The sequence below is a fragment of the Rhodococcus ruitaii genome (genome assembly GCF_055230935.1).
This window is the reverse complement of sequence record NZ_JBUYWC010000026.1, coordinates 1-42,036: the sequence shown is the minus strand read 5'-3', so window position 1 is coordinate 42,036 and position 42,036 is coordinate 1. Positions and strand designations below refer to the sequence as shown.

The 42,036-nt window shown below is 64.8% G+C and carries 37 protein-coding genes and 3 pseudogenes; 16 read left to right on the top strand and 24 right to left on the bottom strand.

Going from position 1 to position 42,036, the window contains the following annotated elements; genetic code table 11:
• The 6 genes and pseudogenes from ACZI8W_RS25310 to ACZI8W_RS25285 all read right to left on the bottom strand — a co-directional run.
• Window positions 1-1,226 (bottom strand): annotated as a pseudogene (locus ACZI8W_RS25310) (ATP-binding protein); the annotation flags it as partial.
• Window positions 1,227-1,366: 140 nt separating this feature from the next.
• Window positions 1,367-4,681 carry a bifunctional lysylphosphatidylglycerol synthetase/lysine--tRNA ligase LysX gene (gene lysX / locus ACZI8W_RS25305; RefSeq protein ID WP_463371288.1) on the bottom strand — a complete coding sequence of 1,105 codons (3,315 nt, stop codon included), beginning with the start codon at window positions 4,679-4,681 and terminating at the stop codon, window positions 1,367-1,369.
• Between the two features lie 45 nt (window positions 4,682-4,726).
• On the bottom strand, window positions 4,727-6,823 hold the full coding sequence (locus ACZI8W_RS25300; protein ID WP_463371287.1) for an MMPL family transporter: 2,097 nt from the start codon (window positions 6,821-6,823) through the stop codon (window positions 4,727-4,729).
• Window positions 6,824-6,836: 13 nt separating this feature from the next.
• Window positions 6,837-10,283: a DEAD/DEAH box helicase family protein gene (locus tag ACZI8W_RS25295; protein WP_463371286.1), complete on the bottom strand. Its 3,447-nt coding sequence runs from the start codon at window positions 10,281-10,283 to the stop codon at window positions 6,837-6,839.
• 290 nt (window positions 10,284-10,573) lie between these two features.
• The gene (locus ACZI8W_RS25290; protein ID WP_463371285.1) at window positions 10,574-10,933 is read right to left on the bottom strand and encodes a hypothetical protein; all 360 of its coding nucleotides are present in this window, start codon (window positions 10,931-10,933) and stop codon (window positions 10,574-10,576) included.
• Between the two features lie 115 nt (window positions 10,934-11,048).
• Entirely contained in the window at window positions 11,049-11,441 is a 393-nt protein-coding gene (locus tag ACZI8W_RS25285; RefSeq protein WP_463371284.1) for a barstar family protein, read from the bottom strand.
• Between the two features lie 219 nt (window positions 11,442-11,660).
• Between ACZI8W_RS25285 and ACZI8W_RS25280 the strand changes: the two genes are divergently transcribed.
• The 3 genes from ACZI8W_RS25280 (at window position 11,661) to ACZI8W_RS25270 (ending at window position 13,431) form a co-directional block, all read left to right on the top strand.
• Window positions 11,661-12,020 carry a hypothetical protein gene (locus tag ACZI8W_RS25280; protein WP_463371283.1) on the top strand — a complete coding sequence of 120 codons (360 nt, stop codon included), beginning with the start codon at window positions 11,661-11,663 and terminating at the stop codon, window positions 12,018-12,020.
• Window positions 12,021-12,060: 40 nt separating this feature from the next.
• Window positions 12,061-13,017 (top strand): hypothetical protein, encoded by a 957-nt coding sequence (locus ACZI8W_RS25275; RefSeq protein WP_463371282.1) that lies wholly within the window; start codon window positions 12,061-12,063, stop codon window positions 13,015-13,017.
• Window positions 13,018-13,152: 135 nt separating this feature from the next.
• A complete protein-coding gene (locus tag ACZI8W_RS25270; protein ID WP_463371281.1) occupies window positions 13,153-13,431 on the top strand; it encodes a hypothetical protein in 279 nt (92 codons plus the stop codon).
• 185 nt (window positions 13,432-13,616) lie between these two features.
• Here ACZI8W_RS25270 and ACZI8W_RS25265 read toward each other — a convergent pair whose 3' ends face one another.
• The 4 genes and pseudogenes from ACZI8W_RS25265 to ACZI8W_RS25250 form a co-directional block, all read right to left on the bottom strand.
• Window positions 13,617-14,240: an RES family NAD+ phosphorylase gene (locus tag ACZI8W_RS25265; RefSeq protein ID WP_463371280.1), complete on the bottom strand. Its 624-nt coding sequence runs from the start codon at window positions 14,238-14,240 to the stop codon at window positions 13,617-13,619.
• Window positions 14,237-14,767, bottom strand: coding sequence for a hypothetical protein (locus ACZI8W_RS25260; RefSeq protein ID WP_463371279.1), 531 nt, complete (start codon window positions 14,765-14,767; stop codon window positions 14,237-14,239). Before ACZI8W_RS25260 ends, ACZI8W_RS25265 begins: the two co-directional genes overlap by 4 nt.
• Window positions 14,768-15,069: 302 nt before the next feature.
• Window positions 15,070-15,417: pseudogene (locus ACZI8W_RS25255) on the bottom strand (Fic/DOC family protein); the annotation flags it as partial.
• 38 nt (window positions 15,418-15,455) lie between these two features.
• The gene (locus ACZI8W_RS25250; protein WP_463371278.1) at window positions 15,456-16,961 is read right to left on the bottom strand and encodes an HNH endonuclease signature motif containing protein; all 1,506 of its coding nucleotides are present in this window, start codon (window positions 16,959-16,961) and stop codon (window positions 15,456-15,458) included.
• Between the two features lie 197 nt (window positions 16,962-17,158).
• Here ACZI8W_RS25250 and ACZI8W_RS25245 point away from each other — a divergent pair, with 197 nt between their 5' ends.
• The 4 genes from ACZI8W_RS25245 (at window position 17,159) to ACZI8W_RS25230 (ending at window position 21,027) form a co-directional block, all read left to right on the top strand.
• Complete coding sequence (locus ACZI8W_RS25245) at window positions 17,159-18,841, top strand: RNA-binding domain-containing protein (RefSeq protein WP_463371277.1); 1,683 nt, start codon at window positions 17,159-17,161, stop codon at window positions 18,839-18,841.
• Window positions 18,842-19,271: 430 nt separating this feature from the next.
• A complete protein-coding gene (locus ACZI8W_RS25240; protein ID WP_463371276.1) occupies window positions 19,272-19,682 on the top strand; it encodes an RES domain-containing protein in 411 nt (136 codons plus the stop codon).
• A gap of 791 nt (window positions 19,683-20,473) precedes the next feature.
• Window positions 20,474-20,749 carry a type II toxin-antitoxin system Phd/YefM family antitoxin gene (locus tag ACZI8W_RS25235; protein WP_463371275.1) on the top strand — a complete coding sequence of 92 codons (276 nt, stop codon included), beginning with the start codon at window positions 20,474-20,476 and terminating at the stop codon, window positions 20,747-20,749.
• Window positions 20,746-21,027: a type II toxin-antitoxin system RelE family toxin gene (locus tag ACZI8W_RS25230; protein WP_463371274.1), complete on the top strand. Its 282-nt coding sequence runs from the start codon at window positions 20,746-20,748 to the stop codon at window positions 21,025-21,027. The genes ACZI8W_RS25235 and ACZI8W_RS25230 overlap by 4 nt, the downstream gene beginning before the upstream one ends.
• 40 nt (window positions 21,028-21,067) lie before the next feature.
• On the opposite strand, the gene ACZI8W_RS25225 is transcribed toward ACZI8W_RS25230, so the two are convergent.
• From ACZI8W_RS25225 to ACZI8W_RS25215, 3 genes are read right to left on the bottom strand one after another with little or no spacing between them, the layout of a single operon-like run.
• A complete protein-coding gene (locus tag ACZI8W_RS25225; protein ID WP_463371273.1) occupies window positions 21,068-21,967 on the bottom strand; it encodes a restriction endonuclease in 900 nt (299 codons plus the stop codon).
• 17 nt (window positions 21,968-21,984) lie between these two features.
• A complete protein-coding gene (locus ACZI8W_RS25220) occupies window positions 21,985-23,124 on the bottom strand; it encodes a restriction endonuclease subunit S (protein ID WP_463371272.1) in 1,140 nt (379 codons plus the stop codon).
• 29 nt (window positions 23,125-23,153) lie between these two features.
• Window positions 23,154-24,698 (bottom strand): type I restriction-modification system subunit M, encoded by a 1,545-nt coding sequence (locus tag ACZI8W_RS25215; protein ID WP_463371290.1) that lies wholly within the window; start codon window positions 24,696-24,698, stop codon window positions 23,154-23,156.
• Between the two features lie 92 nt (window positions 24,699-24,790).
• Here ACZI8W_RS25215 and ACZI8W_RS25210 point away from each other — a divergent pair, with 92 nt between their 5' ends.
• Entirely contained in the window at window positions 24,791-25,612 is an 822-nt protein-coding gene (locus ACZI8W_RS25210; RefSeq protein WP_463371271.1) for a putative protein N(5)-glutamine methyltransferase, read from the top strand.
• 28 nt (window positions 25,613-25,640) lie between these two features.
• Here ACZI8W_RS25210 and ACZI8W_RS25205 read toward each other — a convergent pair whose 3' ends face one another.
• Both ACZI8W_RS25205 and ACZI8W_RS25200 read right to left on the bottom strand, forming a co-directional pair.
• On the bottom strand, window positions 25,641-25,847 hold the full coding sequence (locus ACZI8W_RS25205) for a response regulator transcription factor (RefSeq protein ID WP_463371270.1): 207 nt from the start codon (window positions 25,845-25,847) through the stop codon (window positions 25,641-25,643).
• Window positions 25,838-26,299: a response regulator gene (locus tag ACZI8W_RS25200; RefSeq protein ID WP_463371269.1), complete on the bottom strand. Its 462-nt coding sequence runs from the start codon at window positions 26,297-26,299 to the stop codon at window positions 25,838-25,840. Before ACZI8W_RS25200 ends, ACZI8W_RS25205 begins: the two co-directional genes overlap by 10 nt.
• 297 nt (window positions 26,300-26,596) lie before the next feature.
• Between ACZI8W_RS25200 and ACZI8W_RS25195 the strand changes: the two genes are divergently transcribed.
• The 3 genes from ACZI8W_RS25195 (at window position 26,597) to ACZI8W_RS25185 (ending at window position 28,724) form a co-directional block, all read left to right on the top strand.
• Complete coding sequence (locus ACZI8W_RS25195) at window positions 26,597-26,995, top strand: hypothetical protein (protein WP_463371268.1); 399 nt, start codon at window positions 26,597-26,599, stop codon at window positions 26,993-26,995.
• Window positions 26,996-27,066: 71 nt separating this feature from the next.
• A complete protein-coding gene (locus ACZI8W_RS25190; protein WP_463371267.1) occupies window positions 27,067-27,213 on the top strand; it encodes a hypothetical protein in 147 nt (48 codons plus the stop codon).
• Between the two features lie 104 nt (window positions 27,214-27,317).
• Entirely contained in the window at window positions 27,318-28,724 is a 1,407-nt protein-coding gene (locus ACZI8W_RS25185; protein WP_463371266.1) for an aldehyde dehydrogenase family protein, read from the top strand.
• A 59-nt stretch (window positions 28,725-28,783) separates the two neighbouring features.
• Here ACZI8W_RS25185 and ACZI8W_RS25180 read toward each other — a convergent pair whose 3' ends face one another.
• The 5 genes and pseudogenes from ACZI8W_RS25180 to ACZI8W_RS25160 all read right to left on the bottom strand — a co-directional run bounded on the left by ACZI8W_RS25180 (window position 28,784) and on the right by ACZI8W_RS25160 (window position 31,934).
• A complete protein-coding gene (locus ACZI8W_RS25180; RefSeq protein ID WP_463371265.1) occupies window positions 28,784-30,148 on the bottom strand; it encodes a TIGR01777 family oxidoreductase in 1,365 nt (454 codons plus the stop codon).
• A 58-nt stretch (window positions 30,149-30,206) separates the two neighbouring features.
• Window positions 30,207-30,434 (bottom strand): annotated as a pseudogene (locus tag ACZI8W_RS25175) (FAD-binding domain-containing protein); the annotation flags it as partial.
• Window positions 30,370-30,633 carry a deoxyribodipyrimidine photo-lyase gene (locus tag ACZI8W_RS25170; RefSeq protein WP_463371264.1) on the bottom strand — a complete coding sequence of 88 codons (264 nt, stop codon included), beginning with the start codon at window positions 30,631-30,633 and terminating at the stop codon, window positions 30,370-30,372. The gene ACZI8W_RS25170 and the pseudogene ACZI8W_RS25175, both read right to left, overlap by 65 nt.
• Before the next feature lie 58 nt (window positions 30,634-30,691).
• Window positions 30,692-31,330, bottom strand: a complete 639-nt coding sequence (locus ACZI8W_RS25165) for an RES family NAD+ phosphorylase (RefSeq protein ID WP_463371263.1) — start codon at window positions 31,328-31,330, stop codon at window positions 30,692-30,694.
• Between the two features lie 7 nt (window positions 31,331-31,337).
• Window positions 31,338-31,934, bottom strand: a complete 597-nt coding sequence (locus ACZI8W_RS25160; RefSeq protein WP_463371262.1) for a hypothetical protein — start codon at window positions 31,932-31,934, stop codon at window positions 31,338-31,340.
• Window positions 31,935-32,044: 110 nt separating this feature from the next.
• Here ACZI8W_RS25160 and ACZI8W_RS25155 point away from each other — a divergent pair, with 110 nt between their 5' ends.
• On the top strand, window positions 32,045-32,266 hold the full coding sequence (locus ACZI8W_RS25155; protein ID WP_463371261.1) for an RNA-binding S4 domain-containing protein: 222 nt from the start codon (window positions 32,045-32,047) through the stop codon (window positions 32,264-32,266).
• Window positions 32,267-32,284: 18 nt separating this feature from the next.
• Here the strand turns inward: ACZI8W_RS25155 and rraA are convergent, their stop codons facing one another.
• Window positions 32,285-32,773 carry a ribonuclease E activity regulator RraA gene (gene rraA, locus ACZI8W_RS25150; RefSeq protein WP_463371260.1) on the bottom strand — a complete coding sequence of 163 codons (489 nt, stop codon included), beginning with the start codon at window positions 32,771-32,773 and terminating at the stop codon, window positions 32,285-32,287.
• Window positions 32,774-32,906: 133 nt separating this feature from the next.
• Between rraA and ACZI8W_RS25145 the strand changes: the two genes are divergently transcribed.
• The gene (locus ACZI8W_RS25145; protein WP_463371259.1) at window positions 32,907-33,656 is read left to right on the top strand and encodes a FadR/GntR family transcriptional regulator; all 750 of its coding nucleotides are present in this window, start codon (window positions 32,907-32,909) and stop codon (window positions 33,654-33,656) included.
• Here the strand turns inward: ACZI8W_RS25145 and ACZI8W_RS25140 are convergent, their stop codons facing one another.
• Genes ACZI8W_RS25140 through ACZI8W_RS25130 form a run of 3 tightly spaced genes read right to left on the bottom strand, consistent with a single transcriptional unit; the run spans window position 33,657 to window position 37,120 of the window.
• A complete protein-coding gene (locus ACZI8W_RS25140; RefSeq protein ID WP_463371289.1) occupies window positions 33,657-34,889 on the bottom strand; it encodes an Nramp family divalent metal transporter in 1,233 nt (410 codons plus the stop codon).
• Complete coding sequence (locus tag ACZI8W_RS25135; protein WP_463371258.1) at window positions 34,886-35,260, bottom strand: DUF5313 family protein; 375 nt, start codon at window positions 35,258-35,260, stop codon at window positions 34,886-34,888. The genes ACZI8W_RS25140 and ACZI8W_RS25135 overlap by 4 nt, the downstream gene beginning before the upstream one ends.
• 18 nt (window positions 35,261-35,278) lie before the next feature.
• A complete protein-coding gene (locus tag ACZI8W_RS25130) occupies window positions 35,279-37,120 on the bottom strand; it encodes an AMP-dependent synthetase/ligase (protein WP_463371257.1) in 1,842 nt (613 codons plus the stop codon).
• Between the two features lie 607 nt (window positions 37,121-37,727).
• On the opposite strand from ACZI8W_RS25130, the gene ACZI8W_RS25125 reads away from it, so the two are divergent.
• The 3 genes from ACZI8W_RS25125 to ACZI8W_RS25115 all read left to right on the top strand — a co-directional run bounded on the left by ACZI8W_RS25125 (window position 37,728) and on the right by ACZI8W_RS25115 (window position 41,915).
• Window positions 37,728-39,917 carry an ATP-binding protein gene (locus ACZI8W_RS25125; RefSeq protein ID WP_463371256.1) on the top strand — a complete coding sequence of 730 codons (2,190 nt, stop codon included), beginning with the start codon at window positions 37,728-37,730 and terminating at the stop codon, window positions 39,915-39,917.
• Between the two features lie 196 nt (window positions 39,918-40,113).
• Window positions 40,114-40,668, top strand: coding sequence for a 2,4'-dihydroxyacetophenone dioxygenase family protein (locus tag ACZI8W_RS25120; RefSeq protein ID WP_463371255.1), 555 nt, complete (start codon window positions 40,114-40,116; stop codon window positions 40,666-40,668).
• A gap of 218 nt (window positions 40,669-40,886) precedes the next feature.
• Window positions 40,887-41,915 (top strand): sugar porter family MFS transporter, encoded by a 1,029-nt coding sequence (locus ACZI8W_RS25115; RefSeq protein WP_463371254.1) that lies wholly within the window; start codon window positions 40,887-40,889, stop codon window positions 41,913-41,915.
• The last annotated feature ends 121 nt before the right edge of the window (window positions 41,916-42,036 follow it).

The following is a 42,036-nucleotide window of genomic DNA, read 5'->3' as shown; positions in this document are numbered from 1 at the left end:
TGTTCGACGAGGGTTTTGTTGCGTCGTGCGAGGGTTTCGAACATGACGTTGACTTGTTGTCGCAGGTGGGCTTGTTCGCCTGCGAGTCGGAGTGCTTCGTTCTTCATCGAGTCCACGGCCCGCGACACCTCCCCGACTTCTTCGTCGGTGTCGATGCTGATGGGGGGGAGTTGGACGCTGTTGATGTCGGCGCCGTCCTTGACTGCGGCGATCGCGGCCGGGAGTTCGGCGTTGGAGGCAGTCAGGGTGTCGTCTCGGAGGCGCCGCAGGGGGATGTTCAGCGACCGCGCGACGAACAGGGCGAGGACGAGGGCTGCGATCAGGATGATGGCGACGAGGATCGCGTCGCGGGTGGCGGCGGAGCGGGCATCGGAGGTGAGCTTGTCGAGTGTCTCTGAGATCTGCTCGCTGGCAAGGACGATACCGTCGGCATACGCCGGCTGCGCCGACACCATCGAGGCACGAAGCTGCTCACCGAATTCGCGGGTCGGGGTGTAGTTCTGGATCAAGCTGCGCCGTGCTCCGATATCGGCGAGCATCCCCTCGATCTGGCCCGTATCGAGATGGGAGCCGAGGAGGAGCCGCAGCGTCGATTCTTCTCTGTCGATCGCTTTGGTGGCGAGTGCCTTGGCCGCTTCGGGGTCGGTCGCGAGCATCCCGAGCGATTCCGTCTCCTGGAGCAGGTTGAGCTGTGCGTCCCACATGGTGAGGAGGTTGTTGGCATCGACAAGTGCCACGTTGTCTTCGAGAAGATCGAAAATGCTGCGGAAGATGTCTTTGCACCGTACGAGGAAGTCGGTGGTCCGCCGTTCGCGTTCCTCCGGTGAGATGTTCCCGCCCATCACCGCATCGTTGAGGATCGCGCCGTCCGCCAGGAGCGCTTCGAGCTCGCTCGCGATGGCGGCTTCCAGGCCGGTCTCGGCAGCGATGCCGGCAACGGTCCGACTCGTTTCGGCCACTTCCTCCGAGGTGGACAACGTGGGTGCGAGACCGAGGCCCGTCACGGTGACCATGCTGATCAGGGAGGTGGAGTATTCGAGCAGGGCCGGGGTGACGGCGATCTGCTCGGACAAGGCCTTGTACCGGCGCGCTTCGTCGAGCTGGGTGGTGATGCGGAGCCCGCCGAGCACGATCGCGGCGAGCAACGGAACAGCCAGGACGACGCCGAGCTTGTACTTCAGTCGCCAGTTGCCGATCTGCAACACACGGGTGCGGCGGAGATTCACGCTCGGACGGACCTTTCACGAAAGACGAGTGGCAGCTGCGGCACCACAGTGCCGGAACACGGTTCTACTCCACTTCGGTGATCTTGTACATGTCTCATCCCAAAGTTTGCGTAAAAAACGAACTGGAGATCGTCGGTGGTCTAATCGAGCGGTTTCACGAAGGGGAATGCGAGGGATTCGCGGATGCTGCCCCCCAAGATCAACATCACGATCCGGTCGACGCCCATACCCAATCCGCCGGTCGGAGGCATCGCGTACTCGAGGGCGCGCAGGAAGTCGTCGTCGAGTTCCATCGCTTCTTCGTCGCCGCCGGCCGCGCGGAGCGATTGTTCGGTGAGTCGCGCTCGTTGATCGATCGGATCGGTCAGTTCGCTGTAGGCGGTGCCGAGCTCGACACCCCACGCGACGAGATCCCACTTCGCCGCGACACCTCGTTTCCGCGGGTGGGGCCTGGTCAGCGGTGAGACGGAGGCGGGGAAGTCGGTATAGAACGTGGGAAATTCGGTACGTGATTCGACGAGGTGCTCGTAGAGTTCCTGCGCGGTGGCGCCCGAGTCCCAGGCCGGATCGTAGGCGATCGAGCGTTCGTCGCACATCCGGCGCAGTACCTCGACCGGAGTTTCCGCGTCGACGAACGTGCCGAGCGCCTCGGACAGCGCGTCGTGGAACGTCTTCACCGGCCACTGGCCCGAGATGTCGATCTCTACCGGCGTGCCGTCGTCGTCGGGGCGAACGATGATCTCCCGCCCGTGCGCGGCGACCGCGGCACGCTGTATCAAGATGCGAGCGAGTGTGAGCATCGTCTCGTAGTCGCTGTGTGCCTCGTACGCCTCGAGGATCGTGAATTCCGGATTGTGTTTGAAATCTGTACCTTCGTTGCGGAACACGCGTCCGATCTCGAACACCTTCTCCATTCCCGCCACACACAGGCGCTTGAGATACAGCTCGGGCGCGATGCGCAGATACAGGTCGGTGTCGTAGGCGTTGATGTGCGTGGTGAACGGTGCAGCGTTGGCCCCGCCGTGTACCGACTGCAGGATCGGCGTCTCGACCTCGAGATACCCGCGGTCCTGCAGTTGGTCGCGTAGGGATCGCACTACGGCACTGCGGGCGGCGAGCAATTGCTGGGCGCTGCGGTCGATGGCCAGATCCACGTAGCGTCGGCGGACCTTCGCCTCCGCATCGACCAGGCCGCGCCACTTGTCGGGCAGCGGGTGCAGGCATTTACCGTTGATGCGCCACGAGTCGGCCAGCAAAGAGGTCTCGCCGCTGCGACTGCGACCCATCTCTCCGGACACTTCCACGAGATCGCCGAGATCGAACAGGAATTTCCGACCACCGACACGTTCGCGGTCGACGAGGATCTGCAGATCGCCGGACCAGTCGCGCACGACGGCGAACACGACTCCACCGAAGTCGCGGATTCGCAGGATTCGTCCGGCGATCTGGACGGGACCGCCGCGTGTCGTGGCGAGCGCCTCGGCGACGGTATGGGTCGGCGGGTCGGCGACCGGATACGGGTCGACACCGTACTCGATGATCCTCTCCAGCGTGTTCAACCGCACCCTGTCCTGCTCGGGACGTCGAGGAGAAGTGGCAGTGTGCGTAGAGCGAGATGAGCCGAATCCGGTCTCCGGCGTATGTCCGTCGTCGTGCGGTGTTTCGAGCCCGTCGGGGACCATCGAATGGGTTCCGGTGTGTTTCATGAGTTTCCGACGCCCGAAGGTGGGTACGGTGAGGAAGCCCTCAGCCACCGAGGAGGCCAGTGCCACGCGGGGGATCTCACGGTTGTCGCGGAAACAGAGGAATCGCGGGACCCATTCGGGGTGGTACTTGACGTTGGATCGGTAGAGTGCCTCGAGCTGCCACCACCGGGAGAAGAACAACAGGATCGAGCGCCACAGCCGCATGATCGGGCCGGCGCCGATGCGAGAACCCTCCTCGAAAGCGGAGCGGAAGACCGCGAAGTTCAACGAAATCCGATTGATTCCGAAAAGTGGTGCGTGCGTGGCAAGTTCGGTGATCATGAACTCGACGACGCCGTTCGGTGCCGCGGGGTCGCGGCGCATCAGATCGAGCGACACATTGGTTTCGCCCCAGGGCGCGAGCGACAACATCGCGACCGGTGTCCCGTCGGTGAGGGCCTCGACAAGCAGGCAGTTCGCGTCGAGTGGATCACCCAGCCGGCCGAGTGCCATCGAGAATCCGCGTTCGGTATCGGTGTCGCGCCAGGCGTCGGCAAGCCGGATGACATTGGCCATCTCGACGGTGCCGACATCGTAGTGTCGTCGAATCCGCACGGACACACCGTGTTTACGTGCCCGGTTGACGGCCTGCCGCACCGGCTTCATGTCGTGGCCGGTGAGGGAGAACCCCTGCGTGTGCAGTACGGCCTCGTCGCCGAGCTGCAGGACAGACAGCCCGGCACGGTGATACGCCTGCGCGCCGTCCTCACTCGCGCCCATCACGGCGGGAGTCCACCCGTAGGCGCGGGCCACCCCGAGCCATTCGTCGATTGCATGCGGCCATGCTTCGGGGTCGCCGACGGGATCACCCGAGGCCAGGCACACACCGATCTCGACGCGATAGGTGACGGCGGCCTTGCCGCTCGGTGCGAACACCACGGCCTTGTCGCGTCGCGTCGCGAAGTAGCCGAGTGAATCGTCACCGTGCTTGTCCAGAAGGGCTCGGATCGCGGATTCGTCCGTGTCGGTGAGCGCATTCGACGAGCGTTGCGACCGGAACAGCACGAGCAGCGAGGCGAGCAGCGCGAGCGCGCCGAGGAATCCGAGGGTGGTGCTGACGAGCCAGTGCGTATGCCCACCGAACTGATCGTTGTCGATGAAGGTCAGGGCGGTGACGCGATTGATCGCCCACCACAAGCGGTCGTCGGAAGGCAAGGATCCGGGGAACAGTTCCACGAGGCCCCAGCCGATCAGCGTCGCTGTGGCGAGGCCTCCTACGAGCACCGCCAGCGACCACGGGATCGACCCCGGCCGCACGCGCGTGTCGAACTCGCCGAACGAGAGCAGTAGTACGCCGACGAGCAGCAGATGCACGATCAGCGCCGCGAGATGATGCAGATCGCGGTTCGCGATTGCGAGCATCAGATTGGTGAGGGCGAACCCACCGAGGTAGATCGTGAGGATCCACCAGGCGATACGTTTGCGCCCTGCGATCGCGGCGGCAAGTACCGCAACGACGAGCGCGAACGACAGACTCGTGTCGGGTGCGTCGAAGTAGTACTCGTCGACGTATTCGCGGGGCGTGTGGAGCCAGAGGCGCAACGTCGGGGAAAGCGACCACAACGCGACCACGCCCGCATACACGGCGAGCGCCACCCCGAAGACGTGCGGCACCGCCGCCAGGCGAGCGCGGAAACGGGAGGGTGCTGGGGGAGACGGAGCCGTCACCGGGGACGATGGATCCGGCCTCGCGGTGATTTCCGCAGACATGCCCCGACCGTAACGCCCTCGCGTGCGTGTTGCGAATGAACGACGCTACGGCACGCTGATCGTGTCGGTGCCTGCCCGAGCGCCGGGGTCATTGCGAGAGAGTGTGCTCGGCCACCAGATCTTCCTGCCGATGTCGATCGTGAGCGCCGGGACCACCAGCGACCGCACCAGCAGCGCATCGAGCAGTACGCCGAATGCCACGATGAACGCGAGCTGCGCCAGGAACAGCAGCGGGATCACGGCCAGCGCGGAGAACGTTGCGGCGAGCACGATTCCCGCCGACGTGATCACCCCGCCGGTGACGGTGAGTGCCCGCAGCGTACCGACACGCGTCCCCACCTTCGTGGTCTCTTCGCGCACCCGTGTCATGAGGAAGATGTTGTAGTCGATGCCGAGTGCGACGAGGAACACGAACCCGAACAGCGGCACCACCGGATCGGCGCCTGGGAAGCCGAATACATGGTTGAACAGCAGCGACGACACGCCGAGGGTGGCCGCGAACGACACGATGACGGTGAGCATCAGCAGGATCGGCGCGACGACCGCCCGCAGGAGCGCGATGAGCACCAGCAGTACCACGAGCGTGACCACCGGAATGATCAGCGTGCGGTCGCGGGTGGCGGTGTCCTTGGTGTCGAGATCGACCGCGGTGGGTCCGCCGATCAGCGCATCGGCTCCGGGCACCGCGTGCACGGCGTCACGGAGCCGTTCTACGGTCTGCTCGGCGTCGAGCGAGTCGGCCGGATCGGAGAGCGTGGCCTGCGCGGCGATCCGTCCGTCGACGACAGCCGGGGTGCCGTCGGGTCCGGCGACCGGATCGACGGTGGTGACGCCCTCTATCCGAGCGGCGCCGATGACGGCATCGAGCGACGATTCGTTCGCGATGATCACGGTGGGGGAGCCGCTGCCGGCGTCGAAGTGCTCACCGAGGATCTGCTGCCCGGACTTCGAATCGGTCTGCAGGAGGAACAGATCGGACGACGCGACACCGCTGGCCTTGAACTGCGGCAACAGCAGGGCGAACGCGATGAGGACGAGGCTGCACACGATCCAGATCGGGCGGGGTTTCGACCCCACCCATCCGGCGATCCGGCTCCAGAAGCGGTGGGCCTGGTCGAGATTGTCGCTGTCGAAACCCGGTTCGTACTTCGGCCGGGTGGGCCAGAACGCGGCTCGGCCGAGCAGGACGAGTGCGGCGGGCAGGAACGTCATGGATGCGACGAACGATGCTGCGATCCCGATCGCGGCGACGGGGCCGAGCCCGCGGTTGGAGTTCAGATCGGACAGCAGCAGGCACAGCACACCCAGGATGACCGTGCCGGCCGACGCCGCGATGGGTTCGAGGACGCCGCGCCACGCGATGCGCATCGCGGTGTACTTGTCGTCCCGGATGCGCAGTTCCTCCCGGAAGCGGGCGACGAGCAACAGCGCGTAGTCGGTGGCCGCACCGAACACCAGGATGAACATGATGCCCTGGCTCTGCCCGTTGAGCGCGATCGTGCCTGCCTCGGCGAGCAGGTAGACGAGGAGGCTGGCGAGCGCGAGCGCGAACACGGCCGAGATCACGACGACGAACGGCAGCAGCGGACTGCGGTAGACGACGATCAGGATGAGCAGCACCACGCTGCCTGCCACGAGCAGCAGCAGACCGTCGATTCCGGCGAACGCGGCAGACAGATCAGCGGCTTGCCCGGCCGGCCCGGTCACGTGGACGGTGAGGCCCTCGGGTGCGGCCTCGAGCGCGGTCCGGAGCTCTTCGACGGCGTCTTTGACCTCGACGCTGCTGTCGATCGGCACGATCATCTGCGCGGCCTGCCCGTCCTCGGACGGAATGGGCGGCGGCCCTGCCGATTCGGTGGCGAGGAATGCGAGGTCATCCGGGGTGATCCCGCCGTCGCGCTCGGCGACGACGATGGCCGGGATGGCATCGCTGTCTCTGAACTCGGCGTAGATTTCGTCGGCACGGGTGGATTCGGCTGATGCGGGGAGGAAGGAGCTCGCGTCCGTCGAAGCGACCTCGCTGAGTTTGCCGGCGAAGGGCCCACCCCCGCCCGCGATCCCGAGCCACACCAGCAGCAGAACGGCGGGTATCAGCCACCGTAGACGCGAACGACGCGGATTCGGTGCCGCCGTGGTGTTCAAATGCTCCTCCTGGTCAGGCGGTGGCGACTCCGGCGGAGTCGCTGATCGACCGGATCACCCCGAGTAGCCGTTTCGTCTGCTCGGGTGCGAACAACTGTGTCGGGCCCTGGGATGCGGTGTCGGTGAACGGTGCCTCGAACAGCAGCTTCGGATCCATCTCGCCGTGGCGGGTGAGGTGGCCGATGACGAGGTTGATGAAGTCGATCTGGCTGGCGGTGGCGGTGCGTTCACCGAGGAACTCCGCGAATGCCTCCTGCACGGCCTGCTGGTCGAGGCCGACGAGAGAGCGGATGAACCGTCCGAGCCCGTGGGCGTTGGCGACGGCACGGTCCAGGTCTTCGGGCGCACCGGCTCCGCTGCGGGCCAGCAATTCCTCGAGCGATTCCAGATCGGCCTGTGTCAACGGTGTGCCCGAACGCAGCTTTCGCAAGGCCAGATTGTCGGGTTGGCGGCGCAGGTAGTCGCGAACCTTGGCGGTGTAGCGTTCCACGTCGGTGCCGGACCGCATTTCTGGCATGCCGCGTTCGAGGATCTCGCCGCGAGTGTCGGTGAAGTCGGTGTACACCACGACGCGCTTCTTCTTCTCGAGCAGCCCGACGATGGAGCGCAGTTCGCGTCGTGCGTGTTCGAGCATCTCCACGGTGATGTCCTGCCACCACTCGTCGCCGGCGACCTCGCGGAGCAGTTCCTCCTTGGCTTTCACCTTGGGGATCGCGAGCCCTTCGTCGAGGAGTCCGTCGGCGACACCGCGAACCACACCTTCGTGCTTGGGCAGGCTTCCGTCACCGACGATCACGGCGAGTTGGCCACGCAGGACGGCGAGGTCGAATCGTTTGGCCATCTCGTCGGTGTCGCGCACGGTACTCGGCAGGCCCGCGAGGTCATCGATGATCTCGGCGGCCTTCTGCTCGGTCAGCGACTCCCAAGCGCCGCGGTCGGTGTACTTCTCCACCGTCCGTAGTCGCGTGCGGACGATGAAGTTGTCCGGGCGCATCCCGGCGACGTGAGCGTGCAGGGTGTCCGCCGTCGCGCGGCGTAATTCCTGTGCGGCACCGGTGCGGTCGAGTGCGGTCACGAGGTCGGTCCGGGCGGTGAACAGCCGCTCGGACAACGACGGCGCGAGCGCCCCTTCGGACGCGTCCGGGTGCTGATCGAAATAGTCGAAGTTGCCGCACGCGTCGAAGATGAAGAAGTCCGTCTTGTCCTGGCCGGGCCCGTACAGATCGGGGCGCAGTCGGGTACCACGGCCCACCATCTGCCAGAACTTCGACTTCGACCGCACCGGTTTGAAGAAGACGAGATTCACGACTTCCGGTACGTCGATGCCGGTGTCGAGCATGTCGACGGAGATCGCGATGTGTGGTTCCTGGCCGGGCTGGGAGAACGTGTCGATGAGATCCTGGCTGTAGTTGACCGAATGAGTGATGACCCGAGCGAACGAACCCTTGAACTCGGGGTAGTTGGCGTCGAAGCGTTCGGCGATGAAGCGTGCGTGCAGTTCGTTCTTGGCGAAGACGATGGTCTTGCCGAGCCGGTCGCCGCCGGCGACCCGGTGCCCGTGGGTCATCAGCGTTTCGAGCACCTTGTCGACGGTGTCGATGTTGAACAGCCACTTGTTGACGGCCTCGGCCTGCACGTGGTCGGGGATCTCGTCGTCGGCCACATCGTCGCCCCAGTCGATGGATTCGTACCGCTTCTTCTCCTCGTCGGTGAGGGTGGCGTAGCGGATTCCCTGCAGCGGGAACGTGAGTGGCACGGATACGGCGCGCGGTGGGACGAGGTATTCGTCGGCGATGGCCTGCTCGAGTGAGTAGTTGCCGGTGGGGACACCGGTTTCGAGGTGGAACAACTGGTAGGTGTTGTAATCCACCTCGTCCTTCGGGGTCGCGGTGAGCCCGAGCAGCAGCGAATCGAAGTACCCGAAGATGTGTCGGTACTTCTGGTACACAGAGCGGTGTGCTTCGTCGACGACGACGAGGTCGAAGTAGCCGGGGCCGAATCTGCGAGTGCCGCCGTCCGTGTCGTCGATCAGGCCCATCATCGTCGGGTAGGTGGAGACGTACACACGACCCTCGGTGTTCTTGTCTGTCAACAGATTCACCGGTGACGAGTCGGGAAGGTGCGTCTTGAACGCCCCCACAGCCTGCTTGACGAGGGCTTTGCGATCGGCGAGGAACAGCACCCGCTTGACCCAGTTGGCCCGCATCAGCATGTCGGCGAGGGCGACGACGGTGCGGGTCTTCCCGGAGCCGGTGGCCATCACGAGGAGCGCGGCGCGCTGGTTCTCCTGCTCGAACCGCTCCGAGACGGCGCGGATCGCCTTCTCCTGATAGGGCCGGCCCGCGATCTGCTGCGGGACGGGAATCTCGGCGAGCGGCTTCCTCGACGAGCGGCGGGCCATCAGCAGATCGAGTTCGTCGCGGGTGTGGAATCCGGCTACCGGCCTCGGTGGGTAGCGCAAGTCGTCCCAGAAATAGTGCTCGAATCCGTTGGTGTAGTAGATGACCGGGCGCCGGCCCGTCATCTGCTCGAGGCAGTCGGCGTACAGCTTCGCCTGCTGCTTCCCCACGGTGGGGTCGGCGGTGGTCTTCTTCGCTTCGACGATGGCGAGCGGCAGTCCGTCGGCGCCCCACAGTACATAGTCGACGAACCCGTTCTTGTCGTCGGGCATTCCGGTGACGGGGTATTCGCGGTCGCGTTTCTGGTCGAGTAGCCACCCGGCTTCGCCGAGCAGGAGGTCGATGAGGTCGCGACGGGTCTGCGCCTCGTCGTAGTCGTGGGTGTCGGGTGTCGCGGTGCTCGCCTGCTGGGCGGCGGCGATCTGGGCGCGCAGGTCTCTGATGAGCTGTTCGCTGCTCGCCTTCTCGAGTGCTGCCTGTTCGACGGCCGCGTCGCGGGCTTTCACCTGTGCGATGAGGTCGTGTTTCTCGGCCTCGGACTGCTCGAGCTGGGCGTCTTTGGCCGTCAACTCTGCTTCGAGCTTTCCGAGCTGCGCCACGGTCTTCGCGACGACGGCGCCGCCGCCGGGTTTGGGCAGCCGGTTCGGGTCGAGCTGTTGCTGCGGTGACGGTTTGCTCGACGGCTGCGTCGCATAGGTGCGGGCCAGCCACGACAGGATGTGGAACAGTTCGGCGAGCGCCCTCTGGCCGGCGTCCTTGGGTACCGGACGAGCCTCATGGACGGCGGTGTTGCCGAGTTTCCGGATCAGATCCATCTTCGAGACCAGCGAGTGGCCCACGACAGCGACGAACTTGCCGTCGTGCAGCCGGGCGGCAAGATCGGACTTGTACGGTTCGGGTAGGTTCTGGGTGCGGTAGATCCACCGCACGGTGTGCTCGACGGTGCGGCGCGCGTAGAAGCAGGTGGTGCGGGGATCGAAGAGTGCGTCTCGCTCGGCCTTCTTAGCCTCGGCGTGCAGCTGCGGCCACTCGGCCTGCAGGAAGTCGAAGTTCCCCACCATGGGCTTGCGCTCCTCTTGTGACGTGGCTGTCCTGCGCAGATTCTGGCACAGCGCATGTTCGGTAAGCCCGAACCTGGGGACGATAGCCGACGGCACCGACAGCGTGGGTGCCAGAAATGCCACAACTTTGAGCAAGCCCGCTGCCGTCAAAGTTTATGGTGTCAACCGTTGCTCATCGGCGCATCGAGTGAAGGATAGTACGTCACGGATAGAGATAGGAGGGCTGGTCGTCTACGATCCGCGCGAACAACGCGTGCAACCGATCGAGGTTGCCGACGGCACCGTGTGATCTATCGGGGAGGCTCGCTTTCACGCTCAGTGACTGTGACTGCTCCGCCGCCCGCTACTGGCGGCAGGTCGTTCGGGTTTTGTCCAGCCGCAGCGTCCCGTGCAAATTCTTCGTATGTTGCGGGTTCGCCATCTTCGATGAACGGATCCTCAACCGACGGATCGTAGTCGCCCTCGATCGAAGGCTCGTCGCTCGGAGCAGGATCCTGCGAACTGAACACGGTAGTTCCCTCCCGACCGGCCGGTTCACTGGTGCCGGTGGAGTTGCGATGCGCCACAACCGCGCCGCCCATGATCGACGTGACAACCAGTACAGCGCCCACCAGACATGCGGACTTCAGCTTCACATTCTCTTCCGACATCGTTGTCAATGATGCATCTCAACAACTACGCCCGCCAGGTCGTGCTTCCGATCCCCGAAGTAGAGTCCTGTTGACGATCGGATTGAAGGGCGGAAGCCTCGGCAGGGCCGTTCTCCTACTGAAGTTCAAGTTCGACGTTGCGGAATTCGAAGATGTCCACGAGCCAGTGGAACACTGTCGGACCCTCGGCGGCAATCGCGCGGTCCAGCTCTCGACGCACTCTCGCCTTGTGGTCGGGATGGCAGTGCGCGAACCGGACCTCGAGCTGGCGAACGGTCTCTGCGTACCCGAGGGCTGAGCGTGACTCGCTGCCGTGCTGCCAGATGAAGCGAAACTTCCCGTCCGCGGGTGTGCCGTAGCCGCCGGTCAGACAGTCAGCGAATGCGTCCAGATTGTGGCCGAAATACCCACCTGGCCCCGATACTGCTTCGCCCACAACGGAGAAAAAATCCTCGAGCGATCGAACTTGACGGCCGTCTATGAAGTACACGGCATCTCGCTTCGGCATTCCAGCTCCATCCCTCCCGATCCAGGGCTCATCTAACAGTGGTTCCCGGTGGTTGCTCGCTCGTTCGTCGATGCTGCACGCATAGCCCAGGTGGGCGGCGAATCGCCGGCCCCGGAGTGAGGCCAGCACGTGCCGGGCGGTATCCATGCCGACGAACCTACCGCGGCGATCACCAGGGAAGACCCTGCCTCGCAGCAGGGAAACGCTAGGGTGCGCGCTATGCCGGAAATCGCGCGTCGGCGGCGGCCGCAGCCGCCCCCGCCGCACATCGTCTACCAGGCCCTGATCGACCCCGACCGGGATCCGAGGCGCCCGTGGTTGATTCTGCACGAGGACGAACAACGCCCCGAGGTCGTCGAGGCTGTCGAGCCGGGTCTGGTGGTGTGGACGTCGATCTGGCCGTGGCGCCGCGATGCCCGGATCCGTTTCGAGCTCTCCGGATCACGGCGCAGCGACACCACCTTGTGCTGGAGGCTGACGGTCGATGATCCGATACCGGACGACGAGACGATCATCCGGATGCGCAAGCGCGTGAACGTGCTCATCAACGCCAATTTGCGCTCGACGTTCGGTCAGTAGCTTCTTGCTCCTACCAGGATGTTCCGAGCGTTGGACCGCGGTGTTCGAGGCCTACGCCCGGGTTCTCCCTCCGGCTCATCGCCGGACCGGCCCTGCAGCCGGTGAGGTCGAGCCGGTCACCTGGGGTGAAGTGGCGGAGGCGAACGGCCGTATCGCGCACCCGTTGATGGAGTGGGAGTTCATCACCGCCGCTGCTGCGAGCCGCCGCCAGGGACAGCCGGGCCTGTGGGACAAATGTCCGGCGACCGGAAATCTGGACGGCTCAACCGCCCGCGCCCTGATCGCCGTGCTCACCTCCTTCACCACGACCGCGGACCAGTGCTGGTTCGCGATATGGGAAGGCCACACCAACCTCGACGATGTCCGTGAACACGCTGGCCGCATGCAGGCAGGGTGGATGGAAATGTTCCTGATCGCCGATGCGATCACCGCGGCAGGCAACCGGTTCCGCACTCTGCTCTCGCCGAACCTGTGGTGGCCGCAGGACCGTGCATGGTGTGTGGGGACGGATATCGACCTGATGGCCAGCTATGTGGGCGGGTCCAGGCAGTGCATCGAGGCGGTCCTTGCCTCTGCCGAGTTGGAGGCATTGTTCGCGGTCGCGGACGGCCGGGTGGACGAGCTGGTGCGGCAGGGGCGCAAGGGTGCGTTGGCGGCGCTGCGGGATACACAGTTGCTCAAGACGACCTACGCGTGGGGTCTGCGGCGGCGCGAGGTGCTGGGCCTGGACCTGGTGGATCTGCGTTCGAACCCGAAGGCACCGCAGTGGGGCAGCTTCGCGTTGATACATGTGCGGCACGGCAAGTCGTCCAAAGGCAGCATTCCCAAGCGTCGCTCGGTGCTCTCGCTGCCGGAGTTCGAGTGGGCCATCGAGGGTCTGCGGAGCTATGTCGAGCAGGTTCGGGATCGGTTCCATCCGGCCGCGAATCCGGGATTGTGGCCGACCGAGCGGGGCACCCGGGTGGTGGGCTACCGAGTGTGCAGCGTCCGCAGCTGAACGTCCCGTCGGGGCCGGTCAGCAGTTCGGTGCAGCGGTCGTCTTGCCGCACCGCCAAGGTCGTCAAAGTGCGGGGACGAGCAGGGGCGACGGATCTGTTTCCGGTGTGCCCAACTGCTGGCCCCGGGAGGCCGATTGCGCGTCGTGGGGCTTTCTGCGAACAAGACCGTAGTCGATTGGATCATCGCCGGGGCGCTTGTCCTCCCGATCCGCGTGATGAGCAAGATCCACAACGAATCTGATTACCCTGGCATGACGACCGAGCAGCCGCGGGAGTCACTCGCTGATATCCGGCGCACCGCTGCCATGGTGCTGCCGGGCAGCGAGCCGTATCCGCCGCCTTTACTACCGCTACACGCTCGACTGGACCAAGCCCGCTTCCCGATGACGGTTGAACAATTCCTCCCCGAATAATGGGCTTCCACCGGTAGTGAGCTCCCCCCAATGATCGGCAGTCACCGCCAATGCCTGGCGGGGGTCGTCACGCGAGGGACGGTTGCGGTCGATCGCAGCGAACACGGTGCGCAACGGCGGCTTTGTCGGCTTCGGTGACGGTGCCACCGGCGAGACGGACGCCTGCGGTGGCGAGTTGCTCTGGATCAGCTTGTCGGAGGCGAGACGATTCGCACCGATCTCGGCGCGCTGGCGACGGTGAAGCCGCACCTCCGTGCGGCCACTGTGAGCGGTTCCGGGTTCGGGTCGGTCGGCCAGGTCGCAGCCTCGCCCGCGTCACTGAACAGGGCGACCGCGTTCGGGGTCGGCCCGGTGGTGAACCGGGTCTGGTACTGGATTCCGGCGAAGCTGACGGCATCGAACGCAGCGGCCCACTCCTGCGGCACCGCGTACGGCGTAATCGAGGCCAGCTCTCGGGTGAGGCCGAAGTCCGCGGCCTCACCCGCGCAGGTGTCGGCCACCCGGTGGTCGTGCGGTACGGCCAGGGTCGACAGCTGCCGGGTAGCGGCGAAGGCGTCGGTGATGATCCCGGTGGTGGCCAGCGCCTCCCCGACGGTCTCCCGGATCGCGGTGAGCTCGTCGAACGCGAGGTAGCAGGTGCCTCGCGGCGGCGTGAGGTCGAACCGGCCGCCGCCGTCCGAGGAGAACCACCAGGGACCGTTGGCGGCACGGTGCCCGCGGACGAGTGGCTGCGCCGAGGTGACCTCGCATTCGGGGAACCCGGTCAGTGGCCGGGCCGGGGCCTGCAGGGCAACAGAGCCTCGTGTCATGCGCGCCACCGCTCGGCATCGGCGAGGGCCAGCGCCATGACGGTGTCGAGGGGGTGGCCGCCGGTGACCCAGCCGACGGCGGTGTCACCGTCGAGCCCCGGTTGCCGACTGCGCAGCCAGATCGCGCAGGTCCACGGGTCGGCGGCCTCGCGCAGGGTCTGCCACAGGGTGATCAGGTGCGGGTGCACCGTGCCTTCGGCGGTGAACTGCCAGGTGGGGTAGACCCATCCGCCGCCGTCGAGCTGACAGGCGATCACCGTGCCGGTCATGACTGCCTTGTTGACGGCCTGGCGGCTGACGCCCCACCACCGGGTCAGGCCGCTGGTGTCGTAGAACGGGCCCACCAGCAGGTCGTAGACACCGGTGGTGGGCAGCGCGGCGGCCATCGATGCGGCGATGGCCTCGACGTCGTCGAAGACCTCGGCCGGGACGCCGGCCGCGCGTGCGTCACGGAACGTCGCGTGGACGCGGCGGGTGAGAAGCTCCAGAAGCTTGCGCTCCTGCTCGACCAGGGTGGGGGTGTCCATGCGAAGCCCTCCTAGCTGGTCAACCATGTCAATCACATTCTCCGTTTGATCGTCAACCATGTCAACCAGCCGGGCGGCTGGGTTGTTCCGGCCTCCCCGAGGTTGGCTCCGCCGACCTCTTGTGCCGCTCCGGGCGTCGGCCGGAACGGCTCGGTCCGACCAACTGGGCGCGGTCACCTGGTGCAGTCGCAACCGCAGAACCCGCACCTGCCGGGAGGCGAGTGCGGGTTCTTCTGGTCGAGTCAGCTGCCGTCGATCTCGAGAAACGTGAGGAACTCGGCGAGCACCTTGTCCGCCACCTTCTCGTCGGCAACGTGCGAGACTGGGCGTGCGATGTTCCGCGGCGGCGCGAACGACTCACCGGCCTTCTCGATACCGACGGTGCGCAGGTCCCCGGCCCACTCGAAGACGTCCTGGAACAGGTACCGGTGCACGGACTGCAGGTGCGTCAAGTCGTAGGTACGTGGCACCAAGAGGGGATCGTCGCGCAGCTCGGCGACCCGGATCTCGACGAGGTCGTTCTCAGCGTCGGCGAGTTCGTCGCGAGTGGTGGCACCGACCCGATTGCGAAGCACGTCGGTGCCGGGCAGGAAGTAGCCATCCCAGTTGGCCTCGATATCCCCGGTGTCCCACGGACGCGGGGTGCTCACTGGCGGCCACCGTGATGCGTCACCATTGCGGCTCTGCCTCACGGGTGTGGCGGGCCGTTGTCATCACTCCGGGTGACGCCGGTATCTCTGCGCCTCGGCCGTTCCCGCCGGTATCGGTGCCGGGCGAGGGCACCAGCGACAAAATGGTCCAGGTGGTGTCGGTGGTTGACCCGCGGGCGGCGGTCTGGGTCGATGTGAGGTGGCGCGATCCATTCGACGCGACCCGGATGCGCAGCCTCGGGCGGTGCGACGCGGGTTTGCCAGCCGCCGGGGCCGTCGTGGACGAGGGCATGGCAGCTGTCGCAGGCGAGATCCTCGTTGGTGATGTCGGTGGCGCCGCCGTGCTTCCACTCGTCCACGTGGTGAACGGCCGTGAGGGAGGCAGGCGCATCGCAACCGGGGCGCGTGCACCCGCGAGACGCTGCGATGAGGGCGAGTCGCTGATCCACCGAGGCGAGGCGCCGGGCGCGGCCGAGATGAAGGGGCCGGCCGTTATGGTCGAAAATGGTGAGTACCGGGTGGGCGTTTTGCGCCATGCGCAGCGCATCCCTGATGGGAACGATGCCGCCGGTGGCGGTGGTCCCCACGCCGGACGCCTTCTCGAGCTGGTGCACGGACATGGTGATGATCGCTGTCACCGGGAGGCCGCGATGACTGCCCAGCACACCGGACGAGAGCATCTGCCGCAGTGCAAATTTAAGGCCGTCGTGGTTGCGTTGTGCCGCTGTGCGGGTGTCGCGGGCAGCGGCCTTCGCCATCTCCGTACGGTCCAGATCCGGGGAATCGACATCCCCAGAGGGCGATTCGGGATCGTCGGGGTTGTTCATGCCGGGGCGGGCGAGTTTGGCGAGCACCGGTTCGAGGAGCGCCCGCGTCTCCGGGTCCAGTAGGCCGGAGACCGGGGTCATGAGATCTGTGCCCTGCTTGCCGAGTCGCAGGCCGCGGCGACGCTTGCGTTCGCGTTCGTCAGGGGCGTTACCGTCCGGGTTGAGGTGGGCGAGCAGATGGATGCCGATCTTGGTGACGTCTTCCGGGGTGGTGGAGCGGGCGGCGTCGGCGAGAATTTGCTCTGCGACGTCGATTTCGTCGGCGGTGGTGCCGCTCGGGAGTTGCCGCATGGTCTTGGCGATTGCGGCAACGTGGTCGGGGCCGATGGCGCCTTCGCGGCTGGCCGACGCGGTGGCGGGCAGTGTGGCGTCCATTGGCTCACCGCTGAGGGAGTGCCAGGTGCCGGTCTTGGTGGCGCCTTTCACGCGTTTCGAGGCGTCGGCTCCCGAGATGCGGAGCGTCGAGACGAGGAAATCGTTGATGGAGCGGCAGGCGAGGTGTGCGGGGATGGACCGTTCGACGGATTCGACGACGAGCCGGTGCCCGACAGCAGCGGCCTTCCGCAGGGAGACTTCCATCCGCTGCAGTGCTTCGACGATATCGGTTTCGGACAGGCCCGTCAGCGGCTCGGCGAGTAGGCCCTCGACGGCAGCGTCGAGGGCAGCCAGGTGGTGCCCCACTTGGCTGAGCCCGTCAACGCCATCATCCGAAAGCATGTTCGAAGTATAGCCGGACCCTCCGACAAGAATCCGAGGTCCACTCACGCCACGAACCTCGATTCCATCCCGCCGCCGGACTGCGGAATCGTCCCTTGCGTCGACACTCTGGGGTCGACGATGCAACGTTATGCAATGACACGGCACCGCAAAGTTAAGTTGCATAATTTTTGCAAAGTATTGCGTATTATTGAGACGTGGATGCAGAAGATGTCCGTGCACTCATTGCCGCGGGAGAGTCGATGGCAATCGAGTTCAAGCGGGGCAAGCGGAACAAGTTCAACGACACCGACCTGGTCGAGGCTGTGGTATGTCTGGCCAACGGCAGGGGCGGCACATTGCTGATAGGCGTAGAGGACGACGGGAGGGTCACTGGCGCGGATCCTCGGCATGATCTTGTCACCCACCCGGACCGCATCGATGCGCTGATCACGAACAAGACTTCTCCGATCGTGCAGACACACACCAGCGTCGTAGACATGGATGGCAAGGAGGTAATCGTCGTTGAGGTTCCTCCTTCGGCCCGGGTAACGGGAACCGCAGACGGCAAGTACTTACGTCGCGCTATGAAAGTGGACGGAACGCCTGAATGTGTCCCGTTCGCTGCGCACGAGATGCTGGCTCGCGAAATCGACCGCGGCGCAATTGACTACGCATCGCTTCCCGCTCACGGCGCAGACTGGTCCGATCTCGACCCGCTGGAATTCGAACGGTTCCGCCGCCTCGCCACGGCATCCAACGCGGATCTTGCAATCGCTGAGTTGGAGGGTGTGGACATCTGCCGAGCACTCGGCGTAGTGCATGTCCAAGCCGACGGTAGCGTCCGTCCCTCTCTCGGGGCTGTCCTGCTGTTCGGTAAGTCCGATGCCATCAGCCGGTTCATCCCCAACCATGAGACGGCCTTCCAGTTGCTGAATGGCTTGTCGCTCGAGGTGAACACGTTCGCCCGCGATCCGTTGTTCAAGTCCGCGGAAGACCTGATGTCGCGGTTCCAAACGTGGAACCGCGAAGAGGAGGTCGAGTTCGGACTGCTTCGTGTGGCGATCCCGCTGGTACCGGAAACTGCAGCGCGCGAGGCCATCGCCAACGCGTTCGTGCATCGCGACTACACCGCAATGGGGGCCGTTCGGGTGGAAATCACCGACGAGGCGTTCATCGTTACCAGCCCTGGAGGGTTCCCGCCGGGGGTCCGGCTGGACAACCTCCTGACTATGTCCCAACCGCGCAGCCCGATTCTCGCGGATGCCTTCCGTAGAGCTGGCATCGTCGATCGTTCGGGGCGTGGCATCAACAAAATGTACGCGTCGCTTCTGCGTATCGGCCGGGATGCACCCGATTACAGCAGGTCGAGCGAGTCGTCGGTCGTCGCTGTCGTTCCGCTGGGTGATGCCGACCTCGCGCTGGCTCGGCTCATTGCGCAGCAGGAAAGCAGGTCCGGCACACAGTTGAACCTATTCGGCCTCCGGATCCTGCATGAACTGCGGGTCGAACCTCAGCTGTCGATTTCGGAGATCGCTCGGTACCTCGGTATCACCGAGGGTGAGGCACGCTCGGGAATCGCCCGCATGGTCGACGCTGGGTTGACGGAGATGCGTGGAACCGGCCGCGGCCGCACCTATCACCTGTCATCAGCCGTGTACCAGGCGCTCGACAATCAGTCCGCGTACGGGAGGGCTCGCGGCACTAGCGTCATCCAGCGCGAACAGATGGTTCTCCAGTACGTGTCGACCTACGGATCCATTACCCGTGCGCAGGCCGCTGAACTTTGCCTGATCACCCCGAGCGCCGCCAGCACGCTGCTTCGGAGCATGGCACGCAAAGACCTACTTACGCTCCGCGGGAGTCGTCGCACATCGCACTATGTCACTCCCGAAAGCTAGTGGTTTCACCGATCCCCGGCCTTCGACGACATCGGTTTCGGGCAGGACCGTCGGTGGTTCGGCGAGTAGGCCCTCGACACAATCGGAGGCTTCGTTGTCCACCACGGTCGCATGACCGATGTCAACTCGGCGGCCCTGGAGGAGGCGCTCGCCGCCGTCCCCGACACCGAACGGGAAGCCTTCGTGCTCGGTGTGGTCGGCGACGACACCAACGGCGACGGACTCGATCCCGCACTGTGGGGACTGCCGCCGGCATCCGCCGACCGTAAACGCGCCGCGCTGGAGAACCTGCGCCGCCAGTACCGTGCACGACGCGCTGTGGCGGACGCGTCCCTGACCCGGACGGAAGCAGCGGAACTGCTGGAGGTGTCCGAGCAGGCCATCCTCGACTGCCTCAAGACCGGAGACCTGATCGGGCTCAAGAAAGGCCGTGAATGGAGACTGCCCGCGCTACCGGATCGCGTTGCTGCGGCCCACCGCGCCGTTTGCTCTGCTCGATCTACGCGGACAAGGAGCTGCGATGCGGATCGGCGCGTTGCCCTCGCTGGCCACCGGCGACTACCCGCGGCCCCGCACTCAGCAGTGGGCGAGGGCGATCTACGAGGATCAGCCCGTGGCTCGCCGTCGTATACACGGTATCTACTACGACGCGGCGCACTCGAACGGATCCGCACTGGCGTTGTGGAATACAGAATCCCGCGTCGAGGTGGTCCACAGCACCCGTGGCGACGTCCAGGACTTCGCGCTCACCGAGCCCCGGATGTGGCCGCGCATTGTCGCCGCCGCGGTCGCTCTGGGGATGCGCGCCGACCTCGTCACTCGCTGCCCGCTCTGCCCGTAACGACCCGGCGGCCGAGAATCCGGGCGATGCTTCCGATCTGGCGAACACTTCTGTGTTGACGCCCATCGTCGCGCATGGGATCATCCCTGAACCGGCCTGAAACCAGGTCGACCCCGGAGGGTGCTGGAACACCAACCGGGGTCTGGGCACACGACAGACAGGACTGTCATGCACCGTAGGGTGGAGTCTATCCACACGCCCCCAGGGGGCGCGTCTCATGGTTCGGCCTTCGACGCCGATCCCCTCTTTCTCACCCCGCCGGGGTATTTGCTGACGTCCTGACTTCACGAGCCTCTCGACACCTCCGTCGAGGGGCTCGAGGTGTGTCGTTTCGACGTGTGCGGGCCGTTCCGGTAGCCGCGGCACGTCGGGCGTTCGTCGCTCATCACCCGAGGTCCGACGTCAGCGCATCGACGCTGCGCGCAGGGGTGCCATTCCCGTGCGTGAAACCGACTGGGCGCCAGTATCTTTGTCTCCACTGCTGGCGGTGGAGCACCCGATCGTGCGGGTCGACACGAACGACCGGGTCCAGCGTAAGCCGCACGTCACCTCCGACGTGGGGCCAGAAGCGTTGGCCGAGATGGTCTATCGGGGTATGGCGACCGGGCAGCGTTGGGGAAGGGGCCGAAGGCAAGCTCAGGGACCCGTAGGGTCTCCGTACGGTTGGGGGCAGCCGCCCGCAGGGCGCCCGCATCTTTACGCCGTCCCCCTGCTCTGTCTTTGGCGACATCGATACTTTCGGCTAGATGTCTGGCTAAACCAGGGCCATGATTGAGGCTACAATGGCACCTATGACGACTGTGCCGCTGGGCGAAGCCAAGGACAAACTGTCTGCGCTGGTCGAGAGCGCGGAGTCGACGCACGACATCATCACGATCACTCGACACGGGAAGCCGGCCGCGGTGCTCATGTCCGCTGAAGACCTGGAATCGCTGCACGAGACGATTTACTGGCTTTCGCGTTCTGGCACCCGCGAGGCGATCGCCGAGGCAGATCGGGAGTACGCGATCGGCCAGACGACCTCACTCGACGATCTACGCGCCGAATACGGCCTACCGCAGCGGTGACATCACAGCCGCCCGAGGCATACCGTGTCGAGGTTGCGTCACCGGCGCGGCGCGCCCTCTCGCGACTGCCCGGGCGGGTGGTTCACGCCGTCGTCGAGTTCATCTCAGGACCGTTGGCCGAGAACCTGCACCGGCTCAGCAAACCCCTACGCAACGAGTTCGAGGGCCTGCGGAGCGCGCGGCGCGGCGACTACCGCGTCCTGCTGCGCATTGATGACGTGGAACGGGTCGTTGTAGTCATCGACATCGACCACCGAGCCCATATCTATCGGACGTGACCGAAGAAATCCTCGTCGCTTGCGGACGGATGGACAGTCATTATTCGAAGTAGTCTTCATCGACCTCGACGACAGTGAAGGTCTGGCGGGTTTGGACGGCGACGCCGTACCGGATCATCAACTCTGCGAGGCGCTGACCGTCGATGAGGATGATGCGGGTGCCGATGTTCTGCGCGTACTCGCGGGCGCCGGAAGTGAATGAACTGGTGGTGATGAAGACACCGCGGGCAGCACCGACGCCGTGCAAGGCGCCAACGAACGCCTGAATCTCGGGTCGGCCTACGGTGCTATCCGCGGCATAACGTTTGGCCTGCACGTAGATGCGTTCGAGTCCGAGCGGGTCCTGGTCGATGACACCATCGACACCGCCGTCGCCCGAGCCGCCGATCCGGGCAGCCCGACCTTCGGTGCCGCCGTATCCCATCGCGACGAGCACATCGAGCACCGACTGTTCGAGAAAGTCGGGGTGTTGTTCCCGCAGCCGCTTGAGCAGGTCGGCCGCAACCTCGGCGTGCAGTCGTGCGACACCGGCCTCGATCTGCTCAACAGGGTCGCCCACAGAGTCTGGATCCGTCTCCTCAGCGGGCGTGACGGAGTTCGCCTGTCTTGCGGGGACGTAGTCCTGATACGCCGGAAGGGTTTTCAAGACCTTGTCGGTGATCCCATCGGGGTGTGCGGTGAGCAGTGCGCGGCCCGCATCGGTGATGGTGAAGGTGGCCCGCGCGGGCTTGTCGACGAGTTGCGCGCGGTACAGGCCGCTGAGCGCCCACCCGATCCGGTTGTCGGCGCGGCTCTGCCCCGACGGCAGGGCTTCCGTGCGCTGCTCGGCAGTGAGCCTGACATGATCTTCCACCGCCGCATGCAGGTCGCGCTTGCGCCAGGTGCCGCCGTCGGAAAGAACTTCCAGCACCGGGGTGAGGAAGCCATGCCACACGGGCATCTCCGACACCGGAGCACTCACAGCTCACCCCGGAACGCGCGGGACTGCAGGGAGGCGAAGAGGTCGTCAAGTTCCGCGAGGGCGGTGCGGTGTTGATCTTTGAGCAACTCGAGATGGCTGACACGATCCGCGAAGTCGTCCCTGAGTGTTTGGGGCGGAAGCGGTATCGACAACGCCCGCAAGATGGCAAGGTTGATGTTCTTCTGGGCAGATTCCGGTGCGCTCGCCTCAATAGTCTGCTGCAGAAAGGATAGCCAGACTCGCACGTACTCAACGGTCGAAGTGCTTGCCGTGAAGCCGACGACACTGTCCGGGAAACACGCGTCGAACTTCAGGATCCCTGTCTTCGCGATGTTTGCGGCGATGGTTATGCACAGGGTTCCCGCTGGCCACTTTTTACTCTGCCGCAAGCCAAGGTCTGAGTAGTACTGACCTGTGGACGAAATATAGCCGCCCGAGTTCGCAACCTCACCTGTCTGGACAAGTGGGTGCTCCGTGCCCAGCAATTCCGGTGCGTTCCGCGGGCGATGCTTCGAAACACCGCGATCCAGGACACCAACAGCTCCTAACGTCGTCAACTCCCATTCCTTCGGATTCATCACTGGATCGCCGAACATATCTATGAAGATCGACTGGGTCAGCTCGTCGAGGCGGGCGAGGGCTTCGCGGCGCTTGGCGCGGAGGGCGTCGGCGTGGTCGAGGATCGCCGCGATCCGCCGCTGTTCGCCGAGAGTCGGTAGCGGGATCGAAAGGGCCAGAAGGACATCACGGCCAACAGTGGCTTGGTTGACCCACTGTCGACACATCCCCTTGAATACTCCTCGCCCGAAGCTCATCTGGAGGTGCCGCGCAAGATAGGCCGGTTCGAGTTGGCTGTTTGCGCGAAGTCGCACGAAATGATTGCTGTAGACAGTCGGCTCGTCGCGCTCCGCGAAGAGCGCGGTTTTTCCAACAAGATCAGGACTGTTCGTCGCATTGAACAAGACATCGCCGGTCTGGAGCTGGAATGCCTCCAGGCGTGCCTTTGCAGCTGGTACCCGCCGCACCTTCGAATAGTCCAGACCGCCCTCTCTCGTTACGTTATTCATCCGGAACTGAGGGACGCCATCCGGGTCAAATTCTCCGCAAGCGAAGCCAGGCCGGGCATCCTCGATCACCTCACTGAGCGTGACTATCGGCCACCCACTCACGCCGCACCCCCGGCCAGCATCTCCCGCAGCCGCGCCATACCGTCGACGATGTCCTTCTCGATCAGGTCCAGCTCGTCGAGAATCTCGGCAGGCTTCCGGTGCTCGACCTCCTCGTGCACGATCTCCTTGTACCGATTCAAACTCAGGTCGTATCCCTGCGCGGCGATGTCGTCCTTCGGCACACAGAAGCTCTGCTCCGTCCGTGCCCGCTCCACCTCGTCGGAATCCCGGAGACTCCAGCGCCGCAGCACGTCCGGCAGGTTGTTCTTCGCGTGCTCGTCCTCGGACACCTCCGCGAGCACACCGAGTTTGCCCTCGTCCAGCAGCGGATTGCGCTTGTCGTCCAACGAGAACCCGTCGGCCTGCACGTCGTAGAACCACACGGTGTCGGTGCCGCCGGAGTTGGTCTTGGTGAAGAACAGGATCGCCGTCGACACCCCCGCATACGGCTTGAACACCCCCGACGGCAGCTTCACCACTGCGTCGAGCTTCTGCTCCTCGACGAGAATCCTGCGAAGTTCCTTGTGTGCCTTCGATGATCCGAACAGCACACCGTCCGGCACGATCACCGCCGCCCGCCCACCGGGCTTGAGCAGGCGCAGGAACAATGCCAGGAACAGCAGTTCCGTCTTCTTCGTCTTCGCGATCTGCTGCAGATCCTTCGCGGTGTTCTCGTAGTCGAGGCTGCCCGCGAACGGCGGGTTCGCGAGGATCAGCGAATATGCCTCCGCGTCACCGGTGTTCGCCTCCGCCAGTGAGTCGCGATAGCGGATGTCGGGCTGTTCGATGCCGTGCAGCAGCATGTTCATCGAACCGATGCGCAACATCGTGTTGTCGAAGTCGAACCCGTGGAACATCTCGTGGTGGTACTGTTCGCGTCCCTTGCCGGAGTTGATCTCATCCGCATGATTGGCGCGCATGTACTCCGACGCACCCACGAGAAACCCGCACGTACCGGACGCTGGGTCGACGATCGTGTCGCCCGGCTTCGGGGCCGTCATGTGCACCATCAACTCGATGATGTGCCGGGGCGTGCGGAACTGGCCGTTCTGCCCGGCGGCGGCGATCTTCGCCAGCAGGTACTCGTAGATGTCGCCCTTGGTGTCGCGGTTTCCCATCGGCACCGTGTCCAGCCGATCCACCACCCGCTGCAACATGCCCGCATTGGGGATCGTGAGCCGTGCATCCTTCATGAAGTGCGCATACGTGGAGTCCTCGCCGCGCATCTCCTTGATGAACGGGAACACCCGGTTGGCGACAATGTCGAACATCTCGTCGGCGTGGCGGCTCTTGAACACCGACCACCGCAAGTCGTCGTAGGGCAGGCCCTGTTCGTCGTCGCCCTCGGGGAACGGGTTGCCCTCGATGGGCTGCTCCAGCAGGTTGGCCCTCTCCAGCGCGAGGGTCTGCTCGTCGTCGAGACGGCGGATGAACAGCAGGTAGGTGATCTGTTCCATCACCTCGAGCGGATTCGAGATGCCGCCCGTCCAGAACGCGTCCCAGACAGCGTCGACCTTGTTCTTGATGTCACCGGTGATCACGGGTATCGCTACCTGCCTGTTCTGCTCGACGAAGTCCAACAGAACTGTATAGACCCACCCTCTGACACCGAGCGCGCAGGTTAGGGTGCCATGTGTCCGAATCTCCGGTCGGCAATGCTCCCGGTGGTCGGCTTCCAGAAGCACTGGTGGCCCGGCTGCGATCCGCTGGGTGCGTCTTCGCGGAGGACGAGGCGCGGCTGCTCGTCGATGCGGCGCGCACCCCGTCCGAGCTGGAAGATCTCGTGCAGCAGCGGATCGACGGTCGTCCGCTCGAATACGTGCTCGGGTGGGCGGAGTTCTGCGGTCTGCGAATCGTGGTGGAACCGGGGGTGTTCGTACCGCGTCGGCGCACCGAGTTCCTTGTTCGGTGCGCCGGCGAACTCGTCGCCAGAGACTCCACTGTCGTCGACATGTGCTGTGGATGCGGCGCCATCGGCACAGCTCTTGCGCACTGCGCGCCCGGAATCCACGTGCATGCCACGGACATCGACCGCACGGCGGTGCGTTGCGCGCGGCGGAACCTCACACCGCACGGCGGCGACGTGCACTGCGGCGACCTCTACGCGGCGCTGCCTCACGCGATGCGCGGCAAAGTCGACATGGTGGTAGCCAACGCCCCCTACGTGCCGACTGCCGCGATCGCGACCATGCCGCCCGAGGCGCGTTTACACGAACCGCGTGCCGCGCTGGATGGCGGCGACGACGGACTCGACGTACATCGGCGGCTGGCGGCACCAGCGTCTCGGTGGCTGGCGCCTGGGGGACACCTGCTGATGGAGGTCGGGTCCCTCCAGGCGGAGGCAGCCACCGAGATCCTCGCTGCCGAGGGCTTGACGCCGGTCGTTCGTCGGTCGGACGAGTTCGACACCACCGTGGTCGTCGGAACCATCGACGACGGCCGCACCCGGCACTGACGGCGCCTCGCCGCTGGCGGAGTATCGGTCAGTTGTTGTCGAGAGCAGTGTCGTCGACGATTCGTCGGCGGTCGGGGCGGAAGCCGTGTTCGACTCCCCAGAGCACGGCCTGTGAACGGCTGGTCACGCCGATCCGGCGGTAGCAGTTCCGGATGTTGGTCTTGACCGAGTTGATCGACAGGTGCGCGCGGTCGGCGATGTCGACGTTGCTCAGTCCTTGGGTGATCAACGCCACACTTCGGCTTCGCGTGGGGGCAGCCCTTCCTCACGTCCCGGCCAATCCCCGCCGATCGCCTTGGCCGCGTCCGACACCCCATCATGCACGGATGGACCACCCCGGTGGATCGTCTCGAGGGCAGCGACCAATTGTCCGGCCGGCAGGTTCTTGCTCACATAGCCGTGGGCCCCGTTGGCCAGGGCCGCGGCCACGAGGGGCGCCTCGAGATTCCACGAGTAGACGACAACGTTGTCCACCAGTGGGTTCGCCGAGAGTTCGCGCACCTGGTCGCGGTCGCCCTGTGGGTTGGCGAACGAGTCGTAGAGTGCAATATCCACCCGTTCGGCCACGGACGTATTGGCGTCCAATTCGACGATCTCGACGCGATCGCGGTAGGTGCGCAGCATCGAGGCCAGGCCTTGTACTACGACCTCGTAATCATCTATCAACGCGAGCCGGAGAGGTGCCATGACCCCACGGTACAGACCATGAATTCACCCCTTGGGGTGAAGAAATGTGCTTTTCGGATCGGTAGCGTTATCGGTGTTGAGAGATGTCGAGCGTGGACGCGCGGCGCATGAGACCGAGGTGAGAGGTGTACTCCACCAACATGTCCGGCTCGCGATGCGGTGACCATCAATCCGACACGACCAGGAGAAACCGCGATGGGTGTACCCGACAAGTTCGAGAACGAGAGCCAAGGAGATCGCCGGCAAGATAGTGGGCGACAAATGAACAGCCAGGTGACGTGGCTTCCGCGGAGACACATGGAGCGGAGTCACACAGAGACCCGCACGCAGTGGTTTCTCGGCGCTCAGGCCGCCGACCTCTACCCGACTGACCTCGACCGCCCCGCTGCGGTGGTGCGCCGGATCGGCGGTGCAGCGATCACCGCAGGGCTGGTCGTCCGTGTAGTCGCGGGCGCCGACTCGGTCCACGGAGTGACCGCACCCGCCGATCGCGTATTCGACGAGGTCCCCACCTACTTGTCCGGAGTACGTGTTCATGGTGTCCACGTCGGTGACGACCGGATCGAGGTGTGCATCATCGCCGCTCTCGGCCGCGATACGGTCACCGTCGCCGAGACGGTCCGGCGGGTGGCGGGAACGATCTTCACCGGGCCGGTGGAGCTGATCATCGATGATCGCCTGGCAACGCCCGCATAGGAGCCGCGCGTCGCGACAGCACAATGAGCGCCCAACATTTCGAACGAGAAGCTACAAGACAGGACCCGCCCGTGAACAACATCACTGACCCCGCTGCGCCCTCGAAGACCGATATCCCCGCCCGCCCGGGGACGTTCAGCACCGCGGAGATCAAAGCTCGGATAGCAGACATGTTCGACGAACCCGTCGACACCGGGAACCAGATCTCTGGCCACTGACCTGCAGCAGGTGCGGGGCGCACACGGCAGAAACCGTGATCGCGGCGATCCCCGCAGATCGCTATCGGTGTGTAAGGAGAATGGGAGACGGGTAGACGGGAAGCATGGTTACATTCGCACTTCAGAATCCGAACACCGGTACGGACGAAGAGCAGTTCGAACGTATCGAAGACTCAGACCGAGACGCGATCCTGGATCGCGCCGTCGAAGCCCAACGCAGCTGGCAGGAAACCTCCATCGACCAACGAGCGGACGTCCTCCGCACCGTCGCCGATCTCTATGAACAGCACAAAGATCAGCTGATCGAGAACATCGGGCGGGAGATGGGCAAGCTCCGACCGTGGGGCGCAGCCGAGCTGGGCATCGTGGTGGGTATCTACCGCTGGTACGCAGACAATGCCCACGAACTGCTTGCGCCCGAGGAACTCCCGGCGCAGGGCGCGGACCGCTCGTACGTGGTCAAGCGGCCCCTCGGTGTGCTCCTGGGCATCATGCCGTGGAACTTCCCGTACTACCAGGTGGCGCGGTGGGCGGCACCCAACCTGCTGCTCGGAAACGCGCTGGTGCTCAAGCACGCCGGGATCTGCCCACTGTCCTCCCAGGCGTGCGAGGACCTCCTGATCGAGGCCGGGCTGCCGCGCGGCGTGTTCCAGAACATCTACGCCTCCGGCTCCCAGATGGACCCCTTCATCGCAGACAAGCGGATCCAGGGTGTCTCCCTCACCGGATCCGAACGTGCCGGCTCGGCGGTGGCGAAGACGGCCGGCGAGCACTACAAGAAGTCGCTGCTCGAGCTGGGCGGAAACGACCCCTTCCTCGTGCTGGACGACGAGAACCTCGAGTGGGTACTGGACCGCTACGTGGACATCCGGATGTTCGCCACCGGTCAGGCATGCAACGCGCCGAAGCGGCTCATCGTGCAGCCGGAGTTCTACGACCGCACGGTGGCCTACCTGGAAAAAACGATCGGCGCGCTCGCGGTGGGTGCCTATGACGATCCGGACGCCGACGTCGGCCCGCTCAGCTCGATCGGCGCCCGCGACGAAATCGTCGACCGCCTCGCCACCGCGGCACGCAAGGGCACAGCCACCATCCGGGTGGGCGGAAAGAAGATCGACCGAGACGGCGCGTACATGGAGCCGACACTGGTCACCGATGTGGACCCGTCCGCAGATGTGGGGTGCAACGAGATCTTCGGCCCGGTCGCGATCGTGTACAAGGCGGACGGGGTGGACGAGGCGGTACGCATTGCCAACGAGGAATCCGAGTACGGACTGTCCAGCTCCGTATGGTCCTCAGACGTCGACAAGGCACACGAGGTGGCTGCACGGCTCAAGGACGGCATGACATTCGTCAACGAACACGCCGTCACCGCAGCCGGACTGCCCTTCGGCGGCGTCGGTCGTTCCGGCTACGGCCGCGAGCTTGCGCAGTGGGGTGTGGGCGAGTTCGTCAACGAGAAACTGATTCGCGTGTCCGGGCAGCAAAGCGCTGGTATGTCGCCCGCGTGAGCTTCGATCCCGGAGCGACGCAGACGCAGTCGCGCAGTGATGTCGGCGTCCGGTTCCGGTCATGGCGTCGCAGGCAGGTGCCCGAGCTGATGGCGCAGGCAGTCTTCGAGGGAGCCGCGACGGAACACGTGCCCGGCGTCGAGCAGGCGTCGGGGTACCACGTGCTGGTCTGCGGTGGCCAACTCGCGGGCCCCCTGCTCACCGAGCAGCAGCTTCGGTCCGAAGCCGGGAACCGGCACCAGCGCCGGACGATGCAGCACTCCTGCGAGAACGCGCGTGTACTCCTCGTTGCGCACCGGATCCGGCGCGACGGCATTGACGGGACCGGACAGCGTCGGGTCGTACAACGCGCGGTGGTAGACATCGAGAAGATCGTCGAGATCGATCCACGACAACCACTGTCGCCCACTGCCCAGCCGACCGCCGAGACCAGCGGCGAACAGTGGTCGCATCAGTTGCAGGGTGCCGCCGCGCGGCGTCTGCACCACCCCGGTGCGGACATTGACCACCCGCAGTCCCGCGTCCGAGGCGGGTGCGGTAGCAGCTTCCCAGTCGGCCACCACGTCGGTGAGGAAACCGCCTCCGCCCGAGGTGTTCTCGTCGAGCGGTTCGTCGCCTCGGTTGTAGCCGTACAGGCCGATGGCCGACGCACACACGAACGTGGCGGGCCCGTTCGGCGTGCCGGCCGCGCATTCGGCGAGCCGACGCGTCGGCCCGATACGGCTGTCGCGTATCGCGGCCTTGTGCGAATCGGTGAACCGTCCGGCGATCGACGCTCCGGCCAGATGCACGACGGCGTCGACGCCCTCGAACAGATCGGGCGCCGGAGAAGCGGGATCCCACCGGCGTTCGTCGTCGCCGCGTGCGGGCCGGCGCACCAGGCGGACCACTCGGTAGCCGCCGGTGTTCAAGAACGCGGTCAGGGCCGTGCCGATGAGCCCGGACGCGCCGGAGACGGCGACTGTCACCGGCCGGACGCCCTGTTCGTGCGACCAGCGGTGGCTCGCGAGGTCCTCGGTGAGCTGGCGGTGCCGGTACCGGAAGGTCTGCAGCAGCAAGCGCTCGGGGACCGGGGTGTCGACGAGGTCGGTGACGCGGGTGCGGTGGTCGTCGACCTTCTCGAATCGGTGCTCGTGACGCCACGAGCGAACGAGTCCTGTCGGTAGCGACATCAGACCGTCGCGACCGAGGGAATCGACGAAACGGGCGGGTGGGTCGTAGGCGTCCGGCTGGTGGTCGGCCACCCAGCGCAGACCGCCGGGCAGACCGAGGACCGCACGGCCGTCCTCGAGTGAGTCGGCTTCGGACACGACGCTCATGGGCTGCCACGGCGGCAGTAGCCGATGGAGCGCACCGCGCCGTGAATGCCAGTCGAACACTTCGTCCCGGGACGCCTCGACGATGCTGCTGTACTCGATTCCCATCGGTGCCTCCGTGGATCGTGTTCTCTCATTGTTCGGAACCGTTCCACCAGCGGATGGGTCATCGGCGGGTGGAGATCTCTCCGTAGCGTGCCAGCGCCTCCAGTCGTTCGTGGGCGTGATCGACGAGCGGCCCCGGATATCCGGGGGGCGGGCCGTCCGGCAGCCGGTGAACCCGCGCGCCTGCGACGCCGCGCAGTTCGGGTACCCAGCGGCGGACGTACTCACCCATCGGATCGAACTTCTCCCCTTGTGAGGTGGGATTGAACACACGGAAGTAGGGGGTGGACCACCAGCAACCGGCCGTCGAGATCGTCGTCGAGTGCGCGCAGGCAGCGCAGCAGATACGTATAGCGCGGTCCTGGTGTCGCCAGGGTGTCGTCGAGCACGAACAGCGCGATCACACGATCGGTCTCGGCGGCACCGGACAGGGTGGGCAGATCCCGCAGACGCAGATCGCGGCGGAACCAGACGACGTGGGTACTCACCCGTCCAGTGTGCGCCGGGCCGAGGGATATCTTTTCCTACGGTCTGTACGGGGCTGGATCACGGTCCGAGTGCGGCGTTGTGCGGGGTGAGAATCGCGCCCAACAGGTAGTGACCATCGGCGGAGTCGAGCGCAATCATGCCTGCGCCAGCGGTGACCGCGGGATGAGTATGTGTAGCCGGATCATCGGTCAGCATCCATGCCAGAGTGTTCTCGTCGTGTCGCGGCCGGTACTGCACACCATCGACATCGGGGTTCGCGGCGAGGATCGCGGCGACCCACCGGCGGGTCTGCAGATACCCGGAGCGGTCGCACTTGGACAGCCAGGCGCCGGCGTTGATTCGGGACGCCCCGGTCCCGGTCAAGTCCACGACTTTCACCGTACGTGTGGTCCGCACTTCACTCAGGACCCGGCCGGCGATCGTCGCCCGCGGGATCAGGCGCGGGGAGTGGTCGACCGGCAGGTTGCGGCAGAGAGTCTCGGCGACCGCCGCGGCGGGGCTGTCGCCGAGATACAGGTATGCATAGGAGCCATCGAGACTGTCGAACCGGCCCCCTGCCCGGGGCCGAGGCCGGGCGGTGGCGTTCAACTCCGCGGCGCCGCGGGTGGCGCTGTGGATGCGCCACAGCGAGGTGTCGGTGGGGATCGTGGCGATCAGTGCAGTAGGCAACGGTCTCGGCGGATCCGGGTAAGTCACTGTCGATTCAGTCCTGTAACAGGTCGTCGGCCATGTCCCGCAGCTCCTGCTCGTACTCACCGGCGACGGCCAGCATGGCCGGAGGCCGTGGGTCGTCGGTGAAGTCGGTTGGGCTCAGCCACCAGGACGCCACCCCCCACGGGTCGTCTTTCGCGCCGAGCGCCCGGTTGATCTCGGCGACGATCGGGCGGACCCGCCGACGTTCGGCATCGAACTGGAAGGCGGGGTAGAGCTTGTGCCCCGATACCGGCAACGCGATCACCGTGCCGGCCGTCGACAGGCGGCTGGCGGTGTTGCGGCTGGTGGCCGACTTCCCCAGGACTCGGCTGACGGCGGTCGAGTCGAGCATCTCGTGCTGGTCGACGATCGAGTTCAGTGCCGACGCCACGATCCGCGTGCGGGCTACCGCCGCGGCAGCCGGGTTGGCGACCGCATGTTCCTGCTGACGCGCCAGCGCAGGGCTCATCGACAGCAGGGCTGTCACGTCATCGCGGACGGGATGCAAGGCCGGCCGCCGAGAGAACTCCTCGACCAGCAGCTCGATGAGGTCCGGATCGGACAAGGCATGGATCGAGTCGCGCGCCCGATCTCGGTCGACGAGCATTTCCCACCACCTCGGTTAGTGCCAAAAGTGTACCCCGTACCACCCGTGTCAGAATGGAGTGCGCCGAGGCAGCGGGTGCAGCCGTCGGCCGGGATGTCAAGATGGCACACATGACCGATGCGTTCGACGTGCCCATCCGCGACGACTCGATCAGACTCGGTCAGTTCCTGAAACTGGCGAGCCTGATCGAGTCGGGTGCGGAGGCCAAAGAGGTGATCGCCGACGGCCTCGTCTCGGTCAACGGTGAAGTCGAGGTGCGCCGGGGCCGGCAGTTGACTACCGGTGATGTCGTCGAGATCGGTGGGACGAGCGCCCGTGTCGCGAAGGGCTGATCCAGGGAAGATTCTCGGTCAGTTCGAGGCGCGCACGACGACGCCGTCGTGGTCGCTGTAGACGATCTCGCCCGGGTTGAAGGTCACGCCGCCGATCTCGACCGGAACGTTCTTCTCACCGGAGCCGGTCTGGGTGCTCTTACGCGGGTTGGTGCCGAGGGCCTTGACGCCGATGTCGAGGGTGCGCAGGATCGCGGAGTCGCGGACGGCTCCGTTGATGATCACGCCGGCCCAGCCGTTGTCGACGCCGCGCCCGGCGATGATGTCGCCGACGAGTGCGGTGTGGATGCTTGCGTCGCCGTCGACCACCAGGACGCCGCCGTGGCCCGGCTCGGACAGTGTCTGCTTGACCAGCAGGTTGTCTTGGAAGCACCGGATGGTGGTGATCGGGCCGGCGAATTCGGCGCGACCACCGAACTGGATGAATTGAGTGTCGCAGCTGCGAATATCAGGTCCGATCTCGTCGGCGAGGTCGGCGGTCGCGGTGAATTCGATGGCTTCGCTCATGGGGTGAGGGTAATCCCTGTGTGTGCGTCGCTCGGCGATGGTGACGATGATTACGAGCCCGCCTCGTCGCAATTGGGTAGATTCTTGTATTCTTACGGGCCGGTTTCGACCATGACGGAGACAGGACGGTGCCATGCCTCTCGACGCCCGCTCAGCGGTTGTTCGTGTGCCCAAGGCCGGCGAACTGATCGCGGCGAGCCTGCGTCGGCAGATCATCACCGGGGAACTCCAGGCAGGTGAGCCGCTGCCCAACGAGGCCGCGCTCATGGAGCGATTCGGGGTATCGCGGCCGACGCTGCGCGAAGCATTCCGCATCCTCGAGTCCGAAGGCATCATCACCGTGCTCCGCGGTGCGCGCGGCGGCGCCCGCGTGCAGGCACCTGACGGCTCCACGGCTGCGCGCTACACAGGTCTGCTCCTGCAGTACCGCGGGGTTCCGCTCGCCGATGTATACCGAGCCCGCACCGAGCTCGAGGTCGCGGCGGTCGGGTTGATCGCCGCGAACCCCGACGACCGCATCGACAGGCTCGCCGAGGTGGTCGAACGCGGAGACGACGCAGTCGACGATCCACACGCGTTCGTCAAATACGTCAGCGACGTGAACCGAACGATCATGGAACTCGGCGGCAATCAGACGATGTCGACGCTCGCGAGCATGCTGCTCGACATCATGGACGCCCACAATGCGCTGTTCCTGTCGACTCGGACCGAGCGGGACAGCCCGGGGGTCGCCGTCGCGCTGCGCGCCAACCACAAACTCGTCGACCTGTTGCGGGGGAGCGAACCGGGTGCGGCGGAGGCATTCTGGCGTCGGCACCTCGACAGCGTCGAGCACTACATGACCGGTGATTCGGAGACCACCCTCATCGAAGTGCTGTCCTGATCAGCTGCCGGTGACGGTGAGCCACACCAGGGTGATGTTGAGCGCGACGATGAGACCTGCGGTGACCCATGCGGCCATCGTGATCGGCAGGCTGTTGCGCATCTCGCCCATCACCGAGGAGTCGGATGTCAACCGCACCAGGGGAACCACCGCAAACGGAATGCACATGCTCAGGACGACCTGGCTGAGCACGAGGGCGAAGGTGGGATCCACTCCGACGGCGAGCAGGATCAGGGCGGGAATCATCACCACCACTCGCCGGAGGAAAGGCCGGATACGGATGTGCAGCAGGCCCGCCATGATCTCCGCACCGGCGGCCGACCCCACCGCGGTCGATGCCAGCCCCGATGCGAGCAGCCCGATTGCGAACACCATCGCGACAGCCGGGCCGAGGGCACCGGAAATCGCGGCGTGCGCGCCTTCGATGGTGTCGGTACCGGGAGTGTCGCGGAGGGCAGACGCGGCAAGTAGCAGCATGCCGATGTTGACGCTGCCCGCGACGAACAGGCCGCCTGCCACGTCCCACCGGGTCGCGCGCATGACGCGGTCGAGTCGCGGCCCGGGTTCGACCTTGCCGTGTCGCCCGCGCGACAGCGCGGAATGCAGATAGATCGCGTGCGGCATCACCGTGGCGCCCAGCATCGACGCGGCGAGCAGGACGGTGTCGGTGCCCGCGAACCGGGGCACGAGCCCGGCGGCAGCGTCGGCGGGGGAGACGTCGGTGAAGAGCAGACCGCACAGGAATCCGATGGTGATGATCGCAAGCATGCTCACCACCACGTATTCGAACGTGCGCTGACCGCGGCGGTTGTGCACCGACAGGATGATCATCGACACGGCACCGGTGATGAGACCGCCGACGAACAGTGGAAGTCCGAACAGCAGGTGCAGTGCGATCGCGCCACCGATGACCTCGGCGACGTCCGTGGCGATCGCCATGACCTCGGCCTGCATCCAGAATGCACGACGTGTCGGGGTGCGAAACCGCTCGCCGAGTAGTTCGGGAAGTGAACGCCCGGTGACGACACCGACCTTGGCCGACAGGTATTGCACGAGAATCGCCATCGCATTCGCAGCGACCAGGACCCACAGCAGCAGATAGCCGTAGCGGGCTCCGGCGGTGAGGTTGGCGGCGACGTTTCCCGGGTCGACGTACGCGACGGCCGCGACGAACGCTGGGCCGAGCAGCGTGGCCAGGCGCGGAGTTGTTGTGGCCGTTCGCGTCACATTCAGCGGCCGAATCGGCGCTCGTAGTCGGCGCGTTCGCGGTCGGCACGGGCGCGTGCTTTCGCGCCGAGCAGCCCGGGGTCGAAGCCGTGCTGCTGGAGGCGGTGCCGCTGCCAGATCGGCATCAGGGCCACCGAGAAGTAGATCCACGGCAGCAGGAGCAGCAGCATCATCGAGAGCGGGATCCACACCGGGCCCGGAATCAGCAGGAACAGCAGCAGCAGCGGGATGATGGGCAGGTTCCACCGCAGCAGGTATCGGCGAGACGCGCCCGGCCCGAGGATGTCCTGCCGGACCCACTCGTGCATCTCGGCGGGCAGTGTTCGGCCGAGGGTGTAGCCGATCCGCTGGGTGATATTAGGTCGTGCGCTACTCATATTCTCCAGGGTAGAGGTTCACTCGTAGAGCCGCGTCAGGCTATCCGAGAATGTATCCACAACCACTTTCCTGCGCAGCTTCATGCTCGGCGTGAGATCGCCCTCTTCGATGGAGAGTTCACGCTCGATGATCGTGAACTTCTTGATCTGTTCCCACCGGTTGAGCTGCAGGTTCAGCTGATCGATGTCCTTCGAGATCAGCTCACGCGTCTTGTCGTGTTGTGCGATGTCGGAGAACGGCAGATCGCCCAGGCCGTTCTTGGCTGCCCACTCGGTGACGGCTTCGGCGTCCAGCGCCACCAGCGCGACGCAGTACGGCTTGCCCTCCCCGTGGACGATGATTTCCGCAGCGTATGGCGAGATGCCCTTGAAGGTCGCGGCGATCGCGGACGGCGCGACGTATTTGCCCTGCGACGTCTTGAACATGTCTTTCTTGCGGTCGGTGATCTTCAGGAAGCCGTCGTCGTCGAGGCTGCCGATGTCGCCCGTGTGGAACCAGCCGTCGGCCTCGAGTGCTTCGGCGGTGGCGTCGGGACGATCGTGGTAACCGGTCATCACACCCGGTCCCTTGATCAGCACCTCGCCGTCCTCGGCGATCTTCACTTCGGTGCCGGGGAGAGGCCAGCCCACCGTGCCGAGTCGGTTGGCTTGGGGACGGTTGACGCAGGACGCCGCGGAGGTCTCCGTCAGTCCGTAGCCTTCGAGCACGGGGATGCCGACGGCGTCGAACCACTGGGCCACGTCGGGATTCAGCGCCGCCGAGCCGGAGATGAAGAAACGGAGCCGCCCGCCGAAGCGTTCCCGGATCGTCGAGAGCACCAGCTTGTCGGCGACCTTGTGCTGTGCCGAGTCGAGCAGGCCCGGTGAACGACCGTCCTGACGCGCCTTCGAGACGCTGGTTCCCACGCCCATTGCCCAGTCGAACAGCACCTTCTTGATGCCGCCTTCTTCCGCCATCATCCCTTCGACGCGCGCGTGGGCCTTCTCGAAGATGCGGGGCGCGGCCCCCATGAAGGTCGGGTGCACGACGGCGAGGTTCTCGACGATCTTGTCGACCCGCCCGTCGACTGCGGTGGGGAAACCGACCTGCAGCGGGAGGGTGAGCAACACCTTGCCGAACACGTGCGACAGAGGAAGCCAGAGGTATTGCAGATCGTCCGGACCGAGCAGGCCGACGGAATCGACCCCGGCAGCCTCGTACGTCCACGCCGAATGCGGCAGCCGGACGCCCTTCGGTTTACCGGTGGTGCCCGAGGTGTAGATGACCGTCGCGAGGTGGTCGGGCTCGATGCTGTGGATTCGGTCGGTCACCGAGTTCGAGTCGTCGGCGAGGCGTGCCCGGCCGAGCTCTGTGAGGTCGTCGAATCCGATCACCCACTCGCCGTCGCCCGACCCGTCGATCACGACCACCTTGACGACATCCGGAAGCTCCCCGCGGTGCTGAGCCAGCTTCTCGACCTGCGTCGCGTCCTCGGCGATCACCACACGGCTTCCGGAGTTGGACACGATGAACGCGACATCCGGCGCGTTGGTGGTGGGATACACCGTTGTGGTTGCGCCGCCGGCGCACATCACCGCGAGGTCGGCGAGTACCCATTCATAGCGGGTCGACGACGCCAGCGCGACACGATCTTCGAGTTCGACACCGAGCGACATCAGACCGGCAGCGAGGAGCCGGACGGTGTCGCCGGTTTCTTCCCAAGTGGTGCTCGTCCATCCGTCCTTGCCGTCGGGGTAGCGGAAGGCTTCTGCGTCCGGCGTGGCGGTGATGCGATCGGTGAACAGCCGGGCGACGGACGGTGCTCTGTGCTCGATTTTCGAGTGGTCGAACTTCTCGTCGGATGCGCGCGTCGTGGTCATCCTTCGAGTCTATGAGACACGGCGGCAGACGAGGGACATTCGGGATGTTCGCACACTTCGTTTCGCCGAGTCCTGATGCCGACCGAATCCATTTGCGACGCCTCGCGGAATTAATTTCGATTGGGGCATCGTATAATTCGTGAAAAGCTAGATCCCAGCCGGGCAAGATTGCAGAAGTTGGCAAGGCCGGTGTGAAGCCCCGCATGGCACCTGGTCGATTGGTTGCCCGCTGACCATCGAGCCAGGGTTGTTCACCTCCTGGATCCGTTCGGTGATCTGCGAGTCCGTCGGATCGAACGAGGACACCTCGCTGTCACAAGGTCGAACATATGCGGTGTACGACCTCATGCTCGATAGGCTGACTCTGTCCGGGGGGCTCGATCAACCTGAGGTGATACCTATGTGCAATTCTCGGATCACTGTGTCGCACGGAGAGCCAGATGAGGACGCGCGAGGTGAACTTGCTGCCGGATCCGGGGATGGCCGATTCTCCCGTCACCACGACCTGCGTCCTTTGACCAGTTTCGTGGGCAGGCGGGACGAACTGACGCGGATAAGAAACCAGCTTTCGTCGGCACGACTGTTGACATTGACAGGACCGGGCGGGGTGGGGAAGACGAGACTGGCTCTGCATGTTGCCGCCGGAGTCGGCGGTGATTCCGTAGTCGCGGAGTTGGGAGATCTACGTGAACCGTCCCTGGCTCTCGACGTTGTTGCGGCCGCCCTCGGCCACCGAGACCAGTCCAGTCGCCGCCAAGTCGAGGGACTGATCAACTTCATAGGTTCACGTCGGTTGCTTCTTGTTCTGGACAACTGTGAACATGCCCTCGACGAGGTGGCGGTTCTGATCGGTGTTCTTCTACAGGATTGCCCCCATCTGCGGGTGTTGTGCACCAGTCGGGAGATGCTGGGTCTGAGCGGCGAGGTCGTTCTGAGGATTCCTCCGATGAAACTGCCGGATCGCTTATCGCCCGTGAGCGTCCGGGATGCACGTCATTCCGATGCGGTAAAACTGTTCGTTCAGCGCGCGGTGTCGGTAGCGCCGGATTTCGAGGTCACAGAGCAGACTGTCGAAGCTGTCGCCGAAATCTGTGTACGACTCGATGGCCTTCCTCTGGCGATCGAACTCGCCGCGGCGCGTTTGCGTGCGATGACGGCTGAACAGATCCTGGATCGACTCACCCATCACCGATACGAGCTCTTGACCCGGAGCCCTCGAAATGTGCCTCCGCGTCAGCAGACTCTCCGGCTGTGCATCGACTGGAGCTTCGATCTGTGTTCCCCGCAGGAGCAGCTGGCCTGGTCTCGATTGTCGATGTTCGCGGGAAGTTTCGACCTCGATGCGGCTGAGGAGATCTGTGGGTCGGATTTGGCGCCGGCGGTCGCGCTCGACATCGTGACCTCCTTGGTGGAGAAATCGATTCTCAACCGTGAACCGGAACGCGACTCTGTCCGGTTCCGAATGCTCGAGTCCCTGCGCGAGTACGGTCGCGAGAAGATCCGTGGCCAGGGCGACGATGCCTTTGCAGACCTGCGGAAGCGTTACGTCGACTGGTACGAATCGTTCGCTTTGACGGCAGAACGCGAGTGGGTCGGTGCGCAGCCATTATGGCTAACCCGGATCGCACTTGAACAGCCCAATATTCGGTATGCTCTCGAGCTGGGGCTTGCAGATGTCGACGAGGCGAGATTCGGTACTGCCATCCGGATTGCTACAGCGCTGTACTCGTTCTGGCTCACCAGGGGACTCTTGAGTGAGGGCCGGTATTGGCTGAGCAGAGCACTGGGGCGTCCCACAACAACTCGGGCCGCTGAGATCGAGGTCATTGCGCTACAGCGCAGTGCCACGTTGGCTGCCGTTCAGGGTGATTTGGCCGCGTCCTCCGCGGCGGCGACAGACGCGGAAGAGGTCGCCTGCCGGTTCGGTGACCCCCGGACCACCGCATTCGCGGCATACGCCCGGGGGTTGTATCTGCTCTACGCAGATGAGGCTCCGGCTGCGTGCTCGGTGTTGGAGGCGTGCCCTGCTGTATTCGAAGCTCACGACGACGTCTTCGATCAGCTCGGTGCGCTTGTCACGCTCGGATGGGCATACGAATTCTCCGGGGAGAGGTCTCGAGCCCTGAAATGCTACGGGCAGGCACTCGAGCTTGCGGATACACACGGCGAGCTCATCTATCGAACACATGCTTTGTGGGGTTCAGGGGTCGCTCTGTGGAATCAGCGTGAGAGCAGTGACGCGACCGAAAGACTGCAACAAGCACTGCGCATATCGCGACAGACGAACGATCTGTTCATGACGGCGTGCTCCATGGAGGCACTTGCCTGGGTACTGAGCTCGTCGGTGCGAAACGATCAGCGGCGTGCTGCCGTCCTGCTGGGTGCGGCGACAACACTCGGAAGGCAGATGGGTAGCTCTCCAGTGGTCTTCACCAAGCTCGAGCCCTACCACACGGAGTGTGTGAAGCAACTCCGTGAGGTGCTCGACGAGGAGGCGTTCAACTCGGCGAGCGAGAAGGGCGAGTTGGCCGATTTGGATACCGCGATCGGATTCGCACTTGCCGAGCGGGAGGTGTCGGTACCGCAGCTGCAGCCCACATCACTCAGCCGGCGCGAGATGGAGGTTGCCGAACTGGTGACCGAAGGCTTCACCAACAGGCAGATCGCCGAGCGTTTGGTGATCTCGCAACGAACTGCGCAGGGGCACGTCGAACGGATCCTGCGGAAACTCGACTTCACCAAGCGTGCGCAGATCGCCGCCTGGGTCGTCGACGAACGCACGATAGGCCCGGAGTAGTCGCCGAACAGGTATGTTTTCGGGCCGTTTGGACCTCTCCATCGACCGCACTCCCACGGCACTGTTGTGGTGTGCATCTCAACGGATGACGAATGTGGTGGACGCAACTCTTGCTGGGTAGTGCCTGGCGCACTGTGTCCGCTCAGCCCCACAAACGCGCTGCCTCGGCGGCAGCTGGAACCCGAAGGAGAAGTCGATGACCTCCACAGTGAATGGAACCTCCACCTCCAACAATGTCAACGACATCAGTAACTACCGCGCAGCGGGTGTGCCGGCCGGTGCACTGCCTGGATCCGTGCGGGTCGATCCGGAGAAGCTCAAGTGGACGGCTTTCCCCGAAGGCGGTGCAAAGTTCGTGTTGCTGAGCGTCGATCCCGTCAACGGCGGGTGGACTGCGATCCTGAAGTTCCCTGCAGGGAACAAGATCCAGATGCACCACCACTCGGGTGGAGTCGAGGTCTACAACATCAGCGGCGACTGGTCCTACACCGAAGGTGACATCGGCCCCGGCTACTACATGTACGAACCGGCCGGAGTGATCCACGAACCTGCCATGGAATCCGAGGTCACGATGTTCGTCGTCGTACGTGGGTCGACTACCTACTTCGACGACGACGGAAACTTCGAGTCGTTCATGGATTCCCACATGCTCTACACCTTGGTGAAGAACAACGGCGCTGCCGACCATCTGCGGCACATGGATCAGCTCATGGTCGATCGGCCGATGGCGTCCGCCAAGGCAACATCGTAGGACTACTGCCAAGGTACGCACCGAGGGCGTGCCCGCCTCCACATCGGCGGGCACGCCCTCGTCCTCTCCGAGGTAAGCGCCGGTCGTCTTCCCCGGAGTCGAAAGGCTCTGCATCCTCCTTCTGCGCGTGAACTCTCCCGGTGCCCTACCCTTCGCGCGCTCCCTTCTCGACCGCGCCCATCGACTGCGGCGTGGCGATTCCCGTAAGGAACACCCCAGTGGCCCTCCCCGACCAACAGGAACACTCCAGTGGCGTTGAAAGACGAATATTTCTCGTCACGGCTCTCTCGGCAATCGGTGGCCTCGTTTTCGGCTACGACACCGGGATCATCTCCGGCGCATTACTTTTCCTCACCCCGGAATTCGAACTCTCTGCCGCACAACAGGGTGCGGTCGTCAGTTCTCTTTTCGTGGGAGCTATGATAGGAGCTGGTTCGGCCGGCTATCTCACGGACAGGTGGGGGCGACGCCCGATGACGATCGTCGGGTCGTTGGTATTCATTGCCTTCTCTCTCCTCGGTGCAGTGGCGACCAACACCGAAGTCCTCATCGCAACCCGAGTCGCCCTCGGAATCGCAGTCGGCATTACATGCATGGTCATTCCGGTCTACCTGTCGGAGATGGCACCCGCCGGACGTCGCGGGGCTTTGGGTGTGTTGTTTCAACTTGCCATCACCGCAGGAATTCTCCTGTCCTATCTCGTGAACTTTTTGTTGTCCGGTTCCGGAAACTGGAGAGCCATGATCGCGTGGGGTGCCGCACCGGCCATCGTGCTCTGCATCGGCATGTTGTTCCTGCCGGAAAGCCCCCGATGGCTCGTCGGAAAGGGAAGGATCGACGACGCGAGGAGGGTGCTGCATCTCATTCGAGCACGCGGTGAGGTGGAGCTCGAGCTGACGTCGATTGCTTCTACGGTCTCCCGCGAGAACGTTGGTCTCCGCGGGCTGTTCAAACCCGCTTTGCGCCGTCCACTGAAGATTGGGGTGGGCATAGGGTTCTTCGTTCAGTTCACCGGTGTTACCACCATCATCTACTTTGCTCCGACGATTTTCACTGCAGCAGGCTTCGCCACCAGTGCAGCTTTGGTCGGAACATTCGGGATCGGCATTCTGCTCTTCATCGCCACGGCCGCGGGTGTTCTCCTGGTTGACCGGGCAGGTCGACGCCGACTGTTGTTGATCGGGCTCCCGGGCATGACCGTGTGCCTGGTCGGGATCGGGGCGGTCTACCTCATTCCTGATTGCTAGCGGACATGCCAACCTCCCTGTAGACGGACACGTTCGTCCCCGCTGACGGACAGCTGATCTCCCTATCGATGGACACGGGGACCGGCGGTGTGTCGGTCCCGACACGAACGCCCCTCCGGGG

Coding starts and splice junctions, on each gene's coding strand:
- lysX (WP_463371288.1), bottom strand. CDS start 4,681: ATGTCTGCGGAAATCACCGCGAGGCCGGATCCATCGTCCCCGGTGACG.
- ACZI8W_RS25225 (WP_463371273.1), bottom strand. CDS start 21,967: ATGCCCGTGTGGCATGGCTTCCTCACCCCGGTGCTGGAAGTTCTTTCC.
- ACZI8W_RS25280 (WP_463371283.1), top strand. CDS start 11,661: ATGCCGGAAATCGCGCGTCGGCGGCGGCCGCAGCCGCCCCCGCCGCAC.
- ACZI8W_RS25155 (WP_463371261.1), top strand. CDS start 32,045: ATGACCGATGCGTTCGACGTGCCCATCCGCGACGACTCGATCAGACTC.
- rraA (WP_463371260.1), bottom strand. CDS start 32,773: ATGAGCGAAGCCATCGAATTCACCGCGACCGCCGACCTCGCCGACGAG.
- ACZI8W_RS25260 (WP_463371279.1), bottom strand. CDS start 14,767: ATGGACACCCCCACCCTGGTCGAGCAGGAGCGCAAGCTTCTGGAGCTT.
- ACZI8W_RS25290 (WP_463371285.1), bottom strand. CDS start 10,933: ATGTCGGAAGAGAATGTGAAGCTGAAGTCCGCATGTCTGGTGGGCGCT.
- ACZI8W_RS25235 (WP_463371275.1), top strand. CDS start 20,474: ATGACGACTGTGCCGCTGGGCGAAGCCAAGGACAAACTGTCTGCGCTG.
- ACZI8W_RS25120 (WP_463371255.1), top strand. CDS start 40,114: ATGACCTCCACAGTGAATGGAACCTCCACCTCCAACAATGTCAACGAC.
- ACZI8W_RS25285 (WP_463371284.1), bottom strand. CDS start 11,441: ATGCCGAAGCGAGATGCCGTGTACTTCATAGACGGCCGTCAAGTTCGA.
- ACZI8W_RS25265 (WP_463371280.1), bottom strand. CDS start 14,240: ATGACACGAGGCTCTGTTGCCCTGCAGGCCCCGGCCCGGCCACTGACC.
- ACZI8W_RS25130 (WP_463371257.1), bottom strand. CDS start 37,120: ATGACCACGACGCGCGCATCCGACGAGAAGTTCGACCACTCGAAAATC.
- ACZI8W_RS25135 (WP_463371258.1), bottom strand. CDS start 35,260: ATGAGTAGCGCACGACCTAATATCACCCAGCGGATCGGCTACACCCTC.
- ACZI8W_RS25195 (WP_463371268.1), top strand. CDS start 26,597: ATGGAGCGGAGTCACACAGAGACCCGCACGCAGTGGTTTCTCGGCGCT.
- ACZI8W_RS25185 (WP_463371266.1), top strand. CDS start 27,318: ATGGTTACATTCGCACTTCAGAATCCGAACACCGGTACGGACGAAGAG.
- ACZI8W_RS25145 (WP_463371259.1), top strand. CDS start 32,907: ATGCCTCTCGACGCCCGCTCAGCGGTTGTTCGTGTGCCCAAGGCCGGC.
- ACZI8W_RS25295 (WP_463371286.1), bottom strand. CDS start 10,283: ATGGTGGGGAACTTCGACTTCCTGCAGGCCGAGTGGCCGCAGCTGCAC.
- ACZI8W_RS25200 (WP_463371269.1), bottom strand. CDS start 26,299: ATGGCACCTCTCCGGCTCGCGTTGATAGATGATTACGAGGTCGTAGTA.
- ACZI8W_RS25250 (WP_463371278.1), bottom strand. CDS start 16,961: ATGCTTTCGGATGATGGCGTTGACGGGCTCAGCCAAGTGGGGCACCAC.
- ACZI8W_RS25160 (WP_463371262.1), bottom strand. CDS start 31,934: ATGCTCGTCGACCGAGATCGGGCGCGCGACTCGATCCATGCCTTGTCC.
- ACZI8W_RS25180 (WP_463371265.1), bottom strand. CDS start 30,148: ATGGGAATCGAGTACAGCAGCATCGTCGAGGCGTCCCGGGACGAAGTG.